Origin of the sequence: Falsiroseomonas sp. CW058 (assembly GCF_050563535.1) — a bacterium.
GTDB lineage: Bacteria > Pseudomonadota > Alphaproteobacteria > Acetobacterales > Acetobacteraceae > Falsiroseomonas.
This window is the reverse complement of the sequence record NZ_JBNXUO010000029.1, coordinates 1-55237: the sequence shown is the minus strand read 5'-3', so window position 1 is coordinate 55237 and position 55237 is coordinate 1. Positions and strand designations below refer to the sequence as shown.

The window sequence follows — 55237 nt, the reverse complement described above, 5'->3', positions numbered from 1 at the left end:
TGGCCGATCTCGGCGCGCGCGGCTGCCGGGCCGCCATCGTCTTCACCGCCGGCTTCGCCGAGGTGGGGGAGGAGGGCGCGGCGGCGCAGGCGCGGCTGGTGGCGGCGGCGCGGGCGCACGGGATGCGGCTGGCCGGGCCCAACTGCCTCGGCCTGTTCAACGCGCCGCTAGGCTATTTCCCCATCTTCTCCGCCAGCTTCGAGAATGGCTGGCCGCTGCCCGGGGGGGTCGGCATCGCAAGCCAGTCCGGCGCCTATGGCAGCCACCTGTTCGCGGCGGCACGGGACCGCGGCATCGGCACGCCGGTGCTGGTGACCACCGGCAACGAGGCGGATGTGCAGGTCGCCGACGTCATCGACTGGATGGCGGCGAGCGAGGAGGTGGAGGTCATCGCCGCCTATGCCGAGGGCATCGGCGACGGCCCGCGCTTCGTCGCCGCGCTGGAAGCGGCGCGCGCCGCACGGAAGCCCGTGGTGATGATGAAGGTCGGGCGCTCCGACCTCGGCCGCGCGGCGGCGCAGTCCCACACCGCCTCGATCGCGGGCGACGACCGGGTGTTCGACGCGGTGCTGGCCGAATCCGGCGCCCACCGCGCCCGCACCACCGAGGAACTGCTGGACATCTGCTACGTCGCGCAGAGGCGCATCTTCCCGGCGCGCAACACGCTCGGCGTCGTCACCATCTCAGGCGGGGCGGGGGTGCTGATCTCGGACGCGGCGGAGGCGGCGGGGCTGCCGATGCCGGAGATGCCGGAAGCGGCGCAGGCGCGGCTGAAGGCCCTGGTGCCCTTCGCGAGCCCGCGCAACCCGGTGGATTGCACCGCGCAGGCGTTCAACGACATGGGCGTGATCGGCGCCTTCGCCGAGAGCATGGTGAGCGACGGCGGCTATGGCAGCGTCATCGCCTTCTTCACCCAGTGGGGCGCGAGCCCGTCCATGGCGCCGCGCCTGCGGGCGGAGCTGAAGAAGGTGCTGGACCGCCACCCGGACCGGCTGTTCGTGCTGTCCATCCTGGCCCCGCCCGAGCGTGTGCGCGAATGGGAGGCGGACGGCTTCCTGGTGATGGAGGACCCGTCCCGCGCCGTCGTCGCGCTGGCCGCCATGGGCCGCTTCGGCGAGGCCTTCGCGAAGCCCCGCCCGCCCGCGCCCGTGCTGCCCGCCGTGGCGCTGCCCGATGCCGCGCCGAACGAGGCGGAGGCGAAGCGCATCCTTGCCGCCGCCGGCATCCCCGCCGTTCCCGAACGCGCCTGCGCCGATGCCGACGCAGCGGTGGCGGCGGCGCGGGAATTCGGCTTCCCGGTGGTGCTGAAGCTCCTCTCGCCCGACATCCTCCACAAGTCGGAGATCGGGGGCGTGCTGCTCGGCCTTGCCGACGAGGCGTCGGTGCGCGCGGGCTTCGACGCCGTGACGCGCCGCGCCGCCGAGGCCGCGCCCGGCGCGCGGGTGGATGGCGTGCTGGTGGCGCGGCAGGTCGCGGGCGCGGTGGAAATCGCGCTCGGCGTCCTGAGCGACCCCGTCTTCGGGCCGGTCTGCATGGTCGGCCTCGGCGGCGTCTTCATCGAGGTGTTCCGCGACGCCGCCTTCCGCCGCTGCCCGGTGGACGAGGCAGGGGCGGAGGAGATGATCCGCGCGCTGCGCGGCTTCCCGCTGCTGGACGGCGCGCGGGGACGGCCGAAGGCGGATGTGGCGGCGCTGGCGCGTGCCCTGGCCGCGCTGTCGCGCTTCGGCGCGGCGGCCGGGCCGCGGCTGCTCTCGGCGGAGGTCAACCCGCTGATGGTGCTGCCGGCGGGTGGCGGCGTGCTGGCCGCCGATGCGGTGGTGGAACTGGCGGACGGCTGAGAATGGCAATCGACCACGACCACCTGATGAACTTCCCCATCCCGGAGATCCGCCAGCACCTGCGCTGGCAGGACACGGCGCTCTACGCGCTCAGCCTCGGCTGCGGGCAGGACCCGATGGATGCGGAGGCGCTGCGCTTCGTCACCGAAGGCCCGGCGATGCAGGCGCTGCCGACGATGGCCGTCGTGCTCGGCTATCCCGGCTTCTGGCTCCGCGACCCGGCGACCGGGGTGGATGCGCTGCGCCTGGTGCATGGCGAACAGGCGGTCGAGATCCATGCGCCGCTGCCGGTGGAGGGCGAGGTGGTCGGCCGGTCCCGCGTCACCGGCATCGTCGACCGGGGCGAGGGCAAGGGGGCGCTGCTCTACACCGAACGCGTGATCCTGGACGCCGCGACGGGCGCGCGGCTGGCGACGCTGGAGCAGACCACCTTCCTGCGCGGCGATGGCGGCTATGGCGGCCCGCCTGGCCCGGTGAGGAAGCCCGCCCCGGAACCGGAAGGCGCGCCCGACCTGGCGGTGGAATTGCCGACGCGGCCGGAGATGGCGCTGCTGTATCGCCTGAACGGCGACCACAACCCGCTGCACAGCGACCCGGCGGTGGCCGCCAGGGCGGGCTTCCCGCGGCCCATCCTGCATGGGCTCGCGACCTTCGGGCTGGTGGGGCGCGCCTTGCTGCGGGGCGCCTGCGGGGGCGACCCCGCGCGGTTCGGCCGAATGGAATGCCGCTTTTCCGCCCCCGTCTTCCCGGGCGAGACGATCCGGACCGAGATCTGGCTGCGGGACGGCGCCGCCGCCTTCCGGGCGGTCGCGGCGGAGCGTGGGATTGCGGTGATCGGCAACGGGGTGTTGCGGCTCCGCGCGGGTCCGGCCGGGGCGCCCTGAAGAGGGGCGAGGGCCGACGAAACCGTTTCGATTCCTCTCGCCATTTTGATCCGCTCTGGTAAGTATTCCTCAACCTTTGAGGGATTTCCGCTATGGCGAACATCAACGGCACATCCGGCAACGACCTGATCGCCGCGGCGACGGTCGCGGGCGCGGCCTTCACCCTTTCCGGTGCCGAAGCCGATGTGGTGCTCGCGGGCGAGGGCGCCGACAGCATCATCGGCATCGTCCCCGGCTTCTCCCCGGGCTTCTATTTCGGCGGCAGCGGCGACGACAGCATCTCCGGCCCGGGCGGGGGCAACTCCGTCCTGAACGGGGATGACGGGAACGACACGCTGGCGGCGGGCGGCAACTTCAACCAGTTCCTGTTCGGCGGCAACGGCAACGACGTGCTGACGGCCGGCAGCGCCTTCCTGGTCGGCGACGGCGGTGCGGGCGACGATACCATCGAAGGCGGCGGCTTCGGCGACAGGCTGATCGGCGCCCAGGGCGCCGACAGCATCGCCGGCGGCGCCGGCTTCGACGACATCGATGGCGGCGACGGCAACAACACCCTCGACGGCGGCGCCGATGGCGACTTCATCCGCGCCGGCTCCGGCAATGACAGCATCGTCGCGGGCAGCGGCTTCGACACGGTCGATGCCGGCAGCGGCAACAACGTCATCCTCGGCGGCGACGGCGGCGACCAGCTGACCGGCGGCTTCGGCAACGACACGATCGATGCCGGCGCCGACCATGACCAGGTCTATGCCGGCAGCGGCGCCAATTCCGTGCTGGGCGGCGCGGGCGACGATTCCATCGTCACCGCCTGGGGCAACGACACGCTCGATGGCGGCACGGGCAACGACACCCTGCTGGCGGGCTCCGCCACCTTCGACCCGGTGCTCGGCGCGGGCACCAACAGCCTCGCGGGCGGCGCGGGTGACGACTACCTCTGGGCGAGCTTCGGCAACAACGTCGCGACCGGCGATGCCGGCAACGACCAACTGGTCTTCGGCAACGGGAACGACCGGCTGGACGGCGGCGACGGCAACGACCAGATCGATGCCGGCGGCGGCAACAACACGGTGCAGGGCGGGCTCGGCGACGACAGCGTCGTGGCGGGCTTCGGCGCCGACAGCATCGAGGGCGGGCTCGGCAACGACCGCATCGACGCGGGCGAGGGCAACAACACCGTCATCGGCGGCCAGGGGGGCGACAACCTCTTCGGCGGCAGCGGCAACGACAGCATCGACGGCGGCAACGGCGCCGAGACGGGCGACGGCGGCGACAACATCTTCGCAGGCGCCGGCCACAACACCGTCTTCGGCGGCGCGGGCAACGACAACCTCACCGCCCTTTTCGGCAATGACAGCCTGAACGGCGGCGACGGCAACGACCGGATCGACGCGCAGGACGGCAACAACACCATCCTCGGCGGGGCCGGCACCGACAACGTCTTCGCGGGCTTCGGGAACGACAGCCTCGACGGCGGCGACGGCGACGACGGCATCTATGGCGGCAGCGGCAACAACACCGTCCTCGGCGGCGCGGGCGCCGACAACGTCGTGCTCGCCTTCGGCGCCGACAGCGTCGATGGCGGCGACGGCAACGACAACCTGCGCGCCGGCAGCGGCAACAACACCGTCGCGGGCGGGGCGGGCGACGACAACATCGTCACCGAGGGCGGCGCCGACAGCGTGAACGGCGGCGCCGGCAACGACGCCATCTCGGCCGGCACCAACAACGACACGGTCCTCGGCAGCACCGGCAGCGACAACATCGACGGCGGCGGCGGGACCGACACGCTCGACTTCTCCGGCAACGCGGCGATCGCCCGCGTCTTCGTGGATTTCGGGCTGGGCTTCCAGCGGGTGGTGAAGCGCGACGCGGGCGGCGTGGTCGGCATCGACACGGTGATCGGCATCGAGAACATCGTCGGCACCTCCGGCGACGACCGCTTCACCGGCTGGGGCATCGACGAGACCTTCACCGGCGGCGCCGGCAATGACATCTTCGACGGCGGCGACGGCTTCGACACGGTCCGCTTCGACGCGACCGGCGCGGGCGCGGTCAACGCCAACCTGCTGACCGGCGTCGCGACCGACGGGCTCGGCGGCACCGACCGCTTCCGCAAGGTGAGCGCCACCGACAGCACGATCGAGAACCTGACCGGCGGATCCGGCAACGACACGCTGACCGGCGACGGCGACAACAACACCATCCGCGGCGGCGCGGGCGCCGACATGCTGGATGGCGGCGCGGGCGCGGCGGACCTGGCCGACTGGCTGGGCGACAGCACGGTGACGGGCGTGCTCGCCAATCTCGGCACCGATGCGGTGGGCGGCGTCGCGGGCGGCACGGCACGCGACAGCGGCGGCGCCATCGACACGCTGGTCGGCTTCGAACAGCTGCGCGGCACGGATGCCGCCGACACGCTGATCGGGTCCGATGCCGGCAACACCCTGCGCGGGTCTCGCGGGGCGGACATGCTGGACGGGCGGGGCGGCAACGACACGGCGGACTACCGCAACGACGCGGACGGCTTCGCCGCGGCGGGCACCATCCCCGGCGGCGGCGGCTTCAACGACGGCTTCGGCGTGGTGGTGAACCTATCGAACGGCGCGGTCAGCATCCCCGGCTTCGGCAGCGAGGGCGGCTTCCTGATCGGCGCCGGCCAGGGCCGCGACGGCTGGGGCAACATCGACACGCTCACCGGCATCGAGAATGCCCGCGGCAGCAACTTCAACGATGTCCTGATCGGCATGCAGCGGGCGCCGGTGGCGACGATCGGCGAGGTCGAGTACTTCTCGCAGAATCGCTCCTTCCTGACCGGCCGCATCGGCAACGACACGATCCAGGCGGTCGAGCTGGATGATGGCGTCGTGGCGAGCTACACGGACGACCTCACCGGCATCGTCGCGCGGCTCGACCTCGGCAACACCGTGGTCGACGGCTTCGGCACCACCGATACCCTGGTGAACGTCATCGCCATCCAGGGCAGCGACCATGCCGACGACATCCGCGCCGGCTCCGCCGGTTCCTGGATGCGCGGTCGGGGCGGCGACGACACGCTGATCGGCGGCGCCGGCTTCGACGTGGTCCACTACAGCACCGCGACCGCCGGCGTGCTGGTGAACCTCCGCACCGGCGTCGCGCAGGACGGCGAAGGCGGCGCCGACAGCCTCGGCGGCATCGACGGGGTCGCCAGCGGCTCCTTCGCGGACACGCTGATCGGCAGCGACGACGGCATCGTGTTCTTCGGCGGCGCCGGCGCGGACAGCATCGCCGGCGGCGCCGGCGAGGACTGGCTCAGCTACTACGGCTTCTGGGAGGACCAGCCGGCCAACTTCCAGGTCGGCGCCAACGTGAACCTCACCTCCGGCACGGCGCGGGACGGCGACAGCACGCTGGCGGGCGGTTCGCTCGACCGCTTCACCGGCATCGAGCATGTGGTGGGCAGCTTCGCCGCTGACACGCTGGTCGGCGCGGCCGGCGCCAACACGCTGGCGGGCATGGAAGGCGCCGATTCGATCAACGGCGCCGCGGGCAACGACGTGCTGGTGGGCGGCGACGGCGAGGACAGCCTCGACGGCAACTTCGATGCCGACACGCTGGATGGCGGCGCGGGCGACGACATGCTGGGCGGCGGCCTCGGCAACGACTCGCTGGCCGGCGGCGCCGGGGCCGACGTGATCGACGGCAGCACCGGCAACGACACCATGGACGGCGGCGCCGGCAACGACCTCTACCTCGTCAATTCCCGCTTCGACGTGGTGGTGGAAGCCGACGGCGCGGGGATGGACACGGTGCAGGCCGCGACCTCCTACGCGCTGGCCGATGGTGTCGCGGTGGAGATGCTGATGCTGACCGGCGCCGCGACGCTGAGCGGCACGGGCAACGCGCTTTCCAACACCATCCAGGGCAACGGCGCCGCCAACCTGCTGAGCGGGCTCGAGGGCGACGACACGCTGAACGGCCTGGCGGGCAACGACTCGCTGCTCGGCAGCCTCGGCAACGACCTGCTGAACGGCGGCGCCGGCGGCGACACGCTGTTCGGCAGCGCCGGGGCCGACACGCTGAACGGCGGCGCCGATGCCGACCGCTTCTTCTTCGACCGCCTGTCCGACAGCTGGAAGAACACCATCGACCGGCTGGAGGACGTGACCGCGGGCAGCGACGCCATTGCCTTCTCGGGCGTCGCCGGCCGCTTCGTCGCGGGCACGGCGGCCACCGCGGTGAACTTCAACGGCGTGGTCGCGCTGGCCGAGGTGAACATCGGCAGCCTGGCCAGCGCCAACGCCTATGGCGCGCTGTTCGCCGCCTTCGCCGCGGCGGTCGGCGGGACGGCCAATGTCACGGCCAGCACCGCGACGCTGCAGGTCTGGCAGATCGACGTGAATGGCGGGTCGGCCGACGGCTCCTACCTGTTCGTCAACGACGGAACCGCGGGCGCGACCGGCTTCGACCTGCTGGTCGGGCTCGGCCTCGGCGGCGGGCCGCTGGGCGGGGGCGACTTCCTGATCGGCTGATCCCGCGGCCCTGGACGGGCCGCGCCCCAGGCGCTACCTCCGCCGCCGGATGGTTCCCGGCGGCGGAGGCAGCGGCAGGCGCACATGATCAACAAGGTCGTCCAGTCCATCGCCGAGGCGCTGGCCGGCGTGCGCGACGGCGCCACCGTGCTGATGGGCGGCTTCGGCGCGGTGGGCCAGCCCGACGAGCTGATCGAGGGCCTGATCGAGCAGGGCGCGAAGGACCTCACCGTCGTCGCGAACAATGCCGGCGCGGGCAAGGTGGGGCTCGCGAGGCTGATGGCGGAAGGGCGGGTGCGGAAGATCATCTGCTCCTTCCCGCGTTCCGCCGGGTCGACCGTGTTCGAGGAGCTGTACCGCGCCGGCAAGCTGGAGCTGGAGATCGTGCCGCAGGGCACGCTGGCCGAACGGATGCGCGCGGCCGGCGCCGGCATCCCCGCCTTCTACACGCCGACCGGCGCGGGCACGAAGCTCGCGCAGGGCAAGGAGGCGCGGGACTTCGGCGGCCGCCCGCACATCCTGGAACACGCGCTGAAGGGCGATGTCGCGCTGGTGGAGGCCTGGGAGGGCGACCGCTGGGGCAACCTGACCTACAGGGAAGGCGGGCGGAACTTCAACCCGGTGATGGCGATGGCCGCCGACCTCACCATCGCGCAGGTGCACCACCTGCGCGAGCTGGGCGGGATCCTGCCGGACCATGTCCACACGCCCGGCATCTTCGTGAACCGCGTGGTCCGCGTGCATCGCGGCGCGCCCTGGGTGTGAAGGAGGCCACCGCCATGTCCGCCTGGAACCGCCAGCAGATGGCCGCCCGCGTCGCGCAGGACATCCCGGAGGGATGGTTCGTCAATCTCGGCATCGGCATCCCGACCATGGTCGCCGACCATGTGCCCCCCGAGCGCGAGGTGATCCTGCATTCCGAGAACGGCATCCTCGGCATGGGCCCCGCGCCCGCGCCGGACAAGGTCAATGCCTGGCTGGTGAATGCCGGCAAGCAGCCCGTCACGCTGCGCCCGGGCGGCAGCTTCTTCCACCATGCCGACAGCTTCGGAATGATCCGCGGCGGGCACATCGACCTCTGCGTCCTCGGCGCCTTCGAAGTGGCGGAGAGCGGCGACATCGCCAACTGGGCGACGAGCGAGAATGACAGCGCGCCCGCCGTCGGCGGCGCGATGGACCTGGCGGCGGGCGCCAAGCGGCTCTGGGTGGTGATGGACCACACCACGAAGGACGGCGCGGCGAAGCTGGTGGAGCACTGCTCCTACCCGCTGACCGCGCGCGGCGCGGTGCAGCGCGTCTACACCAACCTCGCCGTGCTGGACGTGGCGCCGGGCCGCGGCTTCGTGGTGCGGGAGATGGCGCCCGGCCTGTCGCTTGCCGACCTGCAGGCGCGGACCGGCGCGAAGCTGCATGTCGATGGCTGACGCCACGATGCGGGTGGCCGAGGCACGCGAGGATGGCGTGCTGGCGCTGACGCTCGACTACCCCGCGCGGCGCAACGCGCTGGCGATGCCGCTGCGGGAGGAACTGCACCGCATCCTGGATGCCGCGCAGTCGGACCGGGATGTGCGCGCCATCGTGCTGACCGGCGCGGGCGGCACCTTCTGCTCGGGCGGCGACATCTCGGGCATGGATGTGGCCGACACGCCGACGGGGCTCGAGCGGATGCGGCGCACGCACCGCATCATCCGCCTGATGGTGGCGGGGCGCATCCCCATCGTCGCCGCGGTGGAAGGCTGGTGCGTCGGCGCCGGCCTCTCGCTCGCCTGCGCCTGCGACACGGTGGTGGCGGCGGAGGATGCGCGCTTCATGGCGGGCTTCGGCAAGGTGGGGCTGATGGCCGATCTCGGCCTGCCTTTCACCCTGCCCGCGCGCATCGGGCCCGGCCGCGCGCGGCAGATGTTCCTCTACGGCACGGCGCTCGACGCCGCGGCGGCGGAGCGGATCGGGCTGGTGGACGAGGTGGTGCCGAAAGGCGCGGCACTCGCCGCCGCGACGGGGAAGGCGCGCTTCCTGGCCAGCCAGGCCGCGCTGCCCATCGCGCTGACGAAGCAGGTCCTGGCCGAGGGGCTGGACCGCGCGCTGGAACAGGAGCGCCACTTCCAGACCGCCGCCTTCCTCGGCGCCGAGCACGCCGAGGGCAAGGCCGCCTTCCTGGCGAAGCGGGAGCCCGACTTCCGCGGGCGTTGACGCATCCAGCGGCGCGGCGGAGCATGCGGCACCGGCCCCCGCATGCGGCGCGGGCCGGGGTGGGGGAGCGTCCTGGAGCACCCCGTCGCATCGGGGGATCGCTTCGCATGACCGAATTCTGGCGCCTGCCCGCCACGCGCATCGCCGCCCTGGTGCGCGGCGGACATGCGAGCGCGGTGGAGGTGGCGCGCGACGCCCTCGCGCGGCTCGACGCCGCCAACCCGGCGATCAACGCCGTGGTGGACCATGACGCGGCGGAGACGCTGGCCGAGGCCGCGAGGGTCGATGCCGCGATCGCCCGCGGCGAGGATCCGGGCGCCATGGCCGGCGTGCCGGTCACCATCAAGGTGAACGTGGACCAGGTGGGCCACGCCACCACCAACGGGCTGAAGATCCAGGCGCAGCACCGCGCGACGGAGGACAACCCGGTCGTCGCCAACCTGCGCCGGGCGGGGGCGGTGATCCTCGGCCGCACCAACACGCCCGCCTTCAGCCTGCGCTGGTTCTGCCGCAACGGGCTGCATGGCCACACGCGGAACCCGTGGAATCCGGGCATCACGCCGGGCGGGTCCTCGGGCGGCGCGGCGGCGGCCACCGCGGCGGGGATCGGGGCGGTCGGGCACGGCACCGACATCGGCGGGTCCATCCGCTACCCCGCCTATGCCTGCGGCGTGCACGGGCTGCGCCCGACGCTGGGGCGCGTCCCGGCCTGGAATCCCTCCTTCCCCGACCGGCACATCGGCGGGCAGCTGATGGCAGTCAGCGGCCCCATCGCGCGCACCATCGCCGACCTCGAACTCGCCTTCCACGCCATGGCCGCGCGCGACGTGCGGGAGCCCTGGTGGGTGGACGCCCCCATGCAGGGCCCGCCCGCGCCGAAGCGCGCCGCGCTCTGCATCGGCCCCGAGGGGCTGGCCACCGCGCCGGAGGTGGAGGCCGCGCTGCGCGACGCCGCGGCGCGGCTGGAGGCCGCCGGCTGGGTGGTGGAGGAAGCCCCCCTGCCGCCGCTGCGCGAGCCCGCGCGCATCCAGGCGATGCTGTGGCTGGCCGAGAGCCGGCGGGGGATGAACCGCGCCTTCGCCCAGGAAGCCGACCCGGATGCGAGCTTCGTCCACGCGCAGATGGAGGCGCTCTGCCCCGAGCCGGACCTGTTCGGCTTCATGGACGGGCTGCAGCGGCGCGTGGGCTTCGTGCGGGAGTGGATGGAGTTCTTCGAGCGCCATCCCGTCGCGCTCTGCCCCGTCTCGGCGGAACTGCCCTTCCCCGACCTGCTCGACGTGGAAAGCCCCGAAGCCTTCCGCCGGGTGATCGAGGCGCAGCTGACGCAGGTGGGCCTGCCTCTGATGGGCCTGCCGGGGCTGGCCGTCACCACCGGCCTGGTCGGCACCGTGCCGGTGGGCGTGCAGCTCCTCGCCGGGCGCTACCGCGAGGACCTGCTGCTGCAAGCCGGCGCCGCGATCGAGGCGGCGGGCGTGCCGGCGACACCGATCGACCCCGCGCGGGGCTGAGCTCATACGCCCGGCATCATGCACTGACCCATGCGGCCCACGGAGTGGGCCGAGCGGCCGCAGCGCCATGTGGCGCGCAGCCAAGCGCGCGGAGCGCGCGCCCGGCGCTTGATGGTCCGACAAAGGCATACGTCGGTCGAAGCATTCGACCGATCGTATCAGCCCGCGTCGGACAGCGTCAGGATCAGCCCCGGCTGCACCGCCAGCGCGGCTTCCGGCGGGGCGGTCGGCAGCGCCTCGGAGATCACGCATTCCGCGACGAGGTAGCGCAGCCACCAGCCGGGCGCCGCCGGCCCCGCGCTGCCGCCGAGCCCGGGTGTGGCCAGCAGCAGCACCCTCCAGGGCAGCGGCGCGCCGGCCGAGGTCCAGGCCTCCAGCCCCGCCACGGCCCGCAGCCGGCGCGGCGCCGGCAGGTCGAAGAAGATCGCCTCCGTCAGGTCGGGCTCGGTCTCGTGCACCGGGACGCCGAGGAAGGCGGGCCCCTCCTCCCCCCCGGCGCCGGCGGCGTCGCGGCGTGGCAGGGCGGCAAGGTCGGGACGCTCCACCAGCGCCTCGGCCCGCGCCAGCACGCCCGCTTCGGCCGGCAGCCGCGCGCGCAGCACGGCAAGCAGCGTCCGCAGCAGCGCGACGCCGCCTTCCACGGACAGCCGCCGGCCGTCGCGGCGCCACAGCGTGCCGGGGTTGGGATCGCGCGCGAAGGCGGCGCGCAGCGGCACCCAGTCTCGCGCGACGGCGGGCAGGGTCGCGGCCTCGGCTTCCAGCGCATCGAAGCCGGTGGGCGATCCGGGCGCGAGGACCGCGTCGCGGCCCGGCACCGCCAGGTGCAGCAGCGCGATGCCGGCGGCATCGGCCGCCGCCGCCAGGGCGGAGAGCGGCCGCAGCACGGGCGCCTGCGGCACCGCGGGCCCGGGGGATGGGATGTCGCGGGATTCCGCGATGGCAGGGGCGGGGGCGGGGGCGGGATCGGCAGGGGGCGGCTCGATCGCGTCCGGCGCTGCCGCGGCCGGTGCCGCCTCGGGCGGGGCGGGTGCGGGGTTGGACAGCCCGGTCGGGGCCGGGGCGGCCGCGACAGGCGCAACCTCGCGCGGGGCTGGCACAGGGGCGTCGGGGGGCGGTTCGATCGGGGCCGGTGCTGCCGCGGCGGGCTCGGCCTCGGGCGGGGCCGGTGCGGGGTCGGCGCTGGGCGTCCCGGTCGGGGCGGGCGGCGGGGTGGGAAGCGGGCGCCGGGCGGAGGGGGGCGGCAGGGGCGGTTCCGGCACGCTGCGGCGGGGCGGCGGCGCGGGCACGGGGGACGGAGATGCAGGGGGCGGAGAGGCCGGGGGCGCGGCGAATTCGGTCGTCGGCTCCCACCCCGCCTCGGCTTCCAGCGCGGCGCGCATCCGCGCCGTCATGGCCAGGGTGAAGGGGGCCTGGCGGCCGGGCAGCAGCACCCGCACGCGCACGCGGCCTTCCAGCAGCTCGGTCGCGGTCAGCGGCACCGGCGCGCGGAGGCGGAAGCCAGGCATCCCGTCGTCCCGCGCGATGCCGGCCTCGGTCTCCGCCAGCACCTCCAGCCCGCGCATCAGCCGCACCACGGCGACGGCGGCGTGGTCCTGCGGGTCCCGCGCCCAGCCGATGACGGTGTTGTCGCGCAGCGCATCGAGGAACCCGATCGGCGCGCGGGACCGGATGGGCGGCTGCATCGGCGGCTCCGTCAGAAGATCCCGCCGCGCGGCTGCACCTGTTCCACCCCGCCGCCGCGCGCCAGGCCGCGGCGGCGCAGGCAATCGTTGAAGGCGCGGGCTTCCGCCGCGCGCTGCTCGGCGCGGACGCGTTCCGTCTGGGAGATGTCGCCGATCAGCATGCGCCGCCCGAGGTCGCGCACCGCCGGGCTGTCCCGCGCCTCGTCACGGCAGGCGGCCACGGCCGGATCCTCGGCCGTGGCCGGCGCGGCCGGCTGCCGCGCGCCGCAGCCGGCCGCAGCCAGCAGCGCGAGGATGAGGAAGCTGCGCGCCACGGGGATCATGCGGTGTCCATCCAGTCCTCGATCAGCCGCCGCGCGATGGAATCCACGCGCGGCAGGCCGAAGCCATGCGCCGACGGGTCGCGCAGCTGGTCGCGGGTGAACCAGCGGGCGTCCTTCAGCTCCTCCGGGTCGATGGTGATCGCCTCCGACAGCCCCTCGGCGTGGAAGCCGAGCATGATGGAGGAGGGGAAGGGCCAGGGCTGGGAGGAATGGTAGGCGACGCGGCCGACCTCCACCCCCGTCTCCTCCTTCACCTCGCGCCGGACGGCTTCCTCCAGGCTCTCGCCGGGTTCCACGAAGCCGGCCAGCGTCGAATACATCGCGGTGTTGGGGAAGCGGTGGGAATGGCCCAGCAGGCAGCGGTCGCCGCGCACCACCAGCATGATGACGGCCGGGTCGGTGCGCGGGAAATGCTGCGCCCCGCAGCCGGAGCAGACCATGGCATGGCCGGCCGAGCGCGGCTCGCACCCCTGCCCGCAATTGCCGCAGAAGCGGTGCCGGGTGCGCCAGTGCATCAGCCCGCGCGCATGGGCCAGCACGCTGGCTTCCCCCGGCGGCAGCAGGCCGGCGACCTGGCGGAGGTCGGTGAAGCCGACCGGGCCGCCGGTGGTCTCGTCCGGCAGCAGCGGGATCGGGTCCTCGGCCGCCGAGCAGTCCACGGTGAAGACCGGCCTGCCCTGCCAGAGGCCGAGGAAGGCCCAGGGCCCGCCGGCCATGCGCAGGCGTTCCGCCGCCGCGGCGGTGACCAGCACGGCCTCGGGCCGGCCCTCGGCCACGCCCTTCATCAGGCTGCGGCTGCGCCAGACCGGGGCGAACAGCGTCTCGGGGTCGTGCAGCGCCCCGGCGATCCAGTCCGCGTCGTCGCGCAGCTGCGCGGCGCGGTCGAGCGGACTGCCGGTATAGGCATTCGGACGGCTGGCGGGGACGGAGAGCATCGCGCCGGACCCTGCCACGCGGCCGGGGTGGCGGCAACCGACCGGCATGGCCGGCCGTTGCGGCGCCGTGTATCCTCCGCCGCGGAGGCCCCGCCATGCCCGACGACCTCTACCACCGCGATTTCGTGGCCTGGAGCCGGCTCCAGGCCGACCGCCTGCGCCGCCTCGCCGCCGGGGAGAGGGTGAACGACCTCGACTGGGCGAACCTGATCGAGGAGGTGGAGGATTTGGGGAAGAGCGAGACGAAGGCGGTGGAGTCGCTCCTTGCGCAGGCCCTGATCCACGCCATGAAGCTGGCGGCCTGGCCGATGCACCCCGCGGGCGGCCACTGGCGGGGTGAGATCCGCACCTTCCTCAACTCTGCACGCCGACGTTTCAGCCCGAGCATGGGACAGCTGATCGATCTGGCCGGCCTTCATGCCGATGCGCTCGACACCGTCCGGGCAACCAGCCTTGAGATGCCCCCCCTGCCGCTGCGCGACGGGACCGACCTGACCCTGGCCGAGTTGCTGGACCGCGACCTGCCCACCGATGCCCTGGTCGCCCGCCTCCGCCGAAGCTGATCCCCCCACCATTGCCCCGCGGGCCCGGACGCACGATATTCACCGGCGGAAGGTCGGCGACGGACGTGCCCCTCGCCAACCCGGTCAGGTCCGGAAGGAAGCAGCCGTAACGAGTTCTCGCGCGGGTCGCCCGCCGGCCTTCCACCCGCCACCCCTGCCCCCGGCGGACCCATTCCCGGGCCCCGCGATCCGGGCCTGTTGCCGACACCCGGACGGACCGCGCGCATGGCCAGCGACATCTTCGGCAGCCCGCTGCCGCCCGAGACCGACCGGGACGAGGACCTGCCCGAGCCGCCGGCGCCCGACGGCCCCGGCCTGTTCGGCGACCCCGCCCCGCAGCCCGCGAAGCCCGCCCCCGCACCCGCCCCCGCATCTTCACTCGGGTCCGCCGCGCCCGCACCCGCCGCGCCCTACCGGGTGCTGGCCCGAAAGTACCGCCCGCAGGCCTTCGCCGACCTGATCGGCCAGGACGCGCTGGTCCGCACGCTGCGCAACGCCTTCGCGCAGGGGCGCGTCCACCACGCCTTCATGCTCACCGGCGTGCGCGGCGTGGGGAAGACCACCACCGCCCGCATCATCGCCCGCGCGCTGAACTGCGTCGGCCCCGACGGCACCGGCGGGCCCACGCCCGACCCCTGCGGGGTCTGCGCCGAATGCCGCGCCATCCTGGCCGACCGCCACCCGGATGTGCAGGAGCTCGACGCCGCCTCCTCCAACTCGGTCGACGACGTGCGGGAATTGCGGGAACGCCTGCGCTTCCGCCCCGCCCAGGGCCGCTTCAAGGTCATCATCCTGGACGAGGTGCACATGCTCTCGTCCGCCGCCTTCAACGCGCTGCTGAAGACGCTGGAGGAGCCGCCGCCGGACGTGAAGTTCATGCTGGCGACGACCGAGCTGCGGAAGGTGCCGACCACCATCCTCTCCCGCTGCCAGACCTTCCGCCTGCGCCGCGTGAGCCAGGAGGAGCTGCGCGCCCATTTCCGCCGCATCTGCGACGCCGAGGGCGTGGCGGCGGAGGAGGAGGCGCTGGCCATGGTGGCGCGCGGCGCCGATGGCTCGGTGCGCGACGGGCTGTCCATCCTCGACCAGGCGATCGCGCAGGGGGGCGGCGCCTCCGGCGGCGTCCGGGCCGAGGCGGTGCGGGAGATGCTGGGCCTCGCCGACCGCGCGCTCGCGCTCGCGGTGATGGAGGCGCTGATGGCCGGCGACGTCGCCGCCGCGCTGGCGCTGTCGGAGGAGGCGCATGCCGGCGGCACCGATCCCGGCGTGATGCTGTCGGAGCTGCTGGAGCTGACGCACCTCCTGTCCCGCCTGAAATCCGTCCCCGCTCTGCGGAAGGACCCGTCCCTGACCGAGGCGGAGCGCGGCCGCGCGGCGGAGCTGGCGGACCGGCTTTCCATCCCCGTCCTCGCGCGGGCCTGGCAGATGCTGCTGAAGGGCCTGCAGGAAGTGGCGCAGGACGGCGTGGACCGTCGCGCCGCGGCGGAGATGGTGCTGATCCGCATCGCCCATGTGGCGGAGATGCCGACCCCGGGCGACCTGGTGAAGCGGCTGATGGAGCAGGGCGCCGCGGCGCCCGCCGGGCCCCAGGCGCCCGGACCGCAGGGCGGCGGGCTGCGCGCCATCGCCGGCGGCGGCGCCGTGGCCGCCGCGGCCAGCCCCCTGCCCGCCGCGCCCCCCCAGCCGGCGAGCTGGCGGGACGTGGTCGCCCTCACCTCGGGGCGGGAGCCGCGGCTGCATGCGGAGCTGCGCTTCTTCGCCCATCCCGTCCGCGTCACCCCCGGCCGGATCGAGTTCCGCCCGGCCGACAACGCCCCGCGCGACCTGTCGCCGCGGCTGGCCGCCTTCCTGCTGGCCGCCACGGGGACGCGCTGGACCATCTCCCTCGTCAGCGCCGGCGGGGAGCCGACGCTGGCCGAGCAGGGCCGCACGGCGGAGCAGGACCGGCTCGCGCTCGCGCGCACCCATCCGCTGGTGCAGGCGGTGCTGGACGCCTTCCCCGGCGCCACCATCGAGGCGGTGCGCGACGCCTCGCTCGACGCCTACGGCCTGCCGCCGCCGGATGCCGCGGAGGAGCCCGGACGCGACTTCGCCCCCCCCGATGCCGAGCCGGTCGGCATGGACGACGACATCACACAGGAGGACTGAGCCGCCATGAAGAACCTCGGCAACATGCTGAAGCAGGCGCAGCAGATGCAGACGCGCATGCAGGAGATGCAGGCCAAGCTGGAGGCGATGGAGGTCGAGGGCGCGTCGGGCGCAGGCATGGTGAAGATCACGCTGTCCGGCAAGGGCGACCTGCGGCGCGTCGGCATTGACCCCTCGCTGATGACCGCCGACGACCGCGAGGTGCTGGAGGACCTGCTGGTGGCGGCGCATGCCGACGCCAAGCAGAAGGTCGAGGCCATGATGGCCGAGGAGATGCAGAAGGCCACCGCCGGGCTGAACATCCCGGGCGGGCTCGGCGGGCTCAAGCTGCCCTTCTGACGACCCCCAGCACGAGGCCGCGCCCCGCCGCGGGGCGGGCCACCCCGGGCGGCCGGCGGCGTCCCGGGGCCGGGGACCGTCCACTGCCACGGACCGGAGGCGCATGCCGGACACCACCCACGACCCGATCGAGCACCTGATCGCCCTGCTGGCCAGGACGCCGGGGATGGGCCGGCGCAGCGCGCGCCGCGCCGTGCTGCGGATGCTGATGCGCCCACAGGAGGCGATGCTGCCGCTGGCCGAGGCGCTCGTGGAGGCCGCCCGCGCCGTCCGCCCCTGCGAGACCTGCGGCAACCTCGACGCGCAGTCGCCCTGCGGCATCTGCCGCGACGCGCGGCGCGACCGGCACCTGGTCTGCGTGGTGGAGGGGGTGGCCGATCTCTGGGCGCTGGAACGCGCGCATGCGCATCGCGGGCTCTACCACGTCCTGGGCGGCACGCTCTCGCCGCTCGGCGGCGTCGGGCCGGAGGACCTGTCGATCCGCCCGCTGCTGGCGCGGATCGAGGCGGGGGGCGTGGAGGAGGTGATCCTGGCGCTGCCCGCCACCGTCGATGGCACGACGACCGCGCATTACCTGACCGACCGGCTGAAGCCGACGGGCGTCGCGGTCACGCGCCTGGCGCAGGGCGTGCCGATGGGCGGTGCGCTGGATGTGCTGGACGAGGGGACGCTGGCGGCGGCGCTGCGGGCGCGGCGGCCGATCTGACGGCAGGGCCGCCGCCCCCCTTCCCCTTGGGCGGGAAAGGGGGACGAGCGGGTCGGGTCAGACGCCGGACTTCATGCCCGCGGCTTCCAGCTGCATGTAGCGCCGGGTCGTGGAATCGAGGTTCTCCTCGATCCAGCGGGCCATCTGGATCTCCTCGTTCAGGCTCTCCTGCAGCAGGCGCGGGGCGCGGCTGTCGCCGGCGGCCTCGGCCATCACCATCAGCGAACGGTAGCTCGCGATCTCGAAATGCTCGAAGGCGTAGTTGGCGAAGGTGTTCTTGATCACCTCGTCCTGCATCAGCGCGTGGCTGGCCGCGGCCAGGTTGCCCATGATGGAGGTGCCGATGTCCTTGAGCGTCGAGGGAGAGGTGCCGAGCGACTGGAGGATCTGGTCGATCCTCTCCTGCTGGCGCTGGCTCTCCTGGGAGTGCATGCGCAGGCGTTCGCGCATCTCGGGATAGTTCTCAAGCCGCTCCACCTGGCGGTTGCAGAGCTGGATGGCCTGCGCTTCCAGCGCATGGGCGTTCTGCAGGCCGGTGATGTAGATGTCGCGGATGCTGGTGGCCATGGGACGCGGTCTCCTCGCTGGTTCGCGGGGCGAACGGCGGAGTCCCCGCCGGGTTCCGCGCCCCTCGCGCCCGGGGGGCGGTTCGTGGTATGCGGGGCCGGGCTGTTCCCGTAGCTCAGCCGGATAGAGCACCAGATTCCTAATCTGGGGGCCGTGGGTTCGAATCCCGCCGGGAACATTTCCAACGCTTTCAGTGCTGCGAACCCACAGTGTTTGTGTCGGTCCGCCTGTGGCGGAATGGTTCGAATCCCGCCGGGAACACTTCCGCCGTTTCCGCGCCGCCCATGCTTGCGGCCTGCCGCGTGTGCGGGCTTGCTGGTCTGCTCCCCCGGCAACGAGGCGAAGGCCATGAGCACCGATCCGCTGGACCGCATCTTCCTCGAGCCCCTCATGGCGCATGTCATGGGCGCCGATGCCCTGCAGCCGCTCAGCCACCGCAAGGCCGCGCAGGTGATGGCGGCGATGGAGGCGGGGCGGATCTATGCGAAGCACCTCTACAACCGCCCCTGCTTCCGCAGCTGGATCGACCACCTGGTGCATGTGGCACGCATCGCGGCGGGGCTCGGCGACGGGCTTTTCCTCGAATTCGGGGTGGCGTCCGGCACCACCATCAACGCCGTCGCGCCCGTGGTGCCCGCCATTACCGGCTTCGATTCCTTCCAGGGCCTGCCGGAGGACTGGCGCGACGGCGTGCCGAAGGGCGCCTTCGCCATGGGCGTCCCGCAGGTCGCCCCCAATGTCGCGCTCCGCATCGGCATGATCGAGGACACGCTGCCCCGCTTCCTGGCCGAGACGCCGGGCGAGGTGCGGTTCCTGCACATCGACACCGATCTCTACGGCCCGGCGAAGTTCATCCTGGACCAGTGCGCGCCGCGGATGCAGGACACGCTGATCGTCTTCGACGAGTTCTTCAACTATGTCGGCTGGCAGGACCACGAGTACAAGGCCTGGATGGAGTTCCAGGCCGAGAACCGCGACCGCTTCGACTTCGACTACGTCGCCTGCACCGAGGAGGTGGCGGTCTCGGTGCGTGTCACGCGGCGCGGATAGTCCGGCGCCGCGTCGCCGGATCTAGTTGCAACCACCCTGCGGCTGGTCGTCCCGCGTCCAGGCCAGGCCGGCCTCGGCCAGCGTCTCCTCCAGCATCGCCCGGTCCAGCCGGGCATGGCGCACCAGGAGGCGCAGATAGGCCGCCACGAAATCGGGGCCGTGGCCGGCGCCATGGCCGTCGATGTCGGTGGTCAGCGCATGCGCCAGCTCGTGCAGCAGCACCCAGCTCGGCAGTTCGGGCGGGGCCTCGATGGCGGTGCGGGTGGCGCGCGCGACGATGCGGCGCGCCTGGCGTGGCAGGGGGCGGATGCGCGGCGGCCAGCGCCGGCCCTCCGCCTCCCACACATGGTCCACCAGCGCCTGCAGCCGTGCGAAGGGCACCAGGCTGCGGTCGCGCGGGGCGACGACCCGATCCTCCCAGGCGTAGAGCCGCCGCGCCTGCGGGTCGCCGTGCCTCATCCCCGGCGGGGCAGCGCCCGGCCGGCCGTGCCCGCGCCGATCGGGCGGTCGAGCCCGACGCGCCCGCCCGCATCCCGCCCATGGCCATAGGCGCCCCGGTCGCGCACCACCGTGCTGCGCGTGACGGTGCGCAGCCGCACCCCCAGCGCGCGGAAGCCCTCCTCGATCCTGCGTTCCTTCAGCAGCACCAGGGCGGTGCCGGCCGTGCCCGTGGTTGCCGCGGCGCCCGCCGCCGCCGCCTGCTCGGTCGCCCGGCGGTGGCTGGCGAGTTCGTCGAGCCGCGCCGCGACGCGGTCCGCGAAGCCGATGCGGAAGCTGCGCAGCCTGGCCTGCGGCGCCAGCCTGCCCCGCGCGTAGTCGGCCGAGGCGCGGTAGCGCGCCTCCTCCCAGGCGAGGGCGCCGGCGATGACCTGCATGAGGTACTCGGCCATCTGCACGTCGGGCTCCAGCCCGAAGATCACGTAGTCGGCGCGGCCCACCGTCCAGCCGCGGCACCCGGTCAGCCGCAGCAGGGCGGGGAACAGCCAGCCCATCGCCTGGCGGCGCGGGTCGTCGAACACCACCACGCGCTGCACGCAGGCCTCCTCGCGCAGCTCCACCTCGGACATCGAGAGGCCGTAGACCTCCAGCAGCTCGCCCACCTTCTGGGCGGCCGCCATCGCCTCCGCCTCCGAACAGCCGCGCTCCACCGTGCGGGCCGCGAGCGCGCGGATGCGGGCCTTCACCTTCGCCAGTTCGGTCTGCTCGTCCATGGCGGGAGCGCATAGCACGGCCGAGGCCGGTCCGCGCGATTGACAGGCCGCGCGGCGCGGCGATCCTGTCGGGCACGGGATGGGAACGCAGGGCATGAAGCGCCGAAGCATGATGGCCGCCGCGCTGGCGGGGCTGGCGGCGGGACCGGCCGCGGCGCAGGGCGGGCGGTCGGTGCGGCTGGTGGTGCCGGCCGCGCCGGGGGGCGCGATCGACATCATCGGCCGGCTCTATGCGCCGCGGCTCGCGGCCCGCACCGGACAGAACTGGCTGGTGGAGAACCGCGCCGGCGGCAACAACACCATCGGCGCGGCCGAGGTCGCGCGCAGCGCGCCGGACGGCCAGACCTTCCTGGTGAATGCCGACATCCACCTGATGGGCAGCCGCGTCACCCGCGGGCTCGCCTATGACCCGATGGCGGATTTCGCGCCGATCGGCCGGGTGGCCACCGCGCCGCTGCTGATCGTCGGCCACCCCGAGGCGTCGCGCGCCCGCAGCCTGGCGGAACTGGCCGCGCAGATGCGGCGCGACCCGCGCCACTACACGCTGTCCACCTCCGGCGCGGGGTCGATGGCGCATCTGGCGGCGGAGGGGCTGAAGCGGCGCGTCGGCGCGGCGGAAGCGGTGGTGGCGCATTACCGGGGCACCGCGCCCGCCATCAACGACGTCGTGGCGGGCAACGTGGCGCTGATGGTCGCGCCCCTGCTCTCGGCCCAGCCGCTGGTGCAGGCGGGGCGGCTGCGTGCCTTCGCCGTCACCTCCCCCACCCGCAGCGCCGCCGCGCCGGAGGTGCCGACGGTGGACGAGGCCGGCCTGCCGGGCCTGCACTTCACGCTGTGGTACGCGGTCTGGGCGCCGCGCGGCCTGCCCGCCGTCACCGCCGCCGCGACCGCCCAGGCCCTGCGCGAGATCGGCGCCGAGCCCGAGATCGCGCGCCGCCTGGCGGAGATGGGGGCCGATCCCTTCACCACCGACACGCTGGAGAGCTTCGCCGCCTTCCTGGCGGAGGAGAACGTGAGGAACGGCCGCATCGCCGACGAGGCGGGCATCCAGCCCGAATAAGCCGCACCCGGTCGCCGCAAGGCCAGGCAGCGAGGGCATGACCCCGATGCGCGACCTGCCGATCCTCGTCGCGGGGGGCGGCATCGGCGGACTCGCCGCGGCACTCGGCCTGGCCAGGGCCGGCTTCCGCGTGTCGGTGCTGGAGAAGGCGGCGCAACTCGGCGAGGTGGGCGCGGGCATCCAGCTCGGCCCCAACGCCTTCCACTGCTTCGACCGGCTCGGCATCGGCGACACCGCGCGCGCCATGGCGATCCATGTGGACCGGCTGCGGCTGATGGATGCGCTGACGGCGGAGGAGATCTGCCACATCGACCTCGGCGAGGCGTTCCGCGCGCGCTTCCGCAACCCCTATGCGGTGATCCACCGCGGCGACCTGCACGGGGTCCTGCTGAAGGCCTGCCGCGACCACGCCCTCGTCACGCTGCGCACGGGCGCGGAGGTCGCGGGCTACGAGCAGGAGGGCACGGCGGTCAGCGCCATCCTGGCCGATGGCGGGCGCGTGCCCGGCCGCGCCCTGGTCGGCGCGGACGGGCTGTGGTCCGGCATCCGCCGCCAGCTGGTGGGCGACGGCCCGCCCCGCGTCTCGGGCCACACCACCTATCGCAGCGTGATCCCGACGGAGCATATGCCCGAGGACCTGCGCTGGAACGCCGCGACGCTGTGGGCCGGGCCGAAATGCCACCTCGTCCACTACCCGCTGCAGGGGTGGAAGACCTTCAACCTGGTCGTCACCTGCCACAACGACGCGGCGGAACCGGTGGCCGGCAAGCCGGTGGCGGAGGAGGAGGTCCTGGCCGGCTTCCGCCATGTCCATCCCGTCGCGCAGTCGATCATCCGGCACGGGCGGGACTGGAAGCTCTGGGTGCTGTGCGACCGGGACCCGGTGGAGCGATGGGTGGACGGCCGCGTCGCGCTGCTGGGCGATGCCGCGCATCCGATGCTGCAATACATGGCGCAGGGCGCCTGCATGGCGCTGGAGGACGCGGTCTGCCTCGCCCGGATGATGGCGGCGCATGGGGGCGAGGCGGAGCGCGCGCTGCCGGCCTACAACGCGCGGCGCGCGCTGCGGACCGCGCGGGTGCAGCTCCAGTCCCGCGCGGTGGGGGAACATGTGTACCACCCCGCCGGCGCCCATGCGGCGCTGCGCGATGCCATCATGCGCGCCAAGACCCAGGCGGACTGGCGCGACACCCTCGCCTGGCTCTATGGCGGGGACGATCCGGAATCACAGGGAACCACGACGGCATGAACGACGACCTCGTCGCCCACGCGACGCGCGAGCTGGTGCTCGCCAACCGCATCCTCGCGCGGGAGGACGTGATCGACGATTTCGGCCATGTCTCGCTGCGGCACCCGACGAACCCGGACCGCTACCTGCTGTCGCGCAGCCGCAGCCCGGTGGCGGTGACCAGCGACGACATCATGGAGTTCGAGCTGGACGGCACGCCGGTGGACCAGCGCGGCCGCCGCGTCTACTCGGAACGCGCGATCCACGGCACCATCTACATGGCGCGACCGGATGTGCGGGCGGTGATCCACCACCATGCGCGCGCCATCATCCCCTTCACGGTGACGAAGCTGGTGCTGAAACCCGTCTTCCACATGGGCAGCGTGATGGGCGCGACGGTGCCGGTGTGGGACAGCCAGGACGAGTTCGGCGACACCAACATGCTGGTGGACGACCTGCCGCGCGGCCATTCGCTGGCGCGCGCTCTCGGCCCGCACCGCAGCGTGCTGCTGGCCCGCCACGGCGCCTGCAACGTGGGCCACAACCTGCGCGCCGCCGTCTTCACCGCCGTCTACATGAAGGACAACGCGGCGATGGTCCTGGCGAGCCTGCCGCACGGGCCGGTCAGCTACCTGACCCCGGGCGAGACCGAGAAGACGGCGGCCATGCTGCTGTCCGACATGCCGCTGGCCCGCGCCTGGGACTACTGGCTGACGCGGGCGAACTTCGCCGGGCTGTAGGGGCCGGCCTCAGCCGCACCAGGCCTCGAAGGCCTCGAAGGTGGCGACGGCTCCGTCGACCATCTCCGCGCGCCGGGCGGGGTCGGCGCCGCAGGCCTCGATGGCCGCGCAGCAGTCGCGCCACATGGCGCCGTGCCGCGCGCCATGGCCCAGCAGGAAGCGCCGCCCCTCCTCCCCCGGCGGCAGCAGCCCGTCGAGCGCGCGCGCAAGCTGCTGGCCGCCGAGCGTAGAGCCTTCCGTGACGTAGAGGCAGCCCAGCGCCCGCGCCGCGCTGCCGAGCGGCGGGAGGACCGCGGCCCGCTCCTCCCCCGCAGGCTCGCCGAGCGCGGCGAGGTCGTGGCGGATCAGCGCCGCGCGCCGGCGGGGCCCGAGGTCGATCAGGGCGTCGAGGCCCGGCACCTCCGCCAGCCTCGCCTCGAAGGGCGCGTGGAAGCCCAGCAGCCGGCGCAGCAGCGCGGCGTAGCCCGCGCGGGTGATGCGGCCTTCCGCCAGGTCCCGGAAGCCCGCCATCCCGTGCAGGCGTTCATGCGCCGCGTCGGTCGCGCGCCGCAGCGCCCATCGCGCCGTGCCGTCCGGCATGGCTCAGCCTTCGGCGCCCGGACCCGGACCGCCGGGCGAGAGGTGGCGGGCAAGCAGTTCCAGCACCTCCGCCGTGCGCGCGACGGAGGCGCGGACGCTCTCCAGCATCTCCGGCATGTGCGCCACGTCCACGCCCTCCGCGATCTCGAGCGCGGCGAGCTGCGCGTTCTCCACCACCGAGGTCAGGATGGTCTGGAAGACGATGGCGGCGCCGCTGTCGAGGCCGCGGGCCCGCATCCGGTGGCTTTCGGCGATGCCGTCCTGGAAGCGGCGCCGCGCGGCGTCGGCCGCCTTCCGGTCGCCGAGGTCATTGAACAGGAAGACGAAGCCCAGCACGCGGTCCGGGGCGGAGAAGACCGGGTCCGCGCGCAGCAGCAGCGGGCGGCCCGCGCCCTCGTCGACGGCCAGCCGCACCTCGCCGCGCCAGGAATGGCGGCCCTCGATCACGTCGCGCAGCCGGCGGCGCATCTCGGCCGGGTTGGCGAAAAAGGCCATCACCTGGTCGATGCGCCGCGGCCGCGCGCCGCGCATGCCCGGCACCAGCCTTTCGAACGCGTCGTTGCACAGCGTGATCATGCCGTGCTCGTCGCAGATGACAACCGCCTGGGTGGACAGGCCGACCTGCCGGCGCACCTGCGCCAGCTGGTCCTCGGCGATCAGCATCCGCACGCTGCGGAACTGCATCACCACGTCGCTGACCGTGTCGCCGATCATCCGCGCGGTGGCGGTGTCCTTCAGGGTCCAGGCCTCGGACGTGCCCTCCACCACCTGCTGCCACTGCGCGAAGGACCGCCGGGGCGACAGGTCGCGCGGGTCCTCGCCCACCTGCACGGGCTTGGTCGGGTCGCCGCCCCAGGTGACGGTGCGGGGCTGTTCCGGGCGGAACCAGATCAGGTACTCGCCGGGCTGGGAGGAGACGGGCGTGGCCAGCACCCCCGCCGCCACCGGCGTCAGCGCGCCGAGGCCCGGCGCGTCCCGCCGGAGGGAATTGGTCTGCAGCACCGCCGCGCGCGGCCGGGTGTCGAGCCAGGCGCCGAGGTCGCGCAGATCGGCCGTGCCGGGCACCTCGCCCGCGGTCTGCATGCCGCCTTCGAACAGCAGCGCCGCCCCGCTCGCGCCCAGCGGCTGGAGCAGGGTGGAGGGCGTGTCGAACAGCGCCGCGCGCCAGTCCCCCTCGCGCGTGATGGCCTCGATCATGCGCTGTTCCAGCCGGCGGACGGCGATGTCGGCCTGCGCCTGGACGAAGGACTCGAGCGCGGAGATGCGGGTGGCCAGCGCCTCGGCCAGCAGGTCGCAGGCGGCGCGGGTGGCGAAGGGCGCGTGCCTCGGCGTGTCGTGGTGGCAGGCCAGCAGGCCCCAGAGCCGCCCGCCCACCATGATCGAGCAGACCAGCGACGCCGCCACCCCCATGTTCCGCATGTACTGGACATGCATGGGGGAGACGCTGCGCAGCATGCAGAGCGACATGTCGAGGTCGGCGCCGGTCAGCGGGTTCAGCCGCGGCTCCAGCGGGACGGGCACATAGCCGGCATCCGCCACCATCCGCACGCGGTTGCGCTCGTACAGCCGGCGGGCGATCTGCGGGATGTCGGAAGCGGGGTAGCGGTTGCCCAGGAAGGGTTCCTGGTCCGGGCGCCGGGCCTCGGCGAAGACCTCGCCATGGCCCTCGTCGCCGAAGCGGTAGACCATGACGCGGTCATGCCCGGTCAGGTCGCGCACCAGCCGCGTCGCCTCCTCGCAGAGCGGGCGCAGCGCGTAGGAGCCGAGAATGGCCTGCATCGCCGTCTCGATCCCGCGCGTGATGTCGGGCGCGGGACGCGCCGGCTCGATCTCCACCACCAGCCCGCCGCCGCGCGGGCGGTGCAGCAGCGCGTCGAAGGCGGCGGCGGGGTGGCCCGCCATCAGCCGCAACGCGACCGGCACGCCGTCCAGCGGCTCGATCAGCTTCGGCAGGATGCAGGCGGCCAGGTTCCCGCCGAGGTCGCGCAGCTTGAGGCCGAGCACGCCCCCCGGCAGGCCGAGCATGGCGCCGGCATTGGCGCTGGCCTGCACCACGGCCTGGTCGGGCTCGCGCACCACCAGCAACGCCCCGTGCGGTTGCACGGAGCCGGCGAGGTGGATCTGCTCGCGTTCGCAGTTGGAGAGGTCGGTGCTGCCGAAGGCCGGCAGCGATGCGGGGAAGATCGGCACGCCAGGGGTCACGCGCCGCCCCCCGAATCCTCCAGGTCACGGTGTTCCTGGAACCCGTAACGGTCGAGCTTGGCGTAGAGGCTCTGCCGGCTGAGGCCGAGCGCATCGGCGGCCGCGGTGCGGTTGCCGCCCGCGCCGCGCAGCGCCTGTTCGATGCAGGCGCGTTCCACCACGGCGGCGGTGTTGCGCACCAGGGTCGGCAGCGGCACGCGCCCCATCTCGCGGATCGCGGTGCCGAGCGCGGCGCGCAGCGCGCCCGCCTCGTCGTCCGGCAGGATGCGGCGGGAGATGTCGCGGATCAGCAGCCCGACCACCCGCGCCCTTCCGGCGCCGGCGGCGGTGGCGGAGATCTCGACCTCCGTCTCGGTGCCGAGATTGCCGGTCAGGGTGGTGGCGAAAAGCCGCGCCTCCCCATGCTCGCGCAGGGTGCCGAGCAGCACGGCCGCGTCCATCCCCGGCTGGGCCAGCCAGCGGCCGAGCCTCTCGCCCAGGATGGACGCCTCGGTCCCCGCCTGCGCGAGGTCGAGGAAGGCGCGGTTGGCGCGGCGGATGGCGCCGTCCTCGTCCACCACCGCGAAGGCGTCGGGCAGCGCCTCGATCAGCTCCTCCGTCCGCAGCGGGGCGGCGGGGGGCGCGGCGTCCAGCGGCTCCGGCGTGGCGGCGGTGAGCTGGATGAGGAAGACCGGCCCGGGTTCGCGCGCCATCAGCGAGGCGCGGAGCAGCCAGGGCGCGGCATCGGTGCCGAGATGCAGCAGCGCGCCCGGCGACCGCCCGTGTTCCCGCGCGCGGGACAGCATCTCGCGGAAGGCGGCGCGGTCGCGCGGCGCGACCTCCTGCGAGAAGTCCCAGCCGGGCGCGAGGCCGAGGCCGCGGATGGCGGCGGGGTTGGCCTCGACGATGCGCAACGTCGAGGCGGCCAGCACCAGCACCGCTTCCGACGAGGCGTCGAACAGCAGGCGCGAGCGGGTCTCGATCTCCCGCAGCTTCCAGTAGTCCTGCTCCCGCGCCTGCTGCGCCGCGAGCAGGCGGGACTGCAATTCCGCCACCGCCTGGAGGTTCTTGCCGACCGCGATCAGCCCGGCCTGCCCGCCGAGGCGGACGGTGGTGTATTCGATCGGCAGTTCGAGCCCCGAGGGGAAGCGCTGCGTCACCTGGAGGAAGGCGGAGACGCCGCGGTCGCGCGCATCCTCCATCATCCGGCGCACCTGGCCGCTGGCGATGTCGCCGACCGTCTCGGTCCAGGGGCGCCCGACCCAGGCCTCCGCCGCCTCGGCGGGGATGCTGTCGGAGAAGGAGGCGTCGCGGATCACGCCCTCCCAGTCGAGCATGAGGGTGACGTCGGGCTGGGTGATCGCAACGCGGGTCATGGCTGGACGTCCGATGGGGAGCAGACCGGCTCTCGGGGCCGGGCGGCCCCGCATCCCCGGCCTGCAACGTCTTGGCCGACGATACACCTGAATTGCGTCCGGCGAAGCCCCACGTCAATGCGTCCTGACAAGAATTTCGCGGCAATGCTCAAGGTGTTGCTGGAATCTCACCATTGAGTATCGAGTGCCAGCGGGTGTCCAGATCGCTTGACACTCGTGGCCAGGCCGCCTTGAGTGCGGGGATGCGCGCAGGAGACCTCCCCGTCGTGGTCATCGGCGCCGGCATGGGCGGCCTGGCCGCCGCCCTGCTGCTCGCCGCGCAGGGGCGCGGGGTGGTGGTGCTGGAACGCGCGCCGCGGCCCGGCGGCAAGATCCGCCGCGTGGAGGCGGGGGGCGCGGAGGTGGAGGCCGGCCCCGCGCTGCTGACGCTGCGCGACGTGTTCGAGGCAATCTTCGATGCGGCCGGCGCCAGCCTCGACGCGCATGTGGCGCTGCGGCCCGAGGCGATGCTGGGCCGCCACGTCTTCGCCGACGGCACGCGGCTCGACCTTCCGGCGGACCAGGGGGCGGCGGCGGAGGCGATCGGCGGCTTCGCCGGCGCGGCGGCGGCGCGCGGCTTCCTCGATTTCTGCGCGCGGGCGGCGCGCATCCATGCCGCGCTCGATGCCCCCTTCCTGCGGTCGCAGCGCCCCGGCGCCGCGCGCTTCGCCGCCGCCGCGGGGCTGCGCGGGATGCTCGGCGCCGCCCCCTTCGGCACGCTGTGGGACGCGCTGGGCGGGCATTTCGCCGACACCCGGCTGCGCCAGGTCTTCGCGCGGGCGGCCGCCTATGTCGGCACCTCGCCCTTGCAGGCGCCGGCCACGCTGATGCTCGTCTCCCATGTCGAGCGCATGGGCACCTGGCGGGTCGAGGGCGGCATGGGCCGGCTGGTGGCGGCGCTGGAGGCGCTGGCGCGGGCGAAGGGCGCGGCCTTCCGCTACGGCGCGGAGGTGCGCGAGGTGGTGGCGCGGTCCGGCCGTGCCGCGGGAGTGCGGCTGGCGGATGGCGAGGTGGTGGCGGCGCGCGCGGTGATCGCCAATGCCGATGTCGCCTCCCTCGGCGCCGGCAGGCTCGGCGCCGCGGCGGCGCGGGCGGTGGGGGAGGTGCCGGTCGCGCGGCGCTCCTTCTCGGCGGTCACCTGGGCGATGCGCGCCGCGGTGGCGGGCGGGCCGCCGGCGGCGCAGACGGTGTTCCACCCGGCGGACCCGGCCGCGGAATACGCCGATCTCGGCTATCGCGGCCGGCTGCCCGCGGCGCCGGGCGTGACGCTCTGGGCGCAGGACCGCAGGGAGGGCGATGCGCCGCCACCGGGCGCGGCGGAACGCCTGCTCGCGATGGTGTCGGCGCCGGCGCGGGCGGACCTGCGGCCCCTGCCCCCCACCGCGCTCGCGGCCTGCGAGGCCGCGGCCTTCGGCCTGATGCGCCGCGGCGGGGTGGAGATCCTGCGTGACCCGGCGGCCGAGGTGGTGACCACCCCCGACGACTTCGAGCACCTGTTCCCCGGCACCGGCGGCGCGCTCTACGGCCCCGCGGTGCAGGGCTGGCAGGCGGCCTTCAGCCGGCCCGCCGCCTGGACGAAGCTGCCGGGCCTCTACCTCGCGGGGGGCGGCACGCATCCCGGGGCGGGGGTGGCGATGGCGGCGCTGTCGGGGCGGCTGGCGGCGCAGCGCGTGATCGGGGATGGCGGATGACGGACTGGGCCTTCGACAAGGCGGTGGCGAAGCGCGGCTATGCCTGGTGGTATGTCGACGCGCTGTCGGATGACGGGCGGCACGGCATCACCGTGATCGCCTTCATCGGCACCGTCTTCTCCCCCTGGTACGCGCTGGCGCGGATGGCGGAAGGCGGCACGGGCGGCGACCCGCAGGACCATTGCTGCCTGAACGTCGCACTGTACGGGGCGCCGAGGCGCTGGGCGATGACCGACCGCCGCCGCGGGGCACTGCGCCGTGGGCCGGACTTCCTCCAGATCGGGCCGAGCGGCCTGGAATGGGACGGCAACGCGCTGACCATCCGGATCGAGGAGGTGACGGCGCCCTTCCCCTCGCGCCTGCGCGGGGTGGTGCGGGTGGTGCCGCGCGCCGTCTCGACCCGCCGCTTCGTGCTGGATTCCGACGGCCGCCACCACTGGCAGCCCATCGCCGCGCGGTCGCGGGTGGAGGTGGCGCTGGAAAGCCCGGCGCTGCGTTGGTCCGGCCCGGCCTATTTCGACACCAACGAGGGCACGGCGCCGCTGGAGCAGGATTTCCGGGAATGGGACTGGTGCCGCGCCCCGATGGAGCGGGAGACGGCCATCCTCTACAACGCGCAGCGGCGGGACGGCACGGCGCAGTCCCTGGCGCTGCGCGTCACCGATGACGGGCGGGTCGAGGACGTGGAGCCGCCGCCCGAGCGGCGCATGAAGCGCACGCTGTGGCGCATCGCGCGGCCCACGCGGTCGGAAGGCGCGGCGGAGGTGGTGCGCACCCTGGTGGATGCGCCCTTCTACTCGCGGTCCGAGATCCGCACCCGCCTGCTGGGCCAGGACGCGACGGCGGTGCATGAGAGCCTGTCGCTCGACCGCTTCCGCTCTCCCGCCATGTTCGCGATGCTGCCCTTCCGCGTGCCGCGGCCGCTGCGATAGGCTCCTGCCCTCACGCCCCCTTCGGGCGGAAGGCCACGCAGACGGCGGGGTCGGTCTCCAGCCGCGGACCGCCGATCAGGTCGATGCAGTAGGGGATGGCGGGGAAGACCGCATCCAGGCAGTCGTCGATCGCGCTCGGCTTGCCGGGAAGGTTGAGGATGAGGCTGCGGCCGCGCGTGCCCGCGACCTGGCGCGACAGGATGGCGGTGGGCACGACGCGCAGCGAGGCGGCGCGCATCTGCTCCCCGAAGCCGGGCAGCATCCTCTCGCACACCGCCTCCGTCGCCTCCGGCGTCACGTCGCGCGGCGCGGGGCCGGTGCCGCCGGTGGTGACGACCAGCGCGCAGCCCTCGGCGTCCGCAAGCTCCCGCAGCGCCGCCTCGATCTCCGGCCGCTCGTCCGGCACCAGGCGCCGCACCGCGCGCCAGGGGGAGGCGAGGATGCGGGCGAGCGCGGCCTCGATGGCCGGCCCGCCGCGGTCCTCGTAGATGCCGCGGCTCGCGCGGTCGGAGACGGTGACGACCCCGATCGGAACCGCGTCCACCGCTCAGGCCTCGAAGCGGGGGAACAGGATGTTGTTCTCGATGTGCATGTGCTCCACCAGGTCGTCGGCCAGCTTGCGCGTGCCGGCATAGAGCGCGCGCCAGCTGTTGCAGGCGCCCGCCGGCGGCACGCCGCCCGTCGTCAGGCGGTCGAGCGCGCGGAGGTGTTCCGCGTGGCCGTCATGCTCGTGGCGCATCATGCCGATCGGGTGGGTGATCATCGGGTGGCCGCCGCGCCGCATCAGCGGGAACAGCACCCCCTCCTCCTTCGCCATGTGGTCGCCGAGCTCGGCCTCCATGGCGGAGAGCAGCTCGGCCAGGCCGTGCGGCGCCTCCTCGCGGTCGCCATGCACCGCCTCCACGCGGCGGGCCAGGCGGATCAGCTCCGGCAACTCGCGCCGGTGGGTCGCGTGGTAGCGCCCCTCGATCAGGTCGATCAGCGCCTCCGTCTCCTGCGGGGCCTCGGCCGCGGCGGGGGCGAGGGCGGCGAGGTCGGCCTCGATCTCCGCCAGCGGCGCGCCGCGACGGGCCGAGGCCTCGGCCAGCGAGGCGCCTCCGCCGCAGCAGAAATCCAGCTTGTGGCGGCGGAAGATGGCGGTGGCGCCGGGCAGGCTCACGGCGATCTCGCCGAGGCTGCGGGCGGCGAAGCCGGGGTCGAGGGCGGCTTGCGCGGTCATGCGGATGGTCCTTGCGCGGGGCGGGGCGGAAGCTGCAGCGGGATGAGCCCCATCTCCAGGCTGCGGGCGATGCGGCGCGCGCGTTCGAGCATGTGCGCGGCGCCCGCCTCGGTGAAGCAGGCGCGGGCCGTGCGCTCGAACAGCGCGAGCCAGCGGGCGAAATGGGCGGGGGTGAGCGCGAGCGCGCGATGCGCCTGCATCGGCTGCCCGTGATAGCCGCCGGTCATCAGCGCGACCGAGGACCAGAAGCTTTTCAGGTTCGCGATGTGCCCTTCCCAGTCGGCGACGCCGGCGAAGGCGGGACCGAGCACCTCATCCTCCCGCGCGGCACCGTAGAAGGCGCGCAGGAAGGCCTCGATCGAGACCTCGTCGAGGCCGGTGCGCGCGGTGACCTCGGCGGTCAGGGCGGCGCGGCGTTCGGCGGTTTCGGGGAAGGCGATGGACGGGTTCAAACTGGTATCTCCAATGCCAGTTACTTTGGCCAGGGATCGTGGTATCGTCAATACCAGTTTGAGGGAAACCCGCCGCTTGCGCCTCCTCGCCTCCACCGATTTCGCGCTGCGCGTCCTGCTGCGCCTGGCGGCCGACCCGGCGCGCCACCGCAGCACGGAGGTGCTGGCCGGGGAGACCGGCGTGCCGCGCAATCACCTCCACAAGATCGTGCAGGAGCTGGCGGAGGCCGGGCTGGTGCGGACCATCCGCGGCGCGCGCGGCGGGGTGATGCTGGCCGTGCCGCCGGACGCGATCAGGCTGGGTGCGGTGGTGCGCCGGCTGGAACGCGCGCAGGTGCTGGTGGAGTGCTTCCGCCCCGATGGCGGCGCCTGCTGCCTGCTGCCCGAATGCCGCCTGCGCGGCGCCCTGGGCGGGGCGCGGGAGGCGTTCCTGCGCGACCTGGACCGGACGACGCTGGCGGATTGCGTGGGCGGGGCCGCCTCACCCGTGCCCGTCCTGTAGATCTTCCCCCTCGAACCAGCCGACATCGAGGGTCGCGACCTCCCCGAAGGGCACGCGCCGGCGCGCCGCTTCGCGCAGGATCGGCCAGGCGGTCCAGGGCATCGACAGCAGCGGCCAGGGGTCGCGCGCGTTCCAGCACGCATCGGGCGTGGTCAGCAGGTGGCGGAGATTGGCCCCGAAGCCGCCGCCGCGCCGGAACAGGGACAGCTGCGTCTCCGTCAGGCAGGACCAGAACTGCTGCAGCCGCGCCTGCGGGCGGAAGCGGATCGGCGGGGCGTCGGCGGGCGAGAGGATGGCGCGCACCAGGTCGCGCGGGTCCAGGAAGTGCAGGCCGCTGGTGGTGCGCGGGTTGCATTCGATGCCGAAGGGCCGGCCCGACGCATCGACGCGCAGGTCGAAGGAGATGAAGCCGGACCAGCCGAGGCCCGCCACCGCGCGGTCGATCCAGGACTCGACCGCCGGATGCGCCACGCGTTCGAAGGCGATGGCGACGGTGCCGCCGAACTGCACGCCGCGATAGACCGCGGTGCCGAGCACGCGGCCCCCATGCGCCAGCGTGCAGGAGCTGAACTCCTCCCCCGCCACGAAGCGCTGCACCACGGCCGGCGCCCGAGGGTCCGGCTCCGGCAGGGCCGCGCCCTCGGCCAGCACGCGCACCCCGCGGCCCGAGCAGGAATGGACGGGCTTCACCACCACCCGCCCCCGCGCCGCCAGCCCCCGCGCGGCCGCGCTGCCGAGCGGCGCGGTGTCCGGCACCGGGACGCCGATGCGGCGCATGGCGTCGACGAAGCGGGCCTTGTCGTGCATCTCCAGCACGCGGTCGGGCGGCATGGCCAGCACCCGCGTGGCGGCGCCGAGCAGGGCGGGCAGGTGCGCGACATGCAGCGCCTCCTCCGAGACGGGGATGACGAGCTCCGCCCCCTCCTCCCGCACGACCGCGGCCAGCGCTTCGAGATAGGCGCGCCTGCCCGCGGCGGGGGGCGGCACGCCGACCGAACGCGCGACGCTGCGCGACGCGCCGCAGAGATGCCGCGCATGCGGCTCCGCCACCACCACCCGCCAGCCCTCCGCCGCGAAGCCACGCGCGAGGTCGAGCGCCTTGGGCAGCCGGCCGAGGGTGAGCAGGACGGTGCGGGGCATGGCGCCGGTCAGGCGCGCCGCACGCGGCACATCACCTGTTCCGCCGGGCGCGTGGTCAGCCGCGCGGCGGGGCGGATGCGTGCCGGCGCGTCGAGCGCGAAGTCGAAGCGGCGGAACAGGCGCGCGATCAGCAGCACCGCCTCCACCGTCGCGAAGGCGGCGCCGGCGCAGATGCGCGGGCCGGTGCCGAAGGGGATGTAGGCGCCGGGCACCATCGCCGCCTCGCGCTCCGGGGCGAAGCGGTCGGGGTCGAAGGCGTGCGGGTCGCGCCAGTAGCGCCGGTGGCGGTGCATCACCCAGGGCGCCACCATGACCAGCGCGCCCCGGCGGATGCGCCTGCCGCCGAGCACCGTCTCCTCCATCGCCACGCGCGGCAGGAAGGTGATGGGGGGGTAGAGGCGCAGCGTCTCGCGGAAGATGTTGCGGGCGAAGGGCATGCGCTTCGTGTGCTCGAAGGTGACCGGACCGCCGCCGGTGACCGCCTCCACCTCCGCGCGCAGCCGCGCGACCAGGGCGGGCTGGCCGGCCAGCAGCAGGAACACCCAGGTCAGCGCGCTCGCGCTCGTCTCGTGCCCCGCGAGGAACAGCACGCCGAGCTGGTCGACCAGCTCCTCCCGCGTGAAGGCGGGACGGCCGGCCTCGTCCCGCGCCGCCACCACCTGCGCCGCGATGTCGTCGAAGCGCGCGCCGGCGGCGAGGTGCGTGTCCAGCAATTCGCCGAGGTGCCCGCGGATCAGCCGGCAGGCCTCCAGCACATGCGCGCGCTGGGGGATGCGCGTCCAGGCCCGGTCGAGGATGAGGCGGCGGATCTCCACCTGCGCCACGCTGCGTTCGAAGGCGGTGAAGGCGTCGAACACGTCATGCGCGGTCCGCGTCGCGAGCGTGGTGGAGAAGACGGTGCGGCAGATGATGTCCGCCGTCAGGTGGCTCATCAGCAGGTCGAGCGAGAAGGCCTCGCCGCTTTCCGCCCGGCGGTGCAGCTCCTCCTCCGCCGCGTCGCAGCCGGCTTCCATGGCGGGGAAGGCGCGGTTGACGCGCATCAGCGTCAGCGCCGGGTCGATGGCCCGGCGCTGCGCCCGCCAGCGTTCGCCCGAGGAGACGAAGATGCTGTCGCCGATCAGCGGCTCCAACGCGTTCACCATCAGGTCGGACTTGGGCAGGATGCCGTCGGGGTCCGACAGGACGTGGCGCACCAGCACGGGGTCGTTGACGATCACGGTGGACCGCCGCGACCAGCCGAGCGTGCCGATCGGGACATCGTAGGCCCGGGCCGGGAGCAGGCCGAGCAGGTTGCCCTCCCCCTGCAGCAGCTGCCTGACCAGGGCGATGACGGCCGGGCGCGGCGCCGGATGCGGCGGGGTGAAGGGCATCCAGGGCGGGTCCGCCCTGCCCGGGGCTTCGATCATGTCCATCGCGGCAACCACCCGGCCATCTGGCCGCCTCATCCACCCCATTCGGCTTCTTTACACTTCGAAGTGTCAAGTGGCATTGTCACCCGGACGGAAGCGAGGCGGGCGATGCTGCTGCTGTTCGACACGCTGATCGCGCTCCACATCGTCACCGGCCTGACCGGCGCGGTCGCCTTCTGGGTGCCGGTGATCGGCCGGAAGGGCGGCGCGGGCCACCGGAAATGGGGCCGCGTCTTCTGCGTGGCGCTGATGGCCACCGGCTGCTTCGCCCTGGCGATGAGCCTGCTGACGCTGGTCGACCCGCTGGCGACGCATCCGCACCTGGCCGGGCGGTTCGAGCCGTCCTTCATCCGCGGCATCTTCGGGTGGATGATGCTGCACACCGCCATCCTGACGCTGAACCTGACCTGGTATGGCTGGCTCTGCGTCCGCAACCGCGGCGACCAGGGGCGCAACCGCACGCCGCTCAACCTGGCGCTGCAGCCGCTGGTCATCGCGGCGGCCATCGCCTGCGCCGTCGATGGCTGGCTGATCGGCCAGAAGCTGATGATCGGCATCGCGGTGGTCGGCGTCGCGACGGGGCTGACCAACCTGTGGTTCCTGGCGCGGCCGCGCCCCGCGCGCGAGGACTGGTTGAAGGAGCATGTGAAGGCGCTCGTCGGCGCCGGCATCTCGGTCTACACGGCCTTCATGGCCTTCGGCTCGGTGCGGATCCTGCCCGAGCTGGCGCTGCACCCGGCGATGTGGTCGGCGCCGCTTGCCGTCGGGCTGGCCCTCATCATCTGGCACCGCCTGGCGATCGACCGCGCGGCGCGGCGCCTGCGGCGCGGGCGGGTGGAGGCGGCGGCCTGAGCACGCCCCATGTGGTGGTGGTCGGCGCCGGCATCGGCGGGCTCGCCGCCGCGGCGGACCTCGCCCGCCGCGGCGCGCGCGTCACGGTGCTGGAACGCGCGGCGGCGGCCGGGGGCAAGATGCGGCAGCTGGCGCCGCCGGGCTCGGCCGGCATCGATGCGGGCCCCACCGTCTTCACCATGCGCTGGATCTTCGAAGGGCTGTTCGCCGATGCCGGCCGCAGCCTCGGGGATGCGCTGGAACTGGTGCCGGCCTCGGTGCTGGCGCGCCATGCCTGGCGGGCGGGCGGCAGGCTGGACCTACACGCCGATGTCGCGCGGTCCGCCGAGGCGATCGGCGATTTCGCCGGCGCGGCGGATGCGCGGGGCTACCGGGAGTTCGTGGCGCGCGCCGCGGACATCCACCGCACGCTGCTGGCCCCCTTCATCGCGGCCGAACGGCCTTCCCCTGCGGAGCTTGTCCGCCGCGTCGGGTTCGCGCGGCTCGACGCGCTGTGGCGGACGGCGCCGTGGCGGACCATGTGGGGCGCGCTCGGCGATCACTTCCGCGACCCGCGGCTGCACCAGCTCTTCGGCCGCTATGCCACCTATTGCGGCTGTTCGCCCTTCCTGGCGCCGGCGACGCTGATGCTGGTCGCGCATGTCGAGCAGGAGGGCGTGTGGCTGGTGCGCGGCGGCATGGTGCGGGTGGCGCGCGCGATCCAGGCGCTGGCCGAGGCGCAGGGCGCCGCCTTCCGCTTCGGCGCGCATGTCGCGCGGATCGAGGCGCAGGGCGGGCGCGCGACCGGCGTGACGCTGGCCGATGGCGAGCGCATCGCGGCGGATGCCGTGCTGTTCAACGGCGATGCCGGCGCACTGGCGCAGGGCCTGCTGGGCGGCGCCGCGCGCGGCGCCGCGGCCGCGGTGCCGCGCGCGGCGCGGTCGCTCTCCGCCGTCACCTGGTGCGTGCGGGGCGAAGCCGCGGGCTTCCCGCTGCACCACCACAACGTCTTCTTCGCCGAGGACTACGCCGGGGAGTTCGAGGCGGTGTTCCGCCGCCGCACCATCGCCGCCGCGCCGACCGTCTATCTCTGCGCCCAGGACCGCGGCGTGGGGGAGGTTGCGCCCGGCACGCCGGAACGCATGCTGCTGCTGGTCAACGCGCCGCCGGATGGCGACCTGCGGGACATGGCGCCCGACCTGCCCGACCTGGCCGGGCGCGCCCTGGCCCTGCTGCGCGACTGCGGGCTCGGGCTGCGGCTGGACGGCGCGGTCGTCACCACCCCGGCGGGCTTCGACGCGCTGCTGCCCGGCACGGGCGGCGCGCTCTATGGCCGCGCGAGCCATGGCGCGACCGGCACCTTCGCACGGCCCGGCGCGGCGTCGCGGCTGGCGGGGCTGTACTGCGCGGGCGGGTCGGTGCATCCGGGGCCGGGCATCCCGATGGCCGCGATGTCCGGGCGGCTCGCCGCCGCGCGGATCCTGGAGGACCTGTCCGGCCGCGCCCGCCGCGTGGTGGCGCTGCCGGTGCCTACCGCCTGAACTCGGCCCCCGCCGGCACCAGCCGGTCCAGGATGCGGGCCGAGGAGACGACGCCCGGCACCCCGGCCCCGGGATGCGTGCCCGCGCCGACGAGGTAGAGGCCCTCCACCTCCTCGCTGCGGTTGTGTGGGCGGAACCAGGCGGACTGGAACAGCTGCGGCTCCAGCGAGAAGGCGGCGCCGTTCACCGACAGCAGCCGGTCGCGGAAATCCTGCGGCGTCAGCAGCCGCGAGGTGGCGATGCAGCCGCCGAGCCCGGGCAGCACCGTCGCCTCCAGCCGGGTCTGGATGGCGGCGCGGTAGGGTTCGGCCATCGCCGCCCAGTCGGTCCCGCTGCCGAGATGCGGCACGGGGGCGAGCACGTAGAAGGCATCGCAGCCAGGCGGCGCGAGGGAGGGATCGGTCGCGGTCGGCCGGTGCAGGTAGAGCGAGAAGTCCTTCGCCAGCCGCTTGCGGCCGAAGATGTCGCGCAGCAGTTCCTCGTACCGCGGGCCGAGGACCATGGTGTGGTGGTGCACGTCGTCGAAGCGGCGCGTGGTGCCGAAATACCAGACGAAGAGCGACATGGAGTAGCGCGCGCGGGCCACCCGGCGGTCGGTCCAGCGGCGGCGCGGATGCCGCGCGAGCAGCTTCGAATAGGTCCAGCCGACATCGGCGTTGGACACCACGATATCGGCTTCCACCGCCTCGCCCGAGGCAAGCCGCACGCCGCTGGCGCGGCCGCCCGAGGTGGTGATCTCCGTCACCTCGGCGTTGCAGCGGACCACGCCGCCCTGGCCCGCGATCAGCCCCGCCATGCCGCGCACCAGCGCACCCATGCCGCCCATCGCGTAATGCACGCCGTGCAGCCGTTCCAGATGCGCGATCAGGCAGTAATAGGCTGTCGTGGTCAGCGGGTTGCCGCCGATCAACAGCGGGTGGAAGCTGAAGGCGATGCGCAGCTTCGGGTCCTTGAAGTAGTCCCCCACCTTCGCATGCACGGTGCGCCAGCCGCCCAGCCGCAGCATCGCCGGCGCCGCCGCCAGCAGCGTGGACAGCCGGTGGAAGGGGCGGTCCGCCAGTTCGCCGAAGGCGACGTCGTAGATGCGTTCGCTGTCGCGCAGGAAACGGTCGAAGCCCGCCACGTCGCCAGGTGCGATGCGCGCCACCTCGCGCCGGGTCTCGGCGGGGTCGGCGGCGCAGGACATCACTGTGCCGTCGTCGAAGCGGATCCGGTAGAAGGGGTCCACCGCGCGCAGGTCCACATCCTCCGCCATGCGCCGCCCGCACAGCGTCCACAGCTCCTCCAGCAGGTATGGCGCGGTGATGATGGTGGGGCCGGCATCGAAGGTGTAGCCGTCCTGCCGGTGGACATAGGCGCGCCCGCCGGGTGCATCCAGCTTCTCCAGCACCGTCACGCGCCAGCCGCGCGCGCCCAGCCGGATGGCCGCGGCCAGCCCGCCGAAGCCCGACCCGATCACCACCGCATGCGGCCGGCGATCCGCCGCGCCCTGCAGCCGATGCATCTGCGTCCCGTCCATCATGCTGCGGCCGATGCCCCTGCCCGAGGAGGCGGAGATGCGCCGCGCCGCCCGGTCACGCCAGGCCGAGCGTGGCCGCCGCCAGCGCCAGGTAGCGCCCCGTCTTGGCGACGGCGACGAGGAGGAGGAAGGTCCAGAACGGCTCCCGCAGCACGCCCGCGACGACCGTCAGCGGGTCGCCCACCAGCGGCGCCCAGCTCAGCAGCAGCGACCAGCGGCCGAAGCGGCGGTACCAGCCCTCCGCCCGCAGCAGGGCATCCGGCTTCACCGGGAACCAGCGCCGGCCGCGAAGCCTCTCCACCGCGCGGCCGAGCGCCCAGTTGAGGCAGGAGCCGAGCGTGTTGCCGATGCTTGCCACCAGCACCAGCAGCCAGGGCGGATGGTCGCCGAGCAGCAGCAGCGCCACCAGCACCGGCTCCGACTGCATCGGCAGGATCGACGCGGCGCCGAATGCCGCCAGGAACAGCCCGCCCAGGATCGCGACCTCGCCCATGCCACCCCACAAGGCGTGAAGCGGCCGGGCCGCCCCCTGCGGGGGCGCCCGGCCGCGAAGCCCGCGGAGGATAGGGCAGGGTCAGCGTGGCGTCGCCTCCGCCGCGCGGAGCGGACCCGTCGTCACCAGGTTGAGCTCCGGATAGTCCCGCGCCATGGGTGCGCCGAGGAAGGGCCGGTTCACGCCCTGGTGGCAGGTCGCGCAGTTCACCTTCAGCGCGTCGCCCATGACGCCGAGCCGCGGGTGGTTCGGCCCCTCCGCCGGTCCGCGCGGATTGGCGGCCCATTGCGGCGTCAGCGGCTCGATGTAGTCGCGGTTGATGGTCCGCGCCATGCGGATGCCGTGCCAGGCGGTCAGGCGCTGCGGCGGGCTCTGCTCCCACACCGAGAAGGCGCGGCTGTTGTGGCAGAAGGTGCAGTTCACGCCGAGCGCCTGCGACATGGACGTCATCAGCGCATAGGTCCACTCCGTCCGCATCACGTCGGTCGGGTTGGTGCCGGGCAGCGAGGTGCGGCTGATGTTGCGGATGTTGTGGTCGCCCAGCAGGAAGGGCGTGTAGGGGTCGGCGGGCAGCGAGCTCTGGTTCACGTTCGGCGCGGGGTGGTTCTGCCCGCGCGGCGCCTGCAGGCCGGCGCGGCTGGTGGGGGCCGTCGACCACACCTGCTGCGGCACCGCATTGCCGCGGTGGCAGGTGTAGCAGGTGACCCCCGCCTGGCCGACATGCGCCGACCAGTCGACGTTGATGGTGCGGTTCATCTGCAGCATCCGCCGCGCGACCACCTTCGTGTAGACCTCGTCCGAGGCGAGGTTCTCGGGGTTGTGGCAGTAGTTGCAGCCCTGGCTGGGCGAGATCCACTCCGTCATCGCCTGCATGATGCGGCCGAACTGCGCGGCGCTGAGCTCGCCGAGAACCTGCACGTTCTCGAAGATCTCGGACGCCTTCGGGCCGTCCGTGTCGGCGGGGTCGGGCGCGTCCGGCACCCGGTTGGCGGCGATCCGGGCCGGCGCCAGGCGCGGGTTCTGCAGCTGCTCCATCCCCGTGCCGCGGAAGCCGTTCTGCGTGGTGACCACCGGCGGCCGCTCGAAGGTGAGCAGGCAGATGACGGCGACGAGCAGTCCCGTGAGGACGAGCAGCGCCTTGCTGGTGAGGCTCATCGCGGGGCTCCTTGCAGGGCGGCGGCCGGGTCGGCGATCGGTGCCCAGAGCTGCGGGTAGGCGGGCGCGAAGTGGCGGTCCACCGCCCAGAGGTACCAGTTGTCCACCACGGTCCCGGTCAGCAGGATGCCGATGCCGCCGGTGACGGGGCAGAGCACCGCGAACCACCAGGCCCAGCGGTGGATGCTCTCGAATGTGGCGTTGAAGCCCATCGTCCAGCGCCAGAACAGCGCACCGCGTTCGGCGGCCGTGCCGCGGTCGAGCGTCAGCTCGATCTCGCGTTCGCCGCCGTAGCGGCCGAGCGCGAGGATGGTCGCCCCGTGCATGGCGAACAGCAGCACCGAGCCGTAGAGGAACACGATCGAGAGCGCGTGGAACGGGTTGTAGAACAGGTTGCCGTAGCGGATGGAGAAGGCGGCCGTCCAGTCGAGATGGGGGAAGATGCCGAAGGGCACCGCCTCGCTCCAGCGGCCCATCAGGATCGGGCGGATGAAGCCGAGCACGAGATAGAGCCAGATCGCGCCCGCGAAGGCCCAGGCCACATGCGTCCCCATGCCGAGCTGCCGCGCGCGGCGATAGGTGCGCGCCCACCACAGCAGGATCGACACGGTCAGGAAGAAGCCGGCCACCAGCCACCAGCCGCCCTCGCGCATCGGCGGGATTCGAAGCCCGTACTGCGCCGGCGGCGGCTCGAGCGCGAGCCAGAAGAGCTGGCGGACGAACTGGAGGATGTTCCAGTTGACCGAGGCCCACATGTTCAGCCCGATGATGACGAAGGCGACCGTGCCGAAGAAGATCGACAGGATGCCGAGCGCGCCGAGATAGATCGGCCCGATCTGCGCGTCGCCGAACTTGCCGGCCAGGCGCGAGAAGCGCGCCCCCCCCTCGCGCGGGATGTCGTCGGGCGGGAGGGATACGCCGGGATAGGCCGGCGCGCTCGCCTGGATGCGGGTGAAGATGTTCTGGTAGGTGGCGGTCATCGCGGCGGCCTCCTCAGTTCCAGACCGGCAGGTTGAGCCACCAGCCCCACCATTCCGGCCAGCCACGGGTCCAGAATGGGCCGCTGATGACGATGCAGACCGCGCTCCAGAACCCGGCCGACAGCGCCAGGAACAGGCCGAGGCGGTGGATGCCCAGCGTGCCGATCGAATAGCCGATCAGGTCGCGGAAGAAGGTGTTCTCGTGCTCGGCGGTCTTCACCGGCTCGCCCTTCGGCGGGTTCAGCGCCGACAGCACCAGCGCGCCGTGCAGCGACAGCGCCAGCACGGTGGTGAAGAAGAAGGTCACCGCGATCATGTGCGCGGGGTTGTAGTGGAAATGCAGGTGCTGGTAGCCGACATTCGACACCCAATCGAGGTGGCTCCAGATGCCGTAGGGGAAGCCGTGCCCCCAGGCGCCCATCAGCACGGGCCGGACCACCACCAGCGTGATGTAGGCGAAGACCGCGACGCCGTAGGCCACCGGGATGTGGTAGCCCATGCCGAGCTTGCGGCTGATCTCCGCCTGGCGCAGCGCCCAGGAGACGAAGGCGCCGATCGCGCAGATGGTGATCCACTGCCAAAGCCCGCCCGCGCGCATCGGCGCGAGGCGGAGCCCGTAGCTGAGATCGGGCGGGGCGATGTTGATGAGCCAGGGATTGAAGGTGCCCTGGATCGCCGCGCCGTAGAGGATCAGGCCGGTGCCGAGGAAGGTGAAGAAGGCCGTCGTGACCCCGAAGAACCCGACCCAGAAGGGCCCGATCCAGAAGTCGAACAGGTCTCCCCCGACCAGGGTGCCCCCGCGGACCCGGTATTTTCGTTCGAAGGTCAGCATCGCCATGGGTTCACGCTCCCTTGGGCCGGGCAACGGCCCGCCTGTTGCCGTGTCGTGTTCCTCGGCAGCGGGCGAGGCCCGCTGCGCTTGCCTCGCCCACTGCCGTGGTGCGACACCGGCGTCGTCCGCCTACCTTCCGACGGGCTGGCCCGGGGTGAAGGTCGGCGTCGTCGCGCACCACCCGAGGTGGTCGCAGTAGCGGGGCGAGCTGAGCACCACGAAGTGGATCAGCAGCGCCACGGTGATCACCGCGACCATCGCCAGGAACAGCGACCGCCGGGGGTCCACCACCATCCAGATCTTATGCAAGGTCTGTCTCTCCTCGTGCCGTTGCGCGGATCAGAAGAAGCGCCAGTCCGGCGGGACCACGGAATTCCCGTAGACCAGCGGGCGCCACAGCCAGACCAGCACATGCGCGCCCATCGAGGCGAAGACCGAGAAGGCCCACCCCTGGATCAGCAGGCGGTGGATCTCTCGTGCCTCGCCCTCGGTCAGGCCGGTTCTTGAACCTTCGGCCATGCGTTGGACCTCCTATTGCCTTTCGGCCGTTACCGCGCTGATCCCGCGCGGCAGGGAGCCGGGGCGAATCCTTGCCCTGGCCGATCCGCCCGCACCCGCCACCGGCGCGAAGGCCGGGGCGGACGGGGCGGGACCGTTGGTGGGGACGGGGGCCGTCATGCGACGGGTTCCGCCAGCGTGCGGGTGACGCGGTCCGCCGTCACGCGCGGTTCGGCCGCGCCGCGGGCGGCGCGCTCGATCCTCTCGCGCAGGCGCTTCGCGGCGGAGATGCGCAGCAGGAAGGGCTCGCCCTCGACATGCGCGTCGAGCAGCCGCACCGCATCCTCGTCCCACGGCTCCGCCGCGCGCAGCGGCGTCGCCTCGACGCGGTCGAGGTCGGTGCCGAGCGGCAGGATGTGGAAGAGCGCGTCGAACAGCGCGTTGCAGTATTCCTGCACGACATAGGTCGCGCCGGCATAGCCCATGAAGGGCGTGCCGGTGGCGCGGCGGATGATGGCGCCCGGGAAGCTGGCCGGGATGTAGGTGGCGCGGCTTCGAAGTTCGGCCGCGTACATCCGTTCGTTGTAGCTGCCGAAGAGGACGAGCGGCGGGGTGGCCCTCATCGCCTCCCGCACCGCGGCGTTGTCCGGCTTCTCGCCGGGGCGGCGGGCGAAGGCGAAGGCGCAGGGCACGCCCATTTCCTCGCCCAGGAAACGCTGCAGGCCGCGCGCGTAGGTCTCCGTCGCGACCACGGCGAAGCTGGCGGTCGCGAAGAAGTCCTGCGTGACGCTGCGCCAGAGATCCCAGAGCGGCTTGATGGTGGTGTGCTTCTCGCGCTCGATGAAGGGCTCGGGGTCGAGGCCGGTCAGTTCGCCGAGCTTGCGGAGGAAGCTGGTCGTGGCGAACAGGCCGACCGGCGCGCGCAGCCAGGGGCGGTCCAGCTCCTCGCACAGCCTGCTGCCGAACTCGCGGTACATGCAGATGTTCACGTCCGCGTCCGGCAGCCGCGCGATGTCCTCGACATGGCTGCCCAGCGGGAAGACCAGGTTCACCTCGCAGCCGATACCCTCGACCAGGCGGCGGATCTCCGCCAGGTCGGAGGGCATGTTGAAGGTGCCGTAGATCGGCCCGATGATGTTGACGCGCGGCGCCGGCCCCAGCTTCGGGTTGCGCGCCCGCACCTTGCGCCCGCGCGCGCCGAACTCGGTCCACAGCCACATGATGGCGCGGTCGGCCGCCTGCCACTGGTCCTCGTCGATGGTGCGGCAGATGAAGCGCTGCAGGTTGCTGCCCTGCGGCGTCACGCCGCCGCCGATCATCTCCGCGATGGAGCCGGTGACGACCACGGCGGGCAGGTCCGCATCCTGCGTCGCCGCCGCGCGCCGCAGAGCGCCTTCCGTGCCGTTCTGCGACAGCGAATCCTCGTCGAGCCCGGTGACGACGATCGGCAGTTCGTGCGGCGGCAGCGCGTCCGTGTAATGGAGCACGGCGGTGACGGGCAGGTTCTCGCAGCCCACCGGGCCGTCGATCACCACGCGCAGCCCGCGCACGGCGGAGAAGGCGTAGATGGCGCCCCAGTAGCCGCCGGCGCGGTCGTGGTCGAGGACGAGCATCGCGTCAGCTCCCCACCGCCTCGTCCGCCTTGGCCTTCGCAGCCCGCAGCTTGCGCTGCCGGTCGCGGAAGCCGGGCGGGTCCGCGGGCTTGCCCCGGAAGCCGTAGCCCGCGCCGTCGGGCGTGCCGACGCCCTCGAAGAACCCGACCATGCGCGCGAAGCGGTCCCGCCCGCGCGTCTGCGCCGCCACGATCCCGGCCATGGAAGCCGCGCCCGCCGGCCCGAACAGGGGCCGCGCGCTGACCATGTTGGTGAAGTAGAGCGCGGGGATGCCGAGTTCCTTGGCCTTCTGCACCAGCGGCGTGGTGCCGAGCGCGAGGTCGGGCCGCACCTCCCGCATCGCCGCCATGTCCTGCTCGAGGCTCGCGCGGTACTGGACGTGCACGCCCCGCGCCGCGAGCCATTCGCGGTCCGGCTCGCTCCATTCCGTGCGCGGGCAGGCGGTGCCGACATAGGGGACCTCCGCCCCCGCCTCGACCAGCAGCCGCGCCACCAGCAGCTCCGACCCCTCGTAGCCGGAGACGGTGACGCGGGCCGGGACCGGGTTGCCCGCCATCGCGCCGCGGATCGCGGGCAGCATGCGGGCCTTCGCGGCATCCAGCATCGCGGCGGGCACGTCGGCCGCCTTCGCGATCGCCTCCATCCAGGCGGCCGTGCCTTCGACGCCCACCGGGCCGGAGCCGACGACCGCGCGACCGGCCGCACGGAATTCCCGCACGCTCGCGGTGTAGAAGGGATGCACCGCGGCCGCGACCGCGCAGTCCAGCGCGCCGTAGAGGTCGCGCCATTCGCGCGCCGGCGTCTGCGGCGCGAGGCCGAGGCCCATCGGCGCGAGGAGCGCGCCGATCCCCATCGGGTCGGCCGGGAACAACTCGCCGATCAGCGCGACGGTGCGTTCGCCGTCGACATGCGCGCGCGGACGGGCCACCGGGCCGGCCTCGGCCTCGGCGCGGGCGTAGCGCAGCATGGCGCCGGCCAGCACGTCCTTCGCCTCGGCGTGGGTCGGAACGCCGAAGCCCGGGACGTCGATGCCGATGACACGCACGCCGTCGATCGCCTTCGGAAGCAGTTCGAGCGGAACGCCGGAGGCGGTGGGCACGCAGAGATTGATGATGACGACCGCGTCCACCTCCTCCGGCCTGGCGGAGGCGCGGACGGCGTCGCGGATGTCCTCGAACAGCTTGCCGGTGACCAGCGTCTCGGAGTTGAAGGGCACGTAGCCCACGCTGCGCCGCGCCCCGTAGAAATGGCTCGTGAAGGTCAGGCCGTAGACGCAGCAGGCGCTGCCCGAGAGGATGGTGGCCACTCGCCGCATCCGCAGCCCGACGCGCAGGCTGCCGAAGGCCGGGCACATGCTCTGCGGCTGGTCGTGCGGGCCGCGCGGGTAGTCGGCGGCGAGCCGGTCCAGCGCCTCGGTCTTCCCGGCGCTGCGCGCGGCGTCGAGCATGGTCTCGCGCCCGGCGTGGCAGCCGGCGGCTTCGGGCACGGTCCGGGGCGGGATCGCGTCCATCGCTCAGGCCCCCTCGTACACCACTTCGAGCGACGGCTTCGCCACGAGGCCGGCCGAACGCATGTCCTCCTGCGAGGCCGGCTGCAGCACCACGCCGCGGCCCACCACGTCGCCCTTGAACAGGCCGAGCAGCGCTTCCTGCGACAGCGGCTTCGGGCGCAGCGGCGGCGCGTCCGACACCTGCACGCCCAGCGCCTCGAACAGCGGGCCCCATTCGCCGTCGGGACGGCCGACGATCTCGTAGTTCGCGCTCTTGCGGCGGATGTCCTCGTTGGCGGGGATGGCGGCCAGGACCGGGATGCCCACCGCCTCGGCGAAGGCCTGCGCCTCCCCCGTGCCGTCGTCCTTGTTCACGACCAGGCCGGCGACGCCGACATTGCCGCCGAGCTTGCGGAAATACTCCACCGCCGAGCAGACATTGTTCGCGACGTAGAGGGATTGCAGGTCGTTGGAGCCGACGACGATGACCTTCTGGCACATGTCGCGCGCGATCGGCAGGCCGAAGCCGCCGCACACCACGTCGCCCAGGAAGTCGAGCAGGACGAAGTCGAAGTCCCAGTCGTGGAAGCCCAGCTTCTCCAGCAGCTCGAAGCCGTGGATGATGCCGCGCCCGCCGCAGCCGCGGCCAACCTCGGGCCCGCCGAGCTCCATCGCGAAGACGCCGTCGCGCTTGAAGCAGACATCGCCGATCGTCACCTGCTCGCCGGCCGCCTTCTTCCTCGAGCTCGTCTCGATGATGGTCGGGCAGGCCTTGCCGCCGAACAGCAGGCTCGTCGTGTCGCTTTTCGGGTCGCAGCCGATCAGCAGGACGCGCTTGCCCTGCTGCGCCATCATGTAGCTGAGGTTGGCGAGGGTGAAGGACTTGCCGATGCCGCCCTTGCCGTAGATCGCGATGACCTGCGCCTGCTTGCGGGGCGGGCCGGTGTGCACGGGGTCGGGTCCCTGCGCCGCCTCCTCGCGCAGCGTCTCGACCATGCTGGCCTGGGGGGAGGCGTTCGGCTTGAACCCGGCGGGGGCGTTCATTCTTGCTTCCTCCAGTCGAGAATCATCTTCAGGCAGGCGGGATCGTCGAAGGCCGTGCGGTAGGCGTCCGGCGCCTCCGCCGCGTCGCGCCGGTGCGTGACCAGGCCGTCGAGCGCGAGGCGCCCATGGGAGAGCAGCGTCTTCACCGCCAGCAGGTCCGGCTCCTTCCATTCCGCGGCGACGCGGATCCGCGCCTCGCGCATGAAGGCGGGCGGGAAGGCGAAGGAGAGCGGGGCGCTGTAGAAGCCCGCGAGCACCACCTCGCCCCCGGGCGCGAGACGGGCGATCAGCGCATCGAGCAGCGAGGAGTCGCCGCTGACGTCGCAGATGCAGCGGTAGTCGCGCCGCGGATCGGCCTCGGGGTCCAGGACCTGGTAGCCATGCGCGCCGCCGCGCCGCGCCTCGTTGCGTTCCCACACCACCGGCGGCGGCGACCCTGCCGCGACGACGAGGCGCGCGACCAGCCGTCCCAGCACCCCATGCCCCACCACCAGGTCCGGCATCGCCGCGCCGGATGCCACCGCATGCTGCGCGGTCGCGGCCAGCGCCAGCAGCACGCCGTCGGCGCCCAGTTCCTCGTCGATCGGCACCGCGCGGGCGGAAGGCACGACGAGCCGGCGGGCCGCGCCACCGAACAGCCCGCGCACGGGCCCGAAGCAGCGCGCGCCGGCAACGAAGACGCGTTCGCCAGCCCGGCGCGTCGCGCGCGCCCCGGCCTGCACCACGCGGCCCACGGATTCGTAGCCGGGCACCAGCGGATAGCCCATGCCGGGGAAGGACGGCATGCGGCCGGAATACAGCAGGCGTTCGGTGCCCGTGCTGATCCCGCTCCACTCCACCTCGACCACCACATCCTCCTCGCCGGGCGGCGTGAGGGCGAGGCGGCTCAGCACGAGTCGTTCGGGCGCTTCCAGCAGGACGGCGACGGTGTCCACTTGGACTTCCCGCTCCAGGTCAGATCGTCAGCCTAAACTGACAACGTGTTATGTCAAGCTAAACTGACATGACCGACGCCGCGCGACGCAATGCGTCAGCCAGCCGTGACATCCGCGACCAGCACGCGCACCAGCAGGGGGGTGCGGGTTGCCAGCAATTGCGCGCGCCCGAACCCGGCCTCGGCGACCAGCGCGCGCAGTTCCTCCGGCCGGCGGGGGCGGCCGCGGCCCATGGCGAGCAGGTAGAAGCCGAAATACGCCTCCCCCATCGGCTCGGCGCCAGGGGTGCCGGCCATCGGCTCGGCGATCAGCAGCCGCCCATGCGCGGGCAGCGCAGCGCGCACGCGGCGCAGCAGGGCACGCACCACGTCGTCGTCATGGTCGTGCAGCACGCGCACGAGGCTGACGAGGTCGGCGCCGACGGGCAGGTCATCCGCCGTGAAGTCGCCTCCATGGACCGAGGCGCGGGCGGCCAGCCCGGCTTGCGCCAGGCGTTGCCGCCCCTGCGCGGCCACCGCCGGCAGGTCGAACAGCATGAGCCGCAGCCCCGGCGCGGCCTTCGCGACGGCGGCGAGGAAGGCGCCGCTGCCGCCGCCCACATCCAGCAGCGCGCGGTGGCGGCCGAAGTCGAAGGCGGCGATCACCTCCTCCGCCACCATGGGCTGGGATGCCGCCATCAGCGCGGTGTAGTCACCAACGCGGTCGGGCGCGAGCGCATCCGGCGCCGCCGCCCCGGCATAGGCCCAGTAGCGCGACAGCGCATTGCCGCCGCGGTCGCGACGCAGCAGCGCCACGGGATCGGCCAGGTCGGCGTAGAGCATGGCGTGGTGTTCCACCATCGCGGCGATGCCGGGGTTGCCGATCATCGCCGCGCCGAGCGGGCCGAGCGCCCAGCGCCCGTCGTCCCGCCGCTGCACGAGGCGGAGCGAGCCCGCGGCCGCCAGCAGCCGCGACGCCGCCTCGGGCGGAAGGGAGAGCCGGCGCGCCAGCGCCGCCTCGTCCAGCGGGCCGGCCTCCAGCAGGTCGAACAGCTTCAGCCGCACGCAGGCCAGCAGGACCTGCGAATAGACGAAGCCCGCGCAGAGGTCGAAGAGCTGCCTCGCCCGGCGCCGCGCCAGCGGCCGCGTCGGCGGGAAGGCGGCAGCCCAGCTGCGGAAGCCCGGCTTCGCGGTCAGGCCGTCGCGCCAGGCGCGGAAGCGGTCGCGCCAGGTCGTGCCCGGCATCGCGGCCCCGGACAGGCTGCTCATGCGGCGGGGGCGAGCTTCCGCGGCACCAGGCGCTGCGCCTCCTGCAGCATCAGCGCGCGCAGCGCCACCTGGCCGTGGCAGTCGGGGATGGCGGCCACCGCGGCCTCGCTCAGCTCCCGCAGCCGCGCCATGGCGCCGCCGAGGCCGAGCTGCAGCACCGCGCTCGGCCGGCCGAGCGCCTTGTCGCGGCCCACCGGCTTGCCGAGGGTCGCGGCATCCTCCACTGCGTCGCGCAGGTCGTCGGCAACCTGGTACGCCTCGCCCAGCCGGTCGCCCAGCAGGCGCCAGCCATCGGGGTCGGGATGCGCGGCGGCGGCGGCGCCGGCGACGCAGGCGGCGGCGAACAGGGCGCCGGTCTTCTGCCGCTGGTAGTCGGACAGGTCGGCCCGGTCCTCGCATTCCCAGGCCTGGCCGGCGACGATGCCGAAGGGCACGCCGACCCCGTCGCCGATGGCGGCGATGCAGGGGCCGAGCCGTTCCGGCGCGCAGGGCGCCGCGCGCGAGAGGGTCTGGAAGGCGAGGACGATCAGCGCATCCCCCGCCAGCACCGCCAGCGGTTCGCCGAAGGCCTTGTGGACGCTGGGCTTGCCGCGCCGCGTCCCGGCATCGTCGAAGCAGGGCAGGTCGTCATGCACCAGGCTCGCGCAGTGCAGCAGCTCGATCGCGGCGGCGGCGGCTGAGGACAGGCCCGGCTTGTCGTCGCCGCAGGCGGCGGCGACCGCCAATGTCAGGCGCGGGCGGATGCGCGCCCCTTTCGGGAAGACGGCATGGCGCAGCGCGGCGGCCAGGCGTGGCGGCGAGCCCGTCGCCTCGGCGCAGAGCACGGCGTCGGCCAGGCTGGCTTCGATGCGCGCGGCGGCGTCCATGCGGAACCTCCCGGGGGTGACGTTCGTGGCTGGCGGAGCGTCAACTTTGCACGTCAGACCTGACTGTCAATCTTTCCTGACAGACAAGTCAATGGCTTTCCGCCGAAGGGCACGCAGCCGTCACCAGCGCAGCTCGAAGATGCAGTCGGGGGCGCCGCAGGCTTCGCACTCCGTCTCCTCCGCCCGGCTGTGCGGGCTGACCAGGGCGCGGAACAGCGTTTCGAAGGTGGCGGCGTAGTAGCCGCAGGCCGGATGGTCCGCGGCGCCTGCCCTGGCGATCGGCCCGCCCCGGATGGCCAGGCGCAGCGGCGCCCGGCCGAGGCTGCGGAAGCTGCCGCTGCCCGCGAAGGTCCAGGCATGCCGCCCGATCGCGCCGAGCAGCAGCCGCGCGGCAAGTGCCGGCGGCAGGCGGCGCAGCACGGCCTGCAGCGCGCGCGGGATGCGGTGCGCCAGCAGGTAGCGGGCCGTCAGCCGCCCCGCATCCCGCGCGACCCCGTCCGCGGCCGCCGCGCCCAGCATGGCGCGCAGGGTGCGGTGCAGGGCGGTCACGTCGCCTTCCGGCACCATGCGCCCGGGCGGCGCGAGCAGGTGGCGGGCCTGGCCTGCGGCGGCGAAGACCGCTTCGCAGGTGGCGGCGCCGTGCCGCGCCGCCAGCGCCTCGGCCAGGCGGGTGACGGCGTTGGGGCCGATGCGGCCGGAGGAAAGGATGGTGCCGTCCACGGGGTCGGAGAACGGTCAGCCGCGCGGCGGGGCCGAGGCACCACCCGTCAGATGGGACGCGCCGCCGCCGCAGGCCTTGAAGGGCGTGCGCGCCGGCTCCTCCCCGCCCAGCTGTTCGGTCCCGCCGCCGCAGGCCTTGGCGGTGGCGGCATTGGCGGCCGGCAGCTTCACCTTCGGGCGGTGCATCGTCTTCCACATCGCGTTGTGCGGCGCGGCCACCGCCTTGCGCGCGTCGAACTGCCGCGTCCCGTCGAAGTGGAAATCGACGTTCTTCTTCGTCTGCGGCCCCCAGTAGCCGACCTTGCCGAGGTCGTAGAAGGTCCGCTGCACGCCGGACTTCAGGAAGGCCTTGAGGCAGCCGAGCAGGTAGCTGCGCCGCCGCCTGTCGCGGGTGAAGGGATATTCCAGGAAGGCCTTGCGCATGTAGAAGCGGCGGTAGTTCGCCATGGTGCGGTCCAGCAGCGTCGCGCGGTCCATCGAATCGGGCTTCATGATGGGCGTGACGAAGTTGTACTTGCTGAAGTCGAACACCTCGACCTTGTCGCCCAGTTCCTTGAACAGGTCGCTGAAGGGCCAGGGCGTGTACATCGCCCAGTTCGCCATGTCGGGGTTCCAGTCCCGCGCCATGCGGTAGGTCTCCTCCAGCGTCTCGACCGTCTCGTTCTCCAGCCCGACGATGAACTGCGCTTCCGAGACGATGCCGGCCGCCTTCAGCAGCTGGATCGCCTTGCGGTTCTGGGCGACCGTCGTCTCCTTGTTGAAGCGGTCGAGCTTGAGCTGCGCCGCGGCTTCCGTGCCGAGCGAGATGTGGACCAGCCCGGCCTGCCGGTAGAAGGGCAGCAGCGCCTCGTCGCGCAGGATGTCGGTGACGCGGGTGTTGATGCCCCATTGCACCTTGTCGGGCAGGCCGCGGTCGATCAGCTCCTGGCAGAACTCGACGAACTTCTTCTTGTGGATGGTCGGTTCCTCGTCGGCCAGGATGAAGAAGCCGACATCGTGCTTCTCCACCAGCTCCTGTATCTCATCCACCACTTTCTTCGGGTCGCGCACGCGGTAGTCGCGCCAGAACATCCACTGGCTGCAGAAGCTGCAGGTGAAGGGGCAGCCGCGCGCCATGTTGGGAATCGCCACGCGCCGGCCGGTCGGGATATAGAGGTACTTCCTCCAGTCCAGGATGTCCCAATCCGGCTTGATCCTGTCGATGTCCTTGATGGGCGGCGCGGCGGGCGTCGCCACCACCTTGCCCTCCGCGAGATAGGCGATGCCGCGGACCTTCGCGCGCTCCTCCATCCATCGCCCGTCCTCGACGCAACGCACGAGGTCGAGCAGCACCTGCTCCCCCTCGCCGCGCACCACGGCATCGATCCAGGGTGCCTCGGCCAGGACCTGCGGATACATGAAGGTGCCGTGGATGCCGCCCAGCACGGTGACCGCGCGCGGGCAGGCTTCCTTCGCCAGCTTCAGAAGCCGCTCGGCCTCGTAGATCGCGGGGGTGATGGCGGTGGCGCCCACGATGTCGGGCTGCAGCCGGCGCAGCGCATCGCCGACCTGCTCATCGGTCATGTGGTCCGTCATCGCGTCGATGAAGGTGACGTCGTCATAGCCGTCGGCCTTCAGGTAGCCGGCGAGGTAGGCGACCCAGGCCGGCGGCCAGTTGCCGGCGATCTCGGCGCCGCCGGAATGGTAGTTCGGATGGACCAGGACGATTCGCATCGGGCGCCTCCGGCCGGAGCACCCGGCCATGCTGCCAGCGTCATCCATACCTGACGTCCGGCGCCTTGATATGTGTCAATCCATCATGACATATCCGAAGCGCGTCGTGCCGCCCTACGTGGCGGGGGACGCTCAGCCGGTGGCGGTGCGGCGGTCCATGCCGTCGAGCCGCGCGAGGAGATCGGCGGCCCAGGCGATGCGTTCGCCCAGGCCCTGCGACGTGGCTTCGGACGGGGCGGGGGCGTTCGCGACGGCCTCCACCAGGAAGCGCGTGGCGGGCAGCGGCGGCAGGGCAGCCCCTTCCCCAACGCGCCAGGCCAGGGCGCGCAGGCCGGACAGCATCAGCCAGGCCTTCCGCCGCCCCGGTACCCAGGCGCGGGCGGCGATCGAATCCAGCCCCTGCCGTTCCACCGCGCGGCCGATCCCGGCATAGACGAAGCGGGCAGCGCCGATGCCCGCGCGGCAGTCGCGCGGCAGCAGCGGAATGCCGGCCTCGGACCGGGCGTAGCAGGCATCCGCCGCGGCCAGCAGCCGCGCCACGACGCGGCCGATGGCGGGCGTGAAGCGGGGCGCCGCCAGCCAAACCTCGGGCTCCACCCCCTCCTCGCGCAGCCAGGACAGCGGCAGGTAGATGCGGCCGTTGCGGGCATCCTCTCCCACGTCGCGGGCGATGTTGGTCAGCTGCATCCCGACGCCGAGGTCGCAGGCCCGCGCGATGGCCGGCGCGTCGCGCACGCCCATCAGCAGCGTCATCATCGCGCCGACCGCGGCGGCCACCCGCGCGCAATAGGCCTCGAGCGCGGGCAGGTCCTCATAGCGGCGGCCCTCCGCATCCCAGGCGAGTCCCTCCAGCAACGCCCCCGGCAGGGCGCGCGGGATGGCGAAGCGGGCGGCGACATGGGCGAAGGCCCGGTCGACGGGCCCGGACTGCGGCCGGCCGGCATAGGCATCGTCCAGCCGCGCGGCCAGCCGCGCCAGCGCCCCCGCCCCGCCCTCGGCCAGATCGATTTCGTCATCGGCGATGCGGCAGAAGGCATAGAGAGCCGCGGCCGGCGCCGCCACGCGCCGGGGCAGCAGCAGCTGCGCCGCCCGGAAGGACTTCGACCCGCCGGCGAGCAGCGCCTGGCAGGCGGCCAGGTCCTCGGGCGAGATCTCCGGCGGCAAATGGGGCATCAGGCGGGACCCGGCGTGACGGCCACCACTGTAAAGACGGATTGACAGCGGAGGCGAGGAAAAATCACGCCTCCCCCCCCAGGATCAGCCGCGCGGCCTCGACCGGCCTTTCCTCATGTGCGAGGTGGCCGAGCCCGGGCAGCACGACGACCCGCGCGGAGGGCAGGCGCGCGCGCACCTGCTCCGCCTGCCGCGGCGGCACTGCGCGGTCCCCCGCGCCGACCACCAGAAGCAGCCGGGGCGCCAGCCGCGGCAGGTCGCGCAGCAGGGGTGCCAGATCCCAGTTCGCCATCATGCCGAGCGCGGCGGCCACATGCGCGCGGTGGCGGAACAGCCGCGCATAGAGATCGACGCCGCGCGCGTCGATGCGGCTGCCGGTGTCGCGCAGCAGCCGTTCCGACACGGCGCGGTCGCCGGCCCGCCAGGCGAACAGGCCAGGGACGAAGGGCAGCCCCACCAGCAGCTTCGCCGCCCCCTTGAAGAAGGCCGCGTTGCGTTCGCCGAGCGGCAGCAGCGCGCCGTTCAGGCTGACCACGCGATCCGGCGCGATCCGCCCGTCGAGCGCCATGCGCAGCAGGATCGCGGCGCCCGCCGAATGGCCCGCCACGCGCGCGGGCGCCAGCCCCAGCGCCTCGCACAGCGCGGCGACGGAAGCCGCCATGCCCGGCAGGGACAGCCGCGCCTGCGGCACCGGGTCGGTGAAGCCATGGCCGGGAAGGTCGGGCGCGACGACGCGGAACCGGGCGGCGAGCAGGGGCATCAGGTCGCGCCAGGAATGGGTGGCGGCGGCGGTGCCATGCAGCAGCAGCAGCGCGGGGCCCTGCCCCATCTCCTGCACATGCCAGCGGATGCCGGCGGCGGCGACGAAGCGGCTCGCGGCGCGGTTGGGCCAGTCGCGCCCCTCGCGGTTCCAGTCCGGGCGGTCGGGCATGGCGCGTCAGGTGGCGCGCGTGGCGGCGACGGCGCCCGACAGGCGCGCGGCATCGGCCGCCGGCAGCGGCAGGTAGCGCGCGCCCATCGCCTCGGCCAGCCGCTTCGCATAGGGCTGCGGCCGCGGCGCGGTGTCCACCAGCAGGGCCGGGATGCCGGCCAGGCGCAGCGGCAGCGCGGCGGCCAGCGCATCCGCCTCCGCCGCGTCGCGCCCGGTGGCGCCGCCGCGCGCGACATTGGCGCGGCCGTCCGTCAGCAGCACGAGCAGCGGCGTGCGGCCGCGGCGCCGCGCTTCCGCCGCCACCGCCCCCGCGGCTTCCAGCCCCGCGGCCAGCGGCGTCGCGCCCCCGCCGGGCAGGCCGGCCAGGCTGCGCCGCGCGCGCGGCAGGGACGCTGTCGGCGGCAGCAGCAGCTCCGCGGTCCTGCCGCGGAAGGCGACCACCGCCACCTGGTCGCGCCGCGCGTAGCAGTCCCCCAGCAGCATCTCCACCGCGCCCTTCGCCTCCGCCAGCCGGTGCAGCGCGGCGGAGCCGGAGGCATCGACGGCGAAGATCGCGGTGGTGCCGGCGCGGTGCTCGAAGCGGCGCAGGCGGATGTCGTCGCGATGGATGCGCAGATGCGGCCCGGCCGGGCGTTCGCGGCGGCGCAGCCCCTG

At 73.5% G+C, this 55237-nt stretch carries 52 protein-coding genes, 1 tRNA gene and 1 other RNA gene (1 of these 54 cut by a window edge); 22 read left to right on the top strand and 32 right to left on the bottom strand.

The window, feature by feature from the left end; genetic code table 11:
- From ACK8OX_RS19910 to ACK8OX_RS19880, 7 genes are all read left to right on the top strand, one after another.
- Positions 1 to 1838 carry the 3' portion of an acetate--CoA ligase family protein gene (locus tag ACK8OX_RS19910; protein ID WP_430665987.1) on the top strand. It extends 250 nt beyond the left edge of the window, so only the last 1838 of its 2088 coding nucleotides appear in the window; its start codon lies beyond the left edge, outside the window; the stop codon is at positions 1836 to 1838.
- Between the two features lie 2 nt (positions 1839 to 1840).
- Complete coding sequence (locus ACK8OX_RS19905) at positions 1841 to 2722, top strand: MaoC/PaaZ C-terminal domain-containing protein (protein WP_430665986.1); 882 nt, start codon at positions 1841 to 1843, stop codon at positions 2720 to 2722.
- 92 nt (positions 2723 to 2814) lie between these two features.
- Positions 2815 to 7233, top strand: coding sequence for a beta strand repeat-containing protein (locus ACK8OX_RS19900; RefSeq protein ID WP_430665985.1), 4419 nt, complete (start codon positions 2815 to 2817; stop codon positions 7231 to 7233).
- Between the two features lie 84 nt (positions 7234 to 7317).
- Positions 7318 to 7998, top strand: a complete 681-nt coding sequence (locus tag ACK8OX_RS19895) for a 3-oxoacid CoA-transferase subunit A (RefSeq protein WP_430665984.1) — start codon at positions 7318 to 7320, stop codon at positions 7996 to 7998.
- A 14-nt stretch (positions 7999 to 8012) separates the two neighbouring features.
- Complete coding sequence (locus tag ACK8OX_RS19890) at positions 8013 to 8657, top strand: 3-oxoacid CoA-transferase subunit B (RefSeq protein ID WP_430665983.1); 645 nt, start codon at positions 8013 to 8015, stop codon at positions 8655 to 8657.
- Positions 8650 to 9423, top strand: coding sequence for an enoyl-CoA hydratase/isomerase family protein (locus tag ACK8OX_RS19885; protein WP_430665982.1), 774 nt, complete (start codon positions 8650 to 8652; stop codon positions 9421 to 9423). The genes ACK8OX_RS19890 and ACK8OX_RS19885 overlap by 8 nt, the downstream gene beginning before the upstream one ends.
- Before the next feature lie 107 nt (positions 9424 to 9530).
- A complete protein-coding gene (locus tag ACK8OX_RS19880; RefSeq protein WP_430665981.1) occupies positions 9531 to 10931 on the top strand; it encodes an amidase family protein in 1401 nt (466 codons plus the stop codon).
- A 158-nt stretch (positions 10932 to 11089) separates the two neighbouring features.
- Here the strand turns inward: ACK8OX_RS19880 and ACK8OX_RS19875 are convergent, their stop codons facing one another.
- The 3 genes from ACK8OX_RS19875 to nudC are packed head-to-tail and all read right to left on the bottom strand — an operon-like array spanning position 11090 to position 13871.
- Entirely contained in the window at positions 11090 to 12613 is a 1524-nt protein-coding gene (locus ACK8OX_RS19875) for a hypothetical protein (RefSeq protein ID WP_430665980.1), read from the bottom strand.
- A gap of 11 nt (positions 12614 to 12624) precedes the next feature.
- Positions 12625 to 12936: a phosphoribosylamine--glycine ligase gene (locus ACK8OX_RS19870; protein WP_430665979.1), complete on the bottom strand. Its 312-nt coding sequence runs from the start codon at positions 12934 to 12936 to the stop codon at positions 12625 to 12627.
- A complete protein-coding gene (nudC, locus tag ACK8OX_RS19865) occupies positions 12933 to 13871 on the bottom strand; it encodes an NAD(+) diphosphatase (RefSeq protein ID WP_430665978.1) in 939 nt (312 codons plus the stop codon). The genes ACK8OX_RS19870 and nudC overlap by 4 nt, the downstream gene beginning before the upstream one ends.
- Positions 13872 to 13966: 95 nt before the next feature.
- Between nudC and ACK8OX_RS19860 the strand changes: the two genes are divergently transcribed.
- From ACK8OX_RS19860 to recR, 5 genes are all read left to right on the top strand, one after another.
- Positions 13967 to 14434, top strand: a complete 468-nt coding sequence (locus tag ACK8OX_RS19860) for a DUF29 domain-containing protein (protein ID WP_430665977.1) — start codon at positions 13967 to 13969, stop codon at positions 14432 to 14434.
- A 47-nt stretch (positions 14435 to 14481) separates the two neighbouring features.
- Positions 14482 to 14580, top strand: an RNA gene (ffs, locus tag ACK8OX_RS19855) — signal recognition particle sRNA small type.
- Between the two features lie 79 nt (positions 14581 to 14659).
- The gene (locus ACK8OX_RS19850; protein ID WP_430665976.1) at positions 14660 to 16582 is read left to right on the top strand and encodes a DNA polymerase III subunit gamma/tau; all 1923 of its coding nucleotides are present in this window, start codon (positions 14660 to 14662) and stop codon (positions 16580 to 16582) included.
- Positions 16583 to 16588: 6 nt separating this feature from the next.
- Positions 16589 to 16921 (top strand): YbaB/EbfC family nucleoid-associated protein, encoded by a 333-nt coding sequence (locus ACK8OX_RS19845; RefSeq protein ID WP_430665975.1) that lies wholly within the window; start codon positions 16589 to 16591, stop codon positions 16919 to 16921.
- Between the two features lie 103 nt (positions 16922 to 17024).
- Positions 17025 to 17627 (top strand): recombination mediator RecR, encoded by a 603-nt coding sequence (recR, locus tag ACK8OX_RS19840; protein WP_430665974.1) that lies wholly within the window; start codon positions 17025 to 17027, stop codon positions 17625 to 17627.
- A 57-nt stretch (positions 17628 to 17684) separates the two neighbouring features.
- On the opposite strand, the gene ACK8OX_RS19835 is transcribed toward recR, so the two are convergent.
- Complete coding sequence (locus ACK8OX_RS19835) at positions 17685 to 18194, bottom strand: ferritin-like domain-containing protein (RefSeq protein ID WP_430665973.1); 510 nt, start codon at positions 18192 to 18194, stop codon at positions 17685 to 17687.
- A gap of 104 nt (positions 18195 to 18298) precedes the next feature.
- Here ACK8OX_RS19835 and ACK8OX_RS19830 point away from each other — a divergent pair.
- Positions 18299 to 18372, top strand: a tRNA-Arg gene (locus ACK8OX_RS19830).
- A 170-nt stretch (positions 18373 to 18542) separates the two neighbouring features.
- Entirely contained in the window at positions 18543 to 19244 is a 702-nt protein-coding gene (locus ACK8OX_RS19825) for a hypothetical protein (RefSeq protein ID WP_430665972.1), read from the top strand.
- Positions 19245 to 19265: 21 nt separating this feature from the next.
- Here the strand turns inward: ACK8OX_RS19825 and ACK8OX_RS19820 are convergent, their stop codons facing one another.
- Both ACK8OX_RS19820 and ACK8OX_RS19815 read right to left on the bottom strand, forming a co-directional pair.
- On the bottom strand, positions 19266 to 19703 hold the full coding sequence (locus ACK8OX_RS19820) for a hypothetical protein (protein WP_430665971.1): 438 nt from the start codon (positions 19701 to 19703) through the stop codon (positions 19266 to 19268).
- Complete coding sequence (locus ACK8OX_RS19815) at positions 19700 to 20455, bottom strand: DUF2786 domain-containing protein (protein ID WP_430665970.1); 756 nt, start codon at positions 20453 to 20455, stop codon at positions 19700 to 19702. Before ACK8OX_RS19815 ends, ACK8OX_RS19820 begins: the two co-directional genes overlap by 4 nt.
- Before the next feature lie 94 nt (positions 20456 to 20549).
- On the opposite strand from ACK8OX_RS19815, the gene ACK8OX_RS19810 reads away from it, so the two are divergent.
- From ACK8OX_RS19810 to ACK8OX_RS19800, 3 genes are read left to right on the top strand one after another with little or no spacing between them, the layout of a single operon-like run.
- Positions 20550 to 21515: a Bug family tripartite tricarboxylate transporter substrate binding protein gene (locus tag ACK8OX_RS19810; RefSeq protein ID WP_430665969.1), complete on the top strand. Its 966-nt coding sequence runs from the start codon at positions 20550 to 20552 to the stop codon at positions 21513 to 21515.
- Between the two features lie 37 nt (positions 21516 to 21552).
- The gene (locus ACK8OX_RS19805; RefSeq protein ID WP_430665968.1) at positions 21553 to 22764 is read left to right on the top strand and encodes a 3-hydroxybenzoate 6-monooxygenase; all 1212 of its coding nucleotides are present in this window, start codon (positions 21553 to 21555) and stop codon (positions 22762 to 22764) included.
- Complete coding sequence (locus ACK8OX_RS19800) at positions 22761 to 23483, top strand: class II aldolase/adducin family protein (protein WP_430665967.1); 723 nt, start codon at positions 22761 to 22763, stop codon at positions 23481 to 23483. The genes ACK8OX_RS19805 and ACK8OX_RS19800 overlap by 4 nt, the downstream gene beginning before the upstream one ends.
- Before the next feature lie 9 nt (positions 23484 to 23492).
- On the opposite strand, the gene ACK8OX_RS19795 is transcribed toward ACK8OX_RS19800, so the two are convergent.
- The 3 genes from ACK8OX_RS19795 to ppsR are packed head-to-tail and all read right to left on the bottom strand — an operon-like array spanning position 23493 to position 27619.
- The gene (locus ACK8OX_RS19795) at positions 23493 to 24062 is read right to left on the bottom strand and encodes a biliverdin-producing heme oxygenase (RefSeq protein ID WP_430665966.1); all 570 of its coding nucleotides are present in this window, start codon (positions 24060 to 24062) and stop codon (positions 23493 to 23495) included.
- Between the two features lie 3 nt (positions 24063 to 24065).
- Positions 24066 to 26264, bottom strand: a complete 2199-nt coding sequence (locus ACK8OX_RS19790) for a GAF domain-containing protein (RefSeq protein ID WP_430665965.1) — start codon at positions 26262 to 26264, stop codon at positions 24066 to 24068.
- Positions 26261 to 27619, bottom strand: coding sequence for a transcriptional regulator PpsR (gene ppsR / locus ACK8OX_RS19785; RefSeq protein WP_430665964.1), 1359 nt, complete (start codon positions 27617 to 27619; stop codon positions 26261 to 26263). Before ppsR ends, ACK8OX_RS19790 begins: the two co-directional genes overlap by 4 nt.
- Positions 27620 to 27885: 266 nt before the next feature.
- On the opposite strand from ppsR, the gene ACK8OX_RS19780 reads away from it, so the two are divergent.
- Entirely contained in the window at positions 27886 to 29349 is a 1464-nt protein-coding gene (locus tag ACK8OX_RS19780) for a phytoene desaturase family protein (RefSeq protein WP_430665963.1), read from the top strand.
- On the top strand, positions 29346 to 30281 hold the full coding sequence (locus ACK8OX_RS19775; protein ID WP_430665962.1) for a carotenoid 1,2-hydratase: 936 nt from the start codon (positions 29346 to 29348) through the stop codon (positions 30279 to 30281). Before ACK8OX_RS19780 ends, ACK8OX_RS19775 begins: the two co-directional genes overlap by 4 nt.
- A 10-nt stretch (positions 30282 to 30291) precedes the next feature.
- Here ACK8OX_RS19775 and mog read toward each other — a convergent pair whose 3' ends face one another.
- The 3 genes from mog to ACK8OX_RS19760 are packed head-to-tail and all read right to left on the bottom strand — an operon-like array spanning position 30292 to position 31952.
- Entirely contained in the window at positions 30292 to 30825 is a 534-nt protein-coding gene (gene mog, locus ACK8OX_RS19770) for a molybdopterin adenylyltransferase (RefSeq protein WP_430665961.1), read from the bottom strand.
- Positions 30826 to 30828: 3 nt separating this feature from the next.
- Positions 30829 to 31500 carry an iron-sulfur cluster repair di-iron protein gene (gene ric / locus ACK8OX_RS19765; RefSeq protein ID WP_430665960.1) on the bottom strand — a complete coding sequence of 224 codons (672 nt, stop codon included), beginning with the start codon at positions 31498 to 31500 and terminating at the stop codon, positions 30829 to 30831.
- A complete protein-coding gene (locus tag ACK8OX_RS19760; protein WP_430665959.1) occupies positions 31497 to 31952 on the bottom strand; it encodes a group III truncated hemoglobin in 456 nt (151 codons plus the stop codon). The genes ric and ACK8OX_RS19760 overlap by 4 nt, the downstream gene beginning before the upstream one ends.
- 76 nt (positions 31953 to 32028) lie before the next feature.
- On the opposite strand from ACK8OX_RS19760, the gene ACK8OX_RS19755 reads away from it, so the two are divergent.
- On the top strand, positions 32029 to 32454 hold the full coding sequence (locus ACK8OX_RS19755) for an RrF2 family transcriptional regulator (protein ID WP_430665958.1): 426 nt from the start codon (positions 32029 to 32031) through the stop codon (positions 32452 to 32454).
- Here ACK8OX_RS19755 and ACK8OX_RS19750 read toward each other — a convergent pair.
- Positions 32434 to 33594, bottom strand: a complete 1161-nt coding sequence (locus ACK8OX_RS19750; RefSeq protein WP_430665957.1) for an ATP-grasp domain-containing protein — start codon at positions 33592 to 33594, stop codon at positions 32434 to 32436. The genes ACK8OX_RS19755 and ACK8OX_RS19750 overlap by 21 nt on opposite strands.
- An 8-nt stretch (positions 33595 to 33602) precedes the next feature.
- A complete protein-coding gene (locus ACK8OX_RS19745) occupies positions 33603 to 35006 on the bottom strand; it encodes a cytochrome P450 (RefSeq protein WP_430665956.1) in 1404 nt (467 codons plus the stop codon).
- 105 nt (positions 35007 to 35111) lie between these two features.
- Between ACK8OX_RS19745 and ACK8OX_RS19740 the strand changes: the two genes are divergently transcribed.
- Positions 35112 to 35855 carry a hypothetical protein gene (locus tag ACK8OX_RS19740; protein WP_430665955.1) on the top strand — a complete coding sequence of 248 codons (744 nt, stop codon included), beginning with the start codon at positions 35112 to 35114 and terminating at the stop codon, positions 35853 to 35855.
- Positions 35856 to 35869: 14 nt separating this feature from the next.
- Complete coding sequence (gene crtD / locus ACK8OX_RS19735) at positions 35870 to 37375, top strand: 1-hydroxycarotenoid 3,4-desaturase CrtD (protein WP_430665954.1); 1506 nt, start codon at positions 35870 to 35872, stop codon at positions 37373 to 37375.
- Here crtD and ACK8OX_RS19730 read toward each other — a convergent pair.
- The 18 genes from ACK8OX_RS19730 to ACK8OX_RS19645 all read right to left on the bottom strand — a co-directional run.
- Positions 37365 to 38879 carry a phytoene desaturase gene (locus ACK8OX_RS19730; protein WP_430665953.1) on the bottom strand — a complete coding sequence of 505 codons (1515 nt, stop codon included), beginning with the start codon at positions 38877 to 38879 and terminating at the stop codon, positions 37365 to 37367. The two genes, crtD and ACK8OX_RS19730, sit on opposite strands and share 11 nt — an antisense overlap.
- 70 nt (positions 38880 to 38949) lie before the next feature.
- Positions 38950 to 39387 carry a YqaA family protein gene (locus tag ACK8OX_RS19725; RefSeq protein ID WP_430665952.1) on the bottom strand — a complete coding sequence of 146 codons (438 nt, stop codon included), beginning with the start codon at positions 39385 to 39387 and terminating at the stop codon, positions 38950 to 38952.
- 81 nt (positions 39388 to 39468) lie between these two features.
- Positions 39469 to 40542 (bottom strand): photosynthetic reaction center cytochrome PufC, encoded by a 1074-nt coding sequence (pufC, locus tag ACK8OX_RS19720; RefSeq protein ID WP_430665951.1) that lies wholly within the window; start codon positions 40540 to 40542, stop codon positions 39469 to 39471.
- A complete protein-coding gene (pufM, locus tag ACK8OX_RS19715; protein WP_430665950.1) occupies positions 40539 to 41522 on the bottom strand; it encodes a photosynthetic reaction center subunit M in 984 nt (327 codons plus the stop codon). Before pufM ends, pufC begins: the two co-directional genes overlap by 4 nt.
- A 13-nt stretch (positions 41523 to 41535) precedes the next feature.
- The gene (gene pufL / locus ACK8OX_RS19710; RefSeq protein WP_430665949.1) at positions 41536 to 42360 is read right to left on the bottom strand and encodes a photosynthetic reaction center subunit L; all 825 of its coding nucleotides are present in this window, start codon (positions 42358 to 42360) and stop codon (positions 41536 to 41538) included.
- Positions 42361 to 42483: 123 nt separating this feature from the next.
- The gene (gene pufA / locus ACK8OX_RS19705; protein ID WP_430665948.1) at positions 42484 to 42663 is read right to left on the bottom strand and encodes a light-harvesting antenna LH1, alpha subunit; all 180 of its coding nucleotides are present in this window, start codon (positions 42661 to 42663) and stop codon (positions 42484 to 42486) included.
- Between the two features lie 30 nt (positions 42664 to 42693).
- Positions 42694 to 42873 (bottom strand): hypothetical protein, encoded by a 180-nt coding sequence (locus ACK8OX_RS19700; protein ID WP_430665947.1) that lies wholly within the window; start codon positions 42871 to 42873, stop codon positions 42694 to 42696.
- 155 nt (positions 42874 to 43028) lie between these two features.
- Positions 43029 to 44465, bottom strand: a complete 1437-nt coding sequence (gene bchZ, locus ACK8OX_RS19695; protein ID WP_430665946.1) for a chlorophyllide a reductase subunit Z — start codon at positions 44463 to 44465, stop codon at positions 43029 to 43031.
- Positions 44466 to 44469: 4 nt separating this feature from the next.
- Positions 44470 to 45975 (bottom strand): chlorophyllide a reductase subunit Y, encoded by a 1506-nt coding sequence (bchY, locus tag ACK8OX_RS19690; protein ID WP_430665945.1) that lies wholly within the window; start codon positions 45973 to 45975, stop codon positions 44470 to 44472.
- Positions 45976 to 45978: 3 nt separating this feature from the next.
- The gene (locus ACK8OX_RS19685) at positions 45979 to 46998 is read right to left on the bottom strand and encodes a chlorophyllide a reductase iron protein subunit X (RefSeq protein WP_430665944.1); all 1020 of its coding nucleotides are present in this window, start codon (positions 46996 to 46998) and stop codon (positions 45979 to 45981) included.
- A complete protein-coding gene (gene bchC / locus ACK8OX_RS19680; protein ID WP_430665943.1) occupies positions 46995 to 47933 on the bottom strand; it encodes a chlorophyll synthesis pathway protein BchC in 939 nt (312 codons plus the stop codon). The genes ACK8OX_RS19685 and bchC overlap by 4 nt, the downstream gene beginning before the upstream one ends.
- A gap of 95 nt (positions 47934 to 48028) precedes the next feature.
- Positions 48029 to 49180 carry a methyltransferase gene (locus ACK8OX_RS19675; RefSeq protein WP_430665942.1) on the bottom strand — a complete coding sequence of 384 codons (1152 nt, stop codon included), beginning with the start codon at positions 49178 to 49180 and terminating at the stop codon, positions 48029 to 48031.
- A complete protein-coding gene (locus ACK8OX_RS19670; RefSeq protein ID WP_430665941.1) occupies positions 49177 to 50046 on the bottom strand; it encodes a polyprenyl synthetase family protein in 870 nt (289 codons plus the stop codon). Before ACK8OX_RS19670 ends, ACK8OX_RS19675 begins: the two co-directional genes overlap by 4 nt.
- Positions 50047 to 50166: 120 nt before the next feature.
- A complete protein-coding gene (gene bchJ / locus ACK8OX_RS19665) occupies positions 50167 to 50766 on the bottom strand; it encodes a bacteriochlorophyll 4-vinyl reductase (protein ID WP_430665940.1) in 600 nt (199 codons plus the stop codon).
- A gap of 15 nt (positions 50767 to 50781) precedes the next feature.
- On the bottom strand, positions 50782 to 52479 hold the full coding sequence (gene bchE / locus ACK8OX_RS19660; RefSeq protein ID WP_430665939.1) for a magnesium-protoporphyrin IX monomethyl ester anaerobic oxidative cyclase: 1698 nt from the start codon (positions 52477 to 52479) through the stop codon (positions 50782 to 50784).
- 132 nt (positions 52480 to 52611) lie between these two features.
- A complete protein-coding gene (locus ACK8OX_RS19655; RefSeq protein ID WP_430665938.1) occupies positions 52612 to 53652 on the bottom strand; it encodes a phytoene/squalene synthase family protein in 1041 nt (346 codons plus the stop codon).
- Positions 53653 to 53716: 64 nt separating this feature from the next.
- Positions 53717 to 54583: an alpha/beta fold hydrolase BchO gene (gene bchO, locus ACK8OX_RS19650; RefSeq protein WP_430665937.1), complete on the bottom strand. Its 867-nt coding sequence runs from the start codon at positions 54581 to 54583 to the stop codon at positions 53717 to 53719.
- Positions 54584 to 54589: 6 nt separating this feature from the next.
- The coding region (locus ACK8OX_RS19645) for a VWA domain-containing protein (RefSeq protein WP_430665936.1) at positions 54590 to 55237 on the bottom strand (648 nt) is incomplete at its 5' end.

What these genes read in the sequence shown, in the direction of transcription:
- bchE (WP_430665939.1), bottom strand. Translation starts at nt 52,479, where the DNA reads ATGCGAATCGTCCTGGTCCATCCGAACTACCATTCCGGCGGCGCCGAG.
- ACK8OX_RS19835 (WP_430665973.1), bottom strand. Translation starts at nt 18,194, where the DNA reads ATGGCCACCAGCATCCGCGACATCTACATCACCGGCCTGCAGAACGCC.
- ACK8OX_RS19740 (WP_430665955.1), top strand. Translation starts at nt 35,112, where the DNA reads ATGCTGCTGCTGTTCGACACGCTGATCGCGCTCCACATCGTCACCGGC.
- ACK8OX_RS19895 (WP_430665984.1), top strand. Translation starts at nt 7,318, where the DNA reads ATGATCAACAAGGTCGTCCAGTCCATCGCCGAGGCGCTGGCCGGCGTG.
- ACK8OX_RS19810 (WP_430665969.1), top strand. Translation starts at nt 20,550, where the DNA reads ATGAAGCGCCGAAGCATGATGGCCGCCGCGCTGGCGGGGCTGGCGGCG.
- ACK8OX_RS19880 (WP_430665981.1), top strand. Translation starts at nt 9,531, where the DNA reads ATGACCGAATTCTGGCGCCTGCCCGCCACGCGCATCGCCGCCCTGGTG.
- ACK8OX_RS19860 (WP_430665977.1), top strand. Translation starts at nt 13,967, where the DNA reads ATGCCCGACGACCTCTACCACCGCGATTTCGTGGCCTGGAGCCGGCTC.
- ppsR (WP_430665964.1), bottom strand. Translation starts at nt 27,619, where the DNA reads ATGACCCGCGTTGCGATCACCCAGCCCGACGTCACCCTCATGCTCGAC.
- ACK8OX_RS19815 (WP_430665970.1), bottom strand. Translation starts at nt 20,455, where the DNA reads ATGGACGAGCAGACCGAACTGGCGAAGGTGAAGGCCCGCATCCGCGCG.
- ACK8OX_RS19730 (WP_430665953.1), bottom strand. Translation starts at nt 38,879, where the DNA reads ATGCATCGGCTGCAGGGCGCGGCGGATCGCCGGCCGCATGCGGTGGTG.
- ACK8OX_RS19905 (WP_430665986.1), top strand. Translation starts at nt 1,841, where the DNA reads ATGGCAATCGACCACGACCACCTGATGAACTTCCCCATCCCGGAGATC.
- ACK8OX_RS19655 (WP_430665938.1), bottom strand. Translation starts at nt 53,652, where the DNA reads ATGCCCCATTTGCCGCCGGAGATCTCGCCCGAGGACCTGGCCGCCTGC.
- ACK8OX_RS19900 (WP_430665985.1), top strand. Translation starts at nt 2,815, where the DNA reads ATGGCGAACATCAACGGCACATCCGGCAACGACCTGATCGCCGCGGCG.
- recR (WP_430665974.1), top strand. Translation starts at nt 17,025, where the DNA reads ATGCCGGACACCACCCACGACCCGATCGAGCACCTGATCGCCCTGCTG.
- bchO (WP_430665937.1), bottom strand. Translation starts at nt 54,583, where the DNA reads ATGCCCGACCGCCCGGACTGGAACCGCGAGGGGCGCGACTGGCCCAAC.
- ACK8OX_RS19845 (WP_430665975.1), top strand. Translation starts at nt 16,589, where the DNA reads ATGAAGAACCTCGGCAACATGCTGAAGCAGGCGCAGCAGATGCAGACG.
- ACK8OX_RS19750 (WP_430665957.1), bottom strand. Translation starts at nt 33,594, where the DNA reads ATGCCCCGCACCGTCCTGCTCACCCTCGGCCGGCTGCCCAAGGCGCTC.
- pufM (WP_430665950.1), bottom strand. Translation starts at nt 41,522, where the DNA reads ATGACCGCCACCTACCAGAACATCTTCACCCGCATCCAGGCGAGCGCG.
- ACK8OX_RS19685 (WP_430665944.1), bottom strand. Translation starts at nt 46,998, where the DNA reads ATGAACGCCCCCGCCGGGTTCAAGCCGAACGCCTCCCCCCAGGCCAGC.
- nudC (WP_430665978.1), bottom strand. Translation starts at nt 13,871, where the DNA reads ATGCTCTCCGTCCCCGCCAGCCGTCCGAATGCCTATACCGGCAGTCCG.
- bchZ (WP_430665946.1), bottom strand. Translation starts at nt 44,465, where the DNA reads ATGCTCGTCCTCGACCACGACCGCGCCGGCGGCTACTGGGGCGCCATC.
- ACK8OX_RS19775 (WP_430665962.1), top strand. Translation starts at nt 29,346, where the DNA reads ATGACGGACTGGGCCTTCGACAAGGCGGTGGCGAAGCGCGGCTATGCC.
- bchY (WP_430665945.1), bottom strand. Translation starts at nt 45,975, where the DNA reads ATGGACGCGATCCCGCCCCGGACCGTGCCCGAAGCCGCCGGCTGCCAC.
- ric (WP_430665960.1), bottom strand. Translation starts at nt 31,500, where the DNA reads ATGACCGCGCAAGCCGCCCTCGACCCCGGCTTCGCCGCCCGCAGCCTC.
- ACK8OX_RS19885 (WP_430665982.1), top strand. Translation starts at nt 8,650, where the DNA reads ATGGCTGACGCCACGATGCGGGTGGCCGAGGCACGCGAGGATGGCGTG.
- ACK8OX_RS19875 (WP_430665980.1), bottom strand. Translation starts at nt 12,613, where the DNA reads ATGCAGCCGCCCATCCGGTCCCGCGCGCCGATCGGGTTCCTCGATGCG.
- ACK8OX_RS19825 (WP_430665972.1), top strand. Translation starts at nt 18,543, where the DNA reads ATGAGCACCGATCCGCTGGACCGCATCTTCCTCGAGCCCCTCATGGCG.
- ACK8OX_RS19700 (WP_430665947.1), bottom strand. Translation starts at nt 42,873, where the DNA reads ATGGCCGAAGGTTCAAGAACCGGCCTGACCGAGGGCGAGGCACGAGAG.
- ACK8OX_RS19870 (WP_430665979.1), bottom strand. Translation starts at nt 12,936, where the DNA reads ATGATCCCCGTGGCGCGCAGCTTCCTCATCCTCGCGCTGCTGGCTGCG.
- ACK8OX_RS19800 (WP_430665967.1), top strand. Translation starts at nt 22,761, where the DNA reads ATGAACGACGACCTCGTCGCCCACGCGACGCGCGAGCTGGTGCTCGCC.
- ACK8OX_RS19675 (WP_430665942.1), bottom strand. Translation starts at nt 49,180, where the DNA reads ATGAGCAGCCTGTCCGGGGCCGCGATGCCGGGCACGACCTGGCGCGAC.
- ACK8OX_RS19805 (WP_430665968.1), top strand. Translation starts at nt 21,553, where the DNA reads ATGACCCCGATGCGCGACCTGCCGATCCTCGTCGCGGGGGGCGGCATC.
- pufC (WP_430665951.1), bottom strand. Translation starts at nt 40,542, where the DNA reads ATGAGCCTCACCAGCAAGGCGCTGCTCGTCCTCACGGGACTGCTCGTC.
- ACK8OX_RS19670 (WP_430665941.1), bottom strand. Translation starts at nt 50,046, where the DNA reads ATGGACGCCGCCGCGCGCATCGAAGCCAGCCTGGCCGACGCCGTGCTC.
- ACK8OX_RS19890 (WP_430665983.1), top strand. Translation starts at nt 8,013, where the DNA reads ATGTCCGCCTGGAACCGCCAGCAGATGGCCGCCCGCGTCGCGCAGGAC.
- pufL (WP_430665949.1), bottom strand. Translation starts at nt 42,360, where the DNA reads ATGGCGATGCTGACCTTCGAACGAAAATACCGGGTCCGCGGGGGCACC.
- ACK8OX_RS19745 (WP_430665956.1), bottom strand. Translation starts at nt 35,006, where the DNA reads ATGGACATGATCGAAGCCCCGGGCAGGGCGGACCCGCCCTGGATGCCC.
- ACK8OX_RS19725 (WP_430665952.1), bottom strand. Translation starts at nt 39,387, where the DNA reads ATGGGCGAGGTCGCGATCCTGGGCGGGCTGTTCCTGGCGGCATTCGGC.
- ACK8OX_RS19820 (WP_430665971.1), bottom strand. Translation starts at nt 19,703, where the DNA reads ATGAGGCACGGCGACCCGCAGGCGCGGCGGCTCTACGCCTGGGAGGAT.
- ACK8OX_RS19850 (WP_430665976.1), top strand. Translation starts at nt 14,660, where the DNA reads ATGGCCAGCGACATCTTCGGCAGCCCGCTGCCGCCCGAGACCGACCGG.
- ACK8OX_RS19795 (WP_430665966.1), bottom strand. Translation starts at nt 24,062, where the DNA reads ATGCCGGACGGCACGGCGCGATGGGCGCTGCGGCGCGCGACCGACGCG.